The sequence below is a fragment of the Rhodohalobacter sulfatireducens genome (genome assembly GCF_022012475.1).
Taxonomy (GTDB): domain Bacteria; phylum Bacteroidota; class Rhodothermia; order Balneolales; family Balneolaceae; genus Rhodohalobacter; species Rhodohalobacter sulfatireducens.
Genome location: NZ_JAKLWS010000030.1, coordinates 1 through 54,411, shown reverse-complemented (window position 1 = coordinate 54,411; position 54,411 = coordinate 1). Strand labels below are relative to the sequence as shown.

Sequence of the window (54,411 nt, the reverse complement as noted above, 5' to 3'; positions counted from 1 at the left end):
ATAGATAAGTTTAAAAGGTCGATAGGGTTTTGTCGTTCTTTCATATCCATTTTGGTGTTCAGAAATACGCCGACGAAGATCATTCGTCATACCTACGTAGATATAATTTCTCTCCTTACTCTCGATGGCATAGACATAAATCATACCCTAAAAAAAGAAAAAGCCCGCAATAATTAAATTGCGAGCTTTAAGTGCCCTGGACTGGAGTCGAACCAGCACTCGCCGAAGCGAACTGCCCCCTCAAGACAGCGCGTCTACCAATTCCGCCACCAGGGCGAGGGGAAAATCAATAAGTTAATCTTTGTTGTGCCCGGGCTGGATTTGAACTTTTTATGGTGGTGCACTCCCTTAGCAGGGGAGCGATTCTGATCTACAGCATCAGACACAAAAAACAATAAAAACCGTTTGTTTTAGAGCTTTCAAAGATAGGGGATTTTCAATCTAAAAAGAAAGTTTTATAACAAGGAAATTTTAGAAATTGAATAGTCAAGAATGAAAGGCATACATCAAAATTCATAATTCCTTCTTCAATATTCGATATTCTCTACGATAATTTTTTGTATGACGCATGAATCGGTTTTTTGTAGTTTGTCTACTTACACATTGAATTATTAATCAGGGTGCAGACACCCCTCCCCCGATAAATCGGGGACTCCCCTCTAGGGGAGATTAAGTTGGAGCAATCAAACATGACTAACCAGGAAGTAGCTAAGAAACTCCGCGAAGTATATAACCTGATGCAGCTTGCCGGTGAGAACCGGTTTCGGGCCATCGCCTTTGACCGAGCTGCACAGACTATTGAAGGATTAAATGACGAAATCCTGACATACATCAAAGAAGATTCTCTTACCGATATTAAAGGGATTGGAAAATCTATCGCGGAGGATATTAAAACTTTTCATGAAACCGGAACCATGCCGGTTTTGGAGGACCTGAAAAAACGGGTTCCAAAAGGACTCATTGAGTGGACCAACATCTCAGGTTTGGGACCCAAAAATATCGTTAAAATTCACAAAGAGCTGGGGATAACCACCATTTCAGAGCTCAGGGAAGCCTGCCAGAGCGGGGCCGTAGCGGACCTTCCGGGACTGGGAAAAAAATCAGCCGAGAAGATCATTAAATCCATAGAATACCTGGAACAGTATGGTGAGCGATGCCTGCTGAATGAAGCTCTTGAAATAGCAGAGCCAATTTTTAAATTCGTCAGAAATTTAGACGGTGTAATTGAAGCTGAAATTGCAGGCTCACTGCGCCGATCCCGTGAAACCATCGGTGACATTGACATCCTGGTAGCCGCTGAACCGAAGAATACCGAAGATATTTTTGATGCATTCGTGAATCACGAATTGGTGGTTGAAATACTGGGGCGTGGCGACACAAAAAGCTCTGTCCGATCAGAAACGGGCCGACAGGTCGACCTCCGTATCGTAAAACCAGATGAATATCCCGCTGCACTCATGTATTTCACGGGCAGCAAGGAACATAACATTGTACTCCGGCAGCGTGCGCGTGATCGGGGCATGGCCCTCAATGAATATGGCTTGTTTAAACTCACCGATGATAAAGATACCGATTTTGACCAACCCGTAGAAAGCAATTCTGAATCAGAAATCTACCAGAAGCTGGGACTCAATTTTATTATCCCCGAACATCGCGAAGATCGAAATGAGTTTAAATATTATGAGGATAATGAAGAGATGGAGCTGGTTCAGGAATCGGACATCAGAGGAGTTGTTCATGCCCACAGTACATGGAGTGACGGCAAGTATTCCATCAAACAGATGGCCGAGGCCAGTATGGAACGTGGCTACGAATACCTGGGTATTTCTGATCACTCCAAGACTGCAGCTTATGCCGGCGGACTTTCGGTTGATGAAGTTAAGCAGCAGTGGGATGAAATCGATCAACTCAATGAAGAGTTTTTAAGCGCCGGTAATAATTTCAAAATCTTTAAAGGGATTGAATCGGATATTCTGGCCGATGGCTCGCTCGACTACCCGGTTGAAATTTTAGAGGGTTTCGATTTTGTGATTGCAAGCGTTCACAGTAGCCTTGAATTGCCTCTCGACAAGATGATGAAACGATTCGAAAACGCCATAAAGAATCCATTTACTCGAATTTTAGGTCACCCAACCGGACGACTTTTACTGCGGCGTGAGGAGGGAAATCTTGACCTGAACAAATTGATTGAACTTGCCGCCCGGGAAAACACAGCGATTGAAATTAATGCCAACCCAAGACGCTTAGATCTTGACTGGAGATATGGGAATAAAGCCCAAGAAGTTGGTTTAATGACATCCATCAATCCCGATGCTCACACAACCGACGGCATTGACGATATTCGCTATGGTGTGATGATCGCAAGAAAAGGAAAATATAGCCCTGATCGCGTTTTGAATACAAAGAGTTCCGATCAGTTTGAGCAGTGGTTAAAAGAAGAGTTGTGAACAAGAATTGTTATTACAAATATTCTCATTCCTCACAGATTTGCGGCATAAGCCCTCTGAGTTCTTCAGTTTCCACAACGATCTGGAGTTAACCGCAGGGGGCGCGGGGATCGCGGTTTTTCGCCAAACATATTGGTTTTTACTTCCTCTGCGTTCCTCAGCGTCCACAGCGATTTTAAGTTAATAGTCTCATGAAACTGGAATTTGACTGTTAGTATCATAATCTAAACTTAATCACCATGGATCAATCCAAAAGCTTAACCTATACATCGTACCTGAAAGTAAAGGAGTTACTGGATCTGCAGCACCCGGAATCGGACCCGGAGGAACACGATGAAATGTTGTTTATCATCATCCACCAGGTGTATGAGTTGTGGTTTAAGCAGATTCTACACGAGTTCGACAAGCTTAGGGAAGAGTTAGAAGCCGGTGAAACATGGTCGTCTGCCAAAACAATGCGGCGGGTTCTCACCATACTGAAAACGATGGTATCGCAAATTGATATCCTGGAAACGATGACACCGCTTGAATTCAACAGTTTTCGGGGATTCCTGCAAAATGCCAGCGGATTTCAATCGGTGCAGTTCCGGGAGATGGAAATTATCTGCGGCATGCGTTCACAGCATATCATCGACGTTCATGAATCCCAACCTGAACTTCAGCAGAATCTTCTGGATCGGGAAGAGGAAAGCACTCTTTGGGAAAGTTTTTGCAGATACCTTCAAAAAAGAGGCTACAATATAGAGATACCGGAACGGGTTAACGATCAGGGATTGGTTCATGAACCGTCACAACATAACCAGGACAAACTGGTTGAGATCATGAAAGATGATCCGGAAGCTGCACTGCTCTGCGAACTTTTTGTGGATTATGACGAAGGGCTCATGGAGTGGCGTTATCGACATGTAAAAATGGTGGAGCGGACCATCGGCACGAAGAGTGGAACGGGTGGTTCAGAGGGTGCCAAATATCTGCATAAAACGCTCAATAATCCCATTTTCCCTGATTTATGGGCGATAAGATCTAAGTTTTGATTAATGTGCAACGGGCAGCTTGCCCGTTACTAACTGATATTAATTCTGGCATATAGCGCAAGCATCCTCGCTTGTGACCTGCCACCCATCAAATACACACTCAATCAATCAACCAGAAGCAGATTTCCGGTTTGGTGGTGCCGGACAAGCTGTCCGGCGTACATTTGTATACCCTCAAATGGCGCAAGCCTCCTCGCTTGTGCCCTACCCCACTTCGAGCACGAGTGAGTCTACTACGCCAATGACATCTTTGACTATGTATAATCGCACCATCATCTCAATGCCGGACAAGCTGTCCGGCGTACGTTAACTGCGAGCTTCTTTCACCAACTCCTTGAAAATATTTCTCTGACGGGCGATCTGTAACAGGTATTCCGGGTGCCACTGAACACCAATCACAAATGGAAAATCGGTATGCTCTAACGCCTGCCAAATATCTGTATGGAGTTCACTGGCTGATTTTTTGATACCGGTTCCCGGCTTATCTATGGCCTGATAGTGCAACCCATTAACATTACAAATATCTGTCTGAAGCAGACTCTCCATCTTCGATCCTTTTTCAATGGAAATTCTCTTTTTCGGAAAAATTGTTGCAACCTGGGGCTCCTCAGCATAAAACGCACTGATATCCTGGTGGAGAGTTCCTCCAAAATGTACATTAATTAACTGCATTCCTCTGCACACACCCAAAACAGGTTTATGTTGTTCAAGGGCTTTTTTCAGGAGATGGAACTCAAGTTTATCCCTTTCAAGGTCAACCGGGTACTTTTTTGTGTGTTGAAAATATCGGAAAACCCAATAGACCGGGAAAAAGATGATAGACAGAACCCATTCAAAAATTGTCCTCTTATTTTTATGAAGGTATGCTTTTACATTTCTCTCCTGTCCATATTTTTTCGGTTCAATATCTGCCCCGCCCCCGAGAATCAAACCATCCAGTTCGTTAACTGAAATTGGTGCCGAAGGACGAATTCGTCTCGGCTTCCCTCCTGCCAGCCAAACTGAAACGGCCGTACAGATCCATGCGAAACCTCCACCCTCATCCGGGCCACAAACACCTATGACAGGTTTCCTTTTATCAAACATTTTTCACCCATCTATCCATCAATTCAATCCATTTGGCCTCGAATCGAATTACCGTCTCCCTCCGCATTTTTAAATAGGCATTGCAATATTGCAAGAGCGATTCATCATCCTCAGCCAAGGTTTCCACCAACACCCACCGGTTCCACTCCCCCGCAAGCGTCCAGGCTTCATCCTCGAGAGAACAATTTGGCAACCGGTAGTGAAATGCAGGTCGGCTCGAAGTCAATGTATCCTCCACCAGCTTTGAGGTTAACTCCTCATTCAAATACATAAACAACGGCTGCATATCCAACGGGCGATTTCTTGAATTTCCAAACTCAAAATAGTCTTTAATAAATTCGGTTTGATTCGGCTGGTAATCCGGATTCAGTATATGCTCCATGTAATCGTCTTCAAACCGGTTTATGAATGGTGTTAAGCGCCGGCTCACATCTACACTAATATCCTTTCGGATCCAGGGATCCAGCAGTACATACGCCCGCAAATAGTTCAGCAATGTTGCTGTAGATTCGTCGGGTATCTCAGGGTTCAGGTGGAGGCCAAACGCATAGACAAAAGAACTCCCCGTACCCTTTGCTTTCAACGTTCTCAACCCGTCAACCAGCGATGTGAGCTCACCCATTTTCGACAGAGGAATTGGCGGTGTGATAATCTCGTAAGGAACAACGGAGGAAGCCAGGTCTTTGAGAGAATCTTCTACAACATACTGTCCCTCATACTCGGAGAGATCAATACCAATACTCCTCAGGAATTTCTCATACTTCTTATCACGAATCAGCTGGGCATCCAGTTCCAACCCGAAATCTCCGAACCTTGTTTTCACTATTTTGAACTCAAATGTGGAGAGCTGCTCAATTTTACCTCCATAGAGCATAGACAGCAAGGAAGCTATATCCTCCATCTCAACCCCGGTAAACTCAAATTCAACCCCTACTCTTCGTTCCTCTCCAGATTCATTGGTTGCTCGCTGGGGCTTTAAAAACTCTTGATTCATATTCTTAAAAATTCGTTCGATCGATCAGAACTAATCTTAGGTACAACTATTCCAGGGTGACCTTCAAGGGGAATTTGTCTGAGAGTTGTGGTTTTTCACTCAAAAACTGCAGTTCAAACAATTCACCGGTCCTCCAGGGTTCAAGAAAATCCGTATAAGACGCTGAACCGGGATTTCCTGATTGTCCGCCGGGATAAACTCCATACCCGCGAACTTCCGGTCCTACCTCAACAACCATTCTCCATGACGGACCGTGTGTACCGCGCGTAGCATTAATCGCTTCCGACGAACCGCTGCTGAAAAGATCCTGCTCACCCATCCCGGGAATAAACGCCATATGATTAATGTCGTTATCAATCACAAAACCCCATTTCCAGTTATCACCGAAATCTCCATACTCATCCGTAAGTTCAGAAATTGCTGTTTTGAATGAATTTGTAGCCTGGTACGACCGGGTTTCTACCATATCAGTTTCCACATCATCAATAAACGGCCAGTCCGGTTCATTTTTTATGACCTCTGCAAAACGATCTCGAGCCGGATACCGGAGAGTTGCAGGTGTAGATTCATATTCATCCAAAAAAATGGATTGATAGAATTGACCTCTCCAACTTCTAAACACCGATGGAGCGATCATTTCGGCATCCATATGATAATTCCATTCTGTCAACAGGTTGTAGATCTCCATCTCCCGGCTGTTTAGACTGTCAGTCTCAACCCATTCCAGGAGTGAAGGAAGCAATACTTCACCGTAGTAGCTGTAGGTGTCTAATTGCATCTGCTGTATATCTTCCACGGTAATATTCTCCATCCGGTCCAGCAAATCATTGATTCGGCGCCCCCTTTCGAATGGAGCAAAATCATCATCAAGATAATATGGGTAATCGGGCGCAGCAGACTCTTGATTGGCTGAACTCACAAAACCGCGCTCCGGATTTTTAATATGGGGCACATGATCTCTTGGAATCCAGCCCTGCCAGTCGTAATCGGGATCGGTACCGTCGCTCACTGTACGTCCCTGGAACTCCCACTTTTTAGGAAATTTTCCATTCACCCAAAGAGCTATGTCTCCTTCATTGCTTGCGAACACAAAATTTTGTGCCGGGGCGTCAAAATGTTTTAAAGCTTCTACATAATCATCGTAATTTTCCGCCCTGTTCAACCCGTAAAATGCTTTCAAGTCGTTAGAACCGTCGTGTGCAATCCAGCGCTGGGCGTGATATACAGGCTCGCTGCCTTCCGTAAAAGAGGACCTGACTTCTGTTACCGGGCCGTGATGTGTATAAACAACGGTATCAATGACGGTTTCCCGGCCCCGAACTTTTATCTCTTCAATCCTGAAGTTGGTTTCTTTCCACCGGCCATCATGCCGGTATTCCTGTTTTGATTCATCTCTAAACTGAATTTCGTACCAATCCATTACATCTGCACTTACATTCGTCACTCCCCATGCCACATTTTCATTGAATCCTATAATTACTCCCGGTGCTCCCTGGAGGGTAGCTCCATAAGTATTTATACCTGGAGCATGAAGTTGAACCTCATACCAGATGGAGGGCAGAGTTAACTCAAGGTGCGGGTCATTTGCAAGAATAGGATTCCCGGATTGTGTTTTCTCGCCACTTACCGCCCAATTGTTGCTTCCAACACCTTCGGCTTGTTCAAACGGAGACAAAGCATTTGCAAGGGTCGGCACAAAAAGTGAGTCGGGTGCGAGCGGGATGTCTGCCTGGAAATTCCACTCCCTGGTTGGCGGAATGATCGGATCATTCAGTTCAGGTTTGGTTGTAAACCATTTATCTATGAACTGTTTGCCAAAATATTTTTGCGTATTGCTGGTTTGATTATCGCTGTTTCCGGCTGCCAGCGTGCGAGTCATATTTTTGAGCAAGAGAGCTGTTTTCAGGGGCTTCCACTCCTCCGGGGCAAGGTTCAGAATTTTATATTCCAAAGGATATTTTGCCGGACTGAGTCCTTCGATATAGGCGTTTACACCATCAGAATACGCATTCAACGTTGCCCACATCTGTTCATCTTTTTTGATCACTTCAATGGCTTTCTCAGCTCCATAGGGCATTCCCCATCGCCGGGTATTGCGATCTCTATTTAGCATAGCAGGGCCAATGATCTCGGCTAAACGTCCACCCGCATCATATGCCTGCAACTCCATTTGAAACAGGCGGTCTCTCGCAACAATGTAGCCTTGTGCAAAGTAGAGGTCATGATCATTTTTTGCGAAAATGTGCGGGACCCTTCGCTCATCGAAATAGATTTCAACAGGTTCCTGTAAACCATCCAAATTCAGTGTAATAGATCCGTTGAGCTCCCGGGTTTCTGCATTTCCCCAGAAGCCTTTAATAGGGTGAAAGAAGTTGCCGACCGGCGGGAGAGATCCAAGCGGAATAGAGTAAACATAGATGACTGCTCCCAGAAACAGGACTGCAATCAGTAGTTGTACTTTACGAGTCATCGTTCATGGTTAGTTTAAAAGAATAAAATAAAATAGAAAAATTTCAGTCAAACAGAGAGAACAAGAACCTTTTTAAAGCTCTAAAATGTAAAAATGAGGCTGTTTTCCAGTTCATATGTTACTTTTGGAATATCGATAATCGGTCTGGCATCATTCGTCATAACGAAACTGATCGCCAGGGTTATATGTCTGCTCAGCTTTACTCCGAGCTGGCTTTCAAGTGTAGAACGAGGCTCAAAAAAGAGATCCGGTCGAGCCTGGTAGTAACCAATCAGCAAAAGAGAGGTGGCTTCGTTGATGGATCCGCGAAGAGCAACATTACTTGTCGATTTAATAAACGTATTTTCTATATTTGTTCCTTCTTTTGGGTTCCACTCCTCATTTTCTGCCATAAAACCGGTTGAAAAGGTCCCTGAAAGACGGCCTTTTGATAAAAACCGGTACCGTATTCCTGTACCGACAAGTTGGCGCTTAGCCAATCTAAGATTATTGTTGTATTGGTACTGCAAAAACAGCTCCGGTGAAAACTTTTTCTTACTCCGGAATGTGGAGCGGGCATGAACGTACCCGCTGTTAATTATCGAGGATCCTTCAACATCCACAAACTCTAAGCTGCTAAGAAGAATATAGTTGTGATTTTTTGATGTATAGAACAGTGCAGATTCATTTTCGGCGGTTGTTACACGGTCGTCGTATTTCTCGATTGTAAGGTCGAGCCCTATCTCTCCACCCCAACCTGTTGAGTCAGCTCCACTCCTTACTCTCTCAACATTTAATATTTGAGCAGATGCATCGGCAAAAAAAAGAGTGGATGCAGCAAAAACAGTTCCCGCAAAAGATTTAAAAAAACTCATAGTTGAATCGATTGATTAGTGCCTCTGTGTTATTCCATTACCAGTAAAGCAATTTCATACAAAATACGCTGCCACCGCTCTTTAAAAATTCATACGTACTGAATTCATGAACGGAAAAACCGGCATCTCTAAGTTTCTTGTTAACATCGGTAGAACCCTGCTGAATGAATACATTTTTTCCATCCGGACAAACTGCATTGACTGCCAGTAATTTCTCTGCCTCGTATTTTGTAGCGGTTATTACATTTTCAAACATTGCCCGGATCATTTCAAGTCCTTCATCCGAAAAAGCCGACGGGTAGATCAACGCGGAAGATTCATTCAGTATACACATACATGTATCCAGGTGGTAAAAGGTTTCATCCGTAAGCGGGAGTGCAATGACAGGAACTTCAAGCTTATCGGAGATTTGTTCGTATGCATTCAGAGATGAACGAAAACCATGCCCACCCCATAACAGTTGACGTTTAAAGTGCCAGATGGCATCCCCCATCCCTTCAAACGTTTGTATTTTATTCTCATCCAGGTGCAGGATTTCATAACCCTGAGTTCGAAACCAATTCTCAATAGCTTCAACCTCAGGTTTCCTCTGGGTCGTTTTCATAATTCCCATCACTGCTTTTTTAGTGCCCTCCCGGCCTATAAACGGCAGACTTTGATTTGCACAAAACACCATGTCGGGCAGTCCCTCTTTTCCTTCCAGTATTTCAACGTTCAGGCCGAGCTCTTTAAATCCTTCGGCCAGGTGATTCCACTCATTTTGAGCCTGCATTTTATCCACATCCCCAATCTGCCCCTTCATATGCGGGTTGATGACATATTCAACATCAAAATAGGTCGGTTTGACCATCAGAACTTTTGAAGGAACCGGCATGGTTGGTAAGTCGGAAATATTAAAATCAATTTGATCAACAGATGTATAAACTCTACTCATGTAAAAATTCTTTAAGATGTGCTGACATTCCTTTTCAGACTTTTTCTGGCTCAAATATACGTTTTATTCGTGCAAATTTATATGAATTCCGAGGCAGTCCATTATCAAATACAATTCACATCTATGGCTTATTCTATATCCGATCCGACAGGATCAAATATGAATAACCCCGTATGAAATGCGGGGTTCCCGATGGCAATTATCTCCAAACCCTGAAAGGGTTTAACATTCTCATCAGAGCAAATACCTCTCATCAAATTCAATTTTATGCTCCTTTAAAAGAGCTTCCAATTCTTCAGACCAAGTTACATATTTATGATGATTTTCCTGATCCTTGATATAGTTAACCAACCGATCTTTATCATTGTAATGATGGGAAAACGCAGCGTAGCCTTTTTGCCAACCTCTAAATGCAGGAAATAACTTTTTTTCTTTGATAAAGGCGCTACTTGCCAGCTTTAAATCCTTAATCAGATCGGATAGCGCAACTGAAGGGTGGATATGAGTAAGAATATGCACATGGTCTTCCACTCCATTGATTCGGTACAGATGACATTTTTTATTCTTCAAAACTCCCCAGAAATATTTGAATAAAACTGTTCTGTTTTTCTTGACTAAGGATGGTGTCCTGAGTTTAGTTCCAAAAACTATATGATACATAATCTGCGTGTGGGTACTCATAATCCTGATTTTTATTAATCCTTCTACCTATATGAACCAGGAATTGCATCTCCCTTACAGATTATTCTTGAATCGACGTTTTGATTGAACCCACTTCGGGGTTCTTAATTCTTATCATCTTCCATCCCCACATTGCATGTGGGGCTATTCGTATTCATCCGCATTGCGGATTGAGAAAAGGCTATCGAATAAATCTCAACGCAACAAACTACGAGGAAATGCACCTATTGAGATATAAATTTCATGACCTGCTTTATCCTTTTTGAATATGCCCAGCTGATAAATCTTTAAATCTTAAGAGGAACAAAACAAAAAATGGTTCAAGCTTTTTAAAATGCGTAATTGAAACTGACCCGACAGGATCAAACATGAATAGCCCCGCATGAAATGCGGGGGTTGATATGGTGAGTGTCCCAAAACCCCGGAGGGGTTAAATATTCAAGTACTAATCATCACACTAACTCTCCTTTTCTCCAACATTGATTTCCTTCCAAAAAAAAGCCTCTGCAATCTTTTAAACAATTCACACGTTTCTGTTCACACTTGGTGAATCTTCAGGAAACCGTTAGCTTCAAACATGCTTTTAGATCCGGATCTGTTAACACAACTCGCCCCGCTCGACCTCAAAGCCCGAACCATTGTGGAGGGTTTTATTGCGGGTTTGCACCGAAGTCCCTACCACGGATTCAGCGTGGAATTTGCGGAACACCGTCCCTACAACCAGGGTGATGATTTCAAGCATATCGACTGGAAGGTGTATGGAAAAACCGAGCGTTTTTACGTAAAGCGTTACGAGGCTGAAACCAACCTGCGTGCTCATATTGTGTTGGATGTGAGCAGCTCCATGTACTTCAAACACTTTGCGGAGTGGAGCAAACTTCGATATTCCATCCATTACGTGGCTGCCCTCATTCATATGATGCACCGTCAGCGCGATGCCACCGGACTTGTTACGTTTGATGAGGATATCATCCAGAATTTTCCGGCTCGTTCGTCATACAGCCATGTTCGATTGCTGTTCAGCGAATTAGAAAAGCTTTTGAATGGTGAGCAGAAAAAATCTAAACAACAAAGAGCATCCGCCTCGGCAAAAGCTCTGCACAAACTGGCGGAGACACTTAAACGAAGAAGTCTTGTCATCATCGTGAGCGATCTTTTTGAAAATGTCCAGGGACATGAGGACCTGATCTCATCCCTCCGGCATCTGAAACATCAAAAGCACGAAGTCCTGCTTCTGAATGTGTTGGAAAAGAAAAGCGAACGTGAACTCGATTTCCCGGATGGAAAATTCCTGTTTGAAGATATGGAAACAGGGTCTGAATTGGAGGTAATTCCAGCCCAGGTAAAAGAAGATTACAAGAAAAAAGTAGCCGAGTATACTCAAAAATTTAAAATTGCCTGCAGCGAGGCCGGTGTAGACTTTGAAGAGATCGATACCCAAAGTCCTTTTGATCTGGCACTTTTAGCATATCTGAACAAAAGAAAACGGCTGTCTTAGAACTCCACCTCTTTTTTAAGTACAGCTTACCACTACTCACTCTAACGCTATGGGGGTGTTAAAAGCCAGTATTCCTTAAGACTTACTGTGCTGTTGTGTGGCCCCGTACCTTTGAGGTGCTTCGGTTTAATTTTTAAAGGTGCAAACCCCAAAGCCTTTGCGCCTGTGAATTCAGACACACGCAACTTTATTGTGCTGACCTGAATTCGATCCTGGGCTGGAATTACAGACTCATTATAATCATCAGAGTACACTATCTTACTCGGATCGAAATTGGGAAAGATAAGTTTGGAGTCTTTATAAATTGCAATACTCGCAAAACTTCCAGAATGGATAATCACCTGATCCGTCTCTTTTTCATTGGCTATAAAAAACTCAAAATGGATACTGTCGTTTTGAGCTTTCCTTATTTCAATTCGTGCCTCAAGGCCAACACTGTCCGGCAGTTGCTCTCTTTGATAGAGATCTTCGATGAATTCAGGTCTTGAATCGTCGTTATTGGCAATACATCCAGTAAAAAGTACGATAAGTAGTAGAATTATAACCTGAGAAAATTTCATGACAATTGAATTTTAATCGATTACAGATGGCTCTCTAAATCCAAATGGTTCAGACACTGGCTCTTCGCACATTTCTGAGATTATTCATCCATTATGAAGTAAAGTCAGATATAAGTCACGTTACTTTAACCCGTCTCAAAATTTTATTCAACAGCGTTAGCGACAAACGCTTCACATAAATAGATAAAATCTCAGTCCCGCCGATATAAACTTCCTCTTTCCTCTTAGCCAGTTTTGGTAATAGTTTTTGAGCAAACTCTTGGGGGGTCATCGCTTTTTTGTGGGCATCTCCCATCTGCTTGTACTTCTTCCCTTCTGCCGTGAGTGCATTGTATGTGATATTTGTCTTTATATACCCCGGGCAAACCAGCGTCACGTCAATATTATCATCATAGACCTCTTGCCGCAGGCAGTCGAACCAGCCGTGCAATGCATGTTTCGAGGCGGCGTAGGCCGACCGATATTTGGTGCCGAGCTTTCCCATCACACTGCTGATAACCACGATATGGCCACTCTTCTGGTCTATTAATGTGGGCAAAAGTGCTTTTGTGAGTGCAACAGATCCAAAAAAGTTTACCTCCATCAATCTTCGAATCGATTCCATCGTAGAGTTCACAGCGTACGCCCTCTGACTCACTCCCCCATTGTTGATTAACATATCAACCGTTCCAAAAAATGCTTTGGCTTCTTCCACTTTTTCCGGGAATGTCGATTGCTCGGTAAGGTCGAGTGGCAGAATTCGAACGGTTTCTTCGGCATTCTCACAATTTTCTTTAACTCTATCCAACTCTTCTGTCCGGCGAGCTGAGAGGATTACATATGCTCCCTTTTTGTTGAACTCATAAGCTAACGCTTCCCCGATACCGGATGAAGCACCTGTAATCCATACTACTTTTTTGGGTAAATCCATCGAGTATTATTTTATTGTTGTATCAAATCTTTTACCAATATAGTATTTAAGAACAGCAGATTCGATTTTTAAGGTTGATAAAGAATCTTCCAAACAAATGATTATTTTATATTCATAAAAATTGCAGATATCCATAACAGAATATTGATTATATGATTCCCAAACATACCATATTGCTGGTTGAAGATGAAGAAGAACCGGCAGAAATGTTGGCCAATTATCTTGAAATGGGAGACTATAATGTGCTCTTGGCAAACGACGGCCGGGAGGCGCTCGATCTGATCGAAAAACACGCAAGTGACATTCACCTGGCCGTGCTCGATATTATGGTTCCATACGTTAACGGAAAGGAGATCTGCAGCGTGATTCGGAAACACCCGGTTTTGAGTGACATTCCCGTCATTTTTCTCACCGCTAAAGACAAAGAGAAAGACGAAATTGAGGGCCTTGAGCTCGGCGCAGATGATTATATTTCAAAACCTGCGAGCCTTAAGTTGGTCAAAGCCCACATCGAATCTCTACTGCGCAGACAACTTCCTCAAAACAGTAAGTGGATTCACCACGGTGACCTGCTGCTGGATACCAATGGAAAAGATCTTTACCACAATGACGAACGAATTGAACTCACTTCCACAGAATATGCCCTGATTGAACTATTTTTCCAGAATCCAAAACGTGTATACAGCCGACAAGAGATCCTGGAACATATCGGCGGTGATGATAAATTTGTTTTCGACCGAACAGTGGATGTGCACATTAAAAACCTTCGGCTAAAACTGGGTGATGCCTCTGATATGATAAAAACCTATCGAGGAATCGGTTATGGATTGAACCGGGATCTGCAAAGTGTTTAAAGCATGATTTTAGCCATCTGACTAGCGCCCCGAAATATCAGGGTGCGACGAGGGTCCAAGTTACCTCGAAGAGATCCCTTGCGGAGCAAACTCGAACCAGTTGGAGGAAGCGGTCAGACGTTTTGCGTGAAATTAGAACCAATCATTTGAGAGCTAACAAACAACTATCAACTGACAACAAAGGATAATAATGAGTATTCGCTCGAAACTGGCCTGGACCTTTATCCTCTTACTAATTTTCGGCATTACGGCTATCAGCAGTTACTCTATTCTTTTTATCAGGAACTACCTTCTCGAACAGGGCGAAGAGCAGCTTATTCATGATTCAGAGTGGTTGGCCATTACGATTCAGAATCTTCGGGTTGATGGAAACTTTGAAACCAATCTCAATGAAGCTGCTCGGACATCCGGTTATCGAATGGCTATCTATGATGATGAGGGGGCTCTGTTTGCTGAAGTGCCATATAATCGTCAGATTCAGGCCGTGGAGATGCTGAGCGATTCGTTAATTCAGGAGATTGAACAGCAAAATGAGGTATTGCTTAAAAACTCTTCCGACTCTGAACAGCTCATCACTTTCACCAATATTGAAAGCACTGAAAATCCGGCGAGATACCTTCGAGTCAGCATTTTTAAGGACCAGGTGTACGCCCCCATAAGAACGATTCGATGGATTATCTATACCGGGATGTTTATCTCCATTGGACTTGTAATTATAGTAAGCATTCTGTTCTCCCGATACATATCCCGTCCTATTCTTGAACTGGAAGCAACTGCTCGAGATATTGCCCATGGGAATACCAATAGAACCATTAATCTCGATCGTAAGGACGAGTTCGGGCAACTTGCTGATTCGCTTAACCAGATGGCAGATCGGCTCCGTGCTGATAATCTTGAAATGAAGCGTATGTACCAGAAGCAAAGCCAGTTTTTTGCAGATATCACGCACGAAATTCGAAATCCATTACATACCATTTCCGGTGCATTGGAAATGCTTGAGATGCATGATCTGGATGAAGATCAAAAGATAAAATATATCAAAACGGCTTCTCGTCAAACACACCGGATCAATCGACTGTTTAAAGATCTTGTAACGTTGCAGCGGTATGATTCTGACGATCATTTTATAGAGAAAAAACCCTTTGACCTGCAGCTTTTAATCCACACTCTTCAAGAACTACTCGAACCCGATGCAGAAGACAAAGGACTATCATTGATTTGTGAAACGGAACCCATTCGCGTACTGGGTGATCCCAATAAGATTGAACAGGTACTGGAGAATCTAATTTCGAACGCTATAAAATTTACCAACAACGGTCATATTCGGCTCAATACTAAAGAGAAAACAGATTCTGTAATTATTGAAATTGAAGATACCGGAATTGGTATATCAAAAGAACACCTCGAAAGGTTGTTTGATCGATTCTACAGAACGGACAAAGCACGCTCGAGAGATAAGGGCGGAACAGGACTTGGCCTGGCCGTAGTAAAAAGTATTCTAAACGCTCACGGAACAGAAATACATGTTGAGAGTGAACCCGGTAAGGGGTCTAAATTCTGGTTTAAACTGGATAAAGTTTGAATGAAATAGTATCATTTCCGTCAAAATTACACACTTATTGCAAAGATTTTGATACTTAATTAGAACAAGTCTACATAAGCATCTCTTCACTTTTCCTTCATAAAAAAATGGTTGTTTTGTTAATTGCAAAGGAACCGCGTTTATTTAATTTATAGCAGTATATGAAAATTGGTGTCGTCTTAATGAATCTTGGAGGACCCACGCATGAAGATAATGTGCGTATCTTCCTGAAAAACCTGTTTAGTGACGAAGATATTATCAAGTTGGGGGGTGGAACTACACAAAACATTTTTGCGAACATAATCTCTAAATTTCGAGCCCCAAACGTAGCAGAAGATTACAAAGAAATTAATGGATGCCCGAAAGGGTGTACCGGGAGTAAATATTGCTTTAACCGTCAAAATAAAGTGGTATCAGACTGCTGTTCTCCCATTAATGGATTGACGGAATCTCAGAGAAGAAGTCTCGAAAAATACTTCAAAAAGAATCTTCCTGAGCACGACATAAAAGTTTACACTTGCATGAGATACTGGCTGCCATTTGCCGATACTATTATGGATGAGATGGTGGAAGATGAGATCACGCATACTGTTTTACTTCCTTTGTATCCACAATTTTCATGGACTACATCCGGAAGCAGTTTCCGTGACTGGGAAACCGTTGCAAAAGAGAAATTTCCCGATGGAGAAACTCCCTGGAAAGAATTTCATGTAAAGAACTATCACCGAAACGAGAGTTACCTGAAAGCGATAAATGATCGGATTGATGAAGCTCTCGCTGAGATGGATGAGGATACACGCCACAAAACACATTTTATATTCAGTGCTCACGGTACACCTCTTCTGGAAGTTCGAAGCGGGGATCCTTACACCGTTGAGATCAAAGAATCTATGGAAGCTGTGATGGAACGCCGTGAAGAGAAAAATTCATACTGGCTTAGTTTTCAGTCGCGTGTAGGCCCACAGAAATGGACCCAACCGAATACTGAAGATCTGGTACGGCGTCACCTGGAATATGGAATTAAAAACTTTTTGATGATCCCTATTGCATTTGTTACCGATCATATTGAAACTTTATATGAATTGGGTGTTGAGCTCGTTGAAGATTTAGAGGAAGAGGGATTTGAATTTGAGAATATGAAGGTAATGGAGGGACTCAACGATCACCCCGATTTTATCAAGGCGTTGGCTGAGGAAGCTGTCCATTGCCTGCGGCATGAAATAGATCTTAAAGAACTCCAATCAGATAGTAAAGAGTCAAAAAAAGTAGTGAACGCATAAATATGGTTCATCCAACCGTACAGGATTTTATTGCTATTGGAATCAATCATTGGGATGCTCCTGTTGAGATACGGGAGAAATTTAGCCTCGCTGATGAGAAAAAAGAATTGATGTTGCATGGTGCACGTCGCGAGGGTATTGAAAGCATGTTTATCGTATCTACCTGTAATCGTACAGAGGTTTTTGCACAAAATGCCACTGCTAATGAATTGATTCGCCTGCTTACCACCTATAGTTATGGTAATCTTGATGAATTCCATAAATATGGGTTCGAACTTGAAGGAGAACGCGCAATTCAACACCTTTTTAAAGTAGCAACCGGTCTCGACTCACAGATTTTGGGTGATTTGCAGATTGTAAAACAGGTAAAAGAGGGGTATGAATATTCAGCTTCTCAGGATATGATTTCCGGCGAACTTCACCGGCTCATCCAGCATATATTTCGGGCTCATAAACGCTCCCGGAACGAAACATCTTTGGGACAAGGCGCAGCAACAGTTGCTTATGCTGCCGTTAAATTTGCAACGCGTACATTTGATAACCTGACTGACAAAAATATTCTGCTCGTTGGAACAGGCAAAATTGGGAAGGTAACGTGCAAAAATCTCGTAAACCTCGGTGCAGGCAAATTGACTCTCATAAACCGAACGCGGGATCGTGCTGAATTTATAGCCGAGAAATTCAACCTCGAAGTGGCCGACATGGAAAATCTCGCAGAACAGATCGCCGATTCTGATCTTGTGATTGTAGCTACAGGGGCAAGTGATCCGGTGATTAAAATGGAGCATATGAAACCGTCCATCGGTCAACGGAAATTTAAGGTGATGCTGGATCTGTCCGTTCCTAGAAATATTGACCCGGAAGTTTCCTCTCTCGATTTTGTAGATGTTGCCAATATGGATATGTTAAGCGACGTAACTGACGAAGCATACAAGAAACGAGAAGAAGAAATTCCACTTGTAAAAAATATTATTGAAGATGAGTTGTCTAACTATAAACTCTGGCTTGATGAGCAAAGAGTCGTCCCAACGATTAAAGCCTTGACTCAAAAGTTTGATAATATCCGTGAAGACGAACTCGATTTCTTTAAAAATAAAATTGTAACGGACGACTTTGATAAAGTTGAAAATCTGACCCGCCGAATTGTTAATAAACTGGCCGCTTACAGCATCGAACATCTGCGAAATCATCATCAATCGGACGAAGTTTCCGAAATGGTGAAAGAGATGTTCAAACTTGAAGCAAAAAACGGGCATGAATAAACCTATCCGAATAGGTACGAGGGACAGCCAACTTGCAACTTGGCAAGCAAAAACCGTATCAAAAAAATTAGAAGAAGCCGGACATTCTACTGAGATTATCTTTGTGAAATCCCAGGGAGATCTCGATTTAACGACACCGTTGCCGGAGATGGGTGGAAAGGGTGTTTTCACAAAAGCTCTGGACGACTCACTACTGAATGATGAGATTGACCTGGCTGTCCATTCTTATAAAGATCTGCCAACAGATAATCCGCTGCCGTTGAAAGTGGCAGCTATCCTTGAACGTGAAGATCCGCGAGATTCGTTAGTTGCTCCTTCAGGGACTGATTTTTTGGATGATGAAACCATTGAAGCTGTGATTGCAACCAGCAGTAACCGCAGGAAAGCCCAGTGGCTGCACAGGTATCCAAACCACAGCATCACAAATATTCGCGGAAACGTGAATACACGTCTCAATAAAGTTGAGGATAATAAGTGGCATGGAGCCATTTTTGCAGCGGCAGGGTTAAAACGAATTGACCTGGATCACCATATTTCGGAATACCTCGATTGGATGGTTCCGGCACCTGCACAGGGAGCCATGGCCGTCATGATTCGTGAAGGTGATCACGAGATTGAATCTGTAGTAGAGCAACTCAATCATTCTGAAACAGCTCTCTGTACAAATATTGAACGAGAGTTGCTAAACGAAATGGAAGCCGGGTGCAGTGCACCGGTTGGAGCATTTGCATGGCTGGATGGAAATGATCTTGTCCTGCATGCTGTTGCATTAAAAACGGATGGGACATTACAGTATGATATAGAACTTAAAACCCTCTCCACTCAGGCCGAAGGTCTGGGAAGACAAGCCGCCCGCAAGCTTTTGGAACAGGGCGCTGATGAATTGGTACAAGAAGTAAAGGAATAGTTCGTACCTCATCATAATAAACAGTAAAACGAACATAATTTTTGACGAATAACACTACAAATGAATCAACTACTTGATATTTTTGTAACACGAGAACTTGACGACAATCAGATAGAGCAGGCTGAAGATCTGGGATTAAACGTCGTAATCGAACCCGCTATTGAAATTGAATTTCGGGAAGACTGGTTTGCAATTGAAATGCTTTTCAAATCCAATAAAGAACCAATTATTGCCGTCACAAGCTATAACGCAGTGAAGGCACTGGAATTCTATCAAAGTTCAGGAAAAGAGATTCCTGAAAAAGCAACATTTTATGCTGTCGGTAAAAAAACAGCAGCAGCCGTTAAAGAGCGTTTAGGTTTTGATGCAGCATCACCCGAGCAACAGGATGCCATCGGATTGGCTAAAAAAATTAAAAATGATTTTGCTAAGAAAGACGATTCTGATAAACCAACAGTACTCCATTTCTGCGGAGATAAACGACGAGACGAATTCCGACAGTTTTTAAGCGATGCTGATATCCATGTACGAGACATGGTTGTGTACAATACAATCCTTAAAAGTATGAGACTGCCAACGCACAAGACAGACGGAATACTTTTCTACAGTCCAAGCGCTGTTCACGCATTTCGAGACAGCGGCGGATTCAGAAACAAAAACCTACCCGAACTGTTTGCAATTGGCGAAACAACCGCCGAAGAACTCAGCATTGAAGCCGGACGACACGTTCATGTTTCACCGGAACCAAGTACTGAACATCTTTTACAGCACGTATCTGAGGTTCTGAATCGTGAAGAGAAAAAGGAAGTTCTTACCTAAGGAGTCGAGAAACACCTGAATGAATCAATCATTTCCTTCATTAAAAAATGATCTATTACTTCGGGCTTTAAAGGGTGAGGAGGTTGAGCGTCCACCTGTGTGGATGATGAGACAGGCCGGACGCTATCTCCCTCAATACATGAAATTGAGAAAAAAGTATAGCTTCTTTGAGCGGGTTGAGACGCCCGAGCTTGCTTGTGAGATCACCCTCCAGCCTATTGATGAGTTAGAACCGGATGCCGCTATTATCTTCTCAGATATATTAACCATTCCCCAGGCACTGGGAATTGATGTGGACCTGGTTCCCGGTAAAGGCCCTGTGATGGGTAATCCCATTCGAAACGTGGATGATGCATTTGCAATCCTTGCGGAAGATGTGCCGGAAAAGCTGCAGCACGTAATGGATGCGATCACCCTCACACGGAATGAACTAAACGGACGGGTCCCGCTAATTGGATTCGGTGGCGCGCCCTGGACGCTTTTTTGTTATATGGTTCAGGGTGAAGGATCCCGCAACTTCGATAAAGCAAAAGCTTTTTTAACTCAACATCCCGATGCATCAAGGCATGTGATGAAAGAGCTCACAAAAGCCACGATTGACTACCTGAAAGCACAAGTAGATGCCGGAGCGCAAGTTATTCAATTGTTTGATTCCTGGGCCGGAATTCTCAGTCCCGATGATTTTAACGAATGGTCGCTGCCCTACTTGATAGAGATCACAAAGGCCATCAAAGAAGTGCCTGTGATTCTGTTTGCAAAAGGTGCATGGTATGGATTGGAACGAATGAGTTTCAAAAGCGGTGCTTCCGCTCTTGGACTCGACTGGACCATCTCACCGGAATTTGGACGGGAGAAAACCAGAAATAATATCACGCTTCAGGGAAATTTCGATCCGACTCATTTGCTCGGTCCAATTCAAGATATTGAGATGAAAACCAAGCGAATGATCGACCGATTTGGCACTCAGCGATATATCGCAAACCTGGGCCATGGTATTCTGCCAAACGTTCCGGTAGATCACGCAAGGGCGTTTATTGATACGGTGAAGAATTATGAAGGGAAAAAGTGAAACGTGAGCCTCCCCTCTTGAGAGGGGACAGATGCTGGAACGTCCAGTGGAAGCATCAGGGGTGTGTTCACTTTGGAGTCAGCTATATCTTGAACAACATTAAACACACCCCTTGTTCAACAAATAAAGCTTCGCTTTTTTGTTTCACTTTCCCCTCTCGAGAGAGGAGGTTTAAATCAATTCAAAAATGTCATCCATGAAAAAAGAATTCGCAACATACATTCAAAATCTTCAGAACGAAATCTGCTCTTCACTCGAAGAGATTGATGGAAAATCTTCGTTTCGGGAAGATGATTGGGATCGTGAAGGAGGAGGCGGTGGTAAAACCCGTGTCATTTCAAAAGGCGATGTTTTTGAAAAAGGCGGTGTCAATATCTCAACGGTTCACGGCGAGCTTCCTGAACCCATTAAAAAACATTTTAATGTAGAAGACGGCTGGTTTTGGGCGGGTGGAATTTCACTTGTTGTTCATCCCAAAAGCCCGATGATTCCGACGGTTCACGCCAACTTTCGCTATTTCGAACTGTATGATGACGAGGAGATGATGCATCCGGTTGACGGCTGGTTTGGAGGAGGGGCTGATTTGACCCCCTACTATCTTTATGAGGAGGATGCCCGCCACTTCCATCAAGTATTTAAAGATGTCTGCGAAAAACATGGCGAAGACCTTTACCCCGATTTCAAAAAACAGTGCGATGAATATTTCTACAACTCACACCGAAATGAAGCGAGGGGAATCGGCGGACTATTTTTCGATTATCTTCGTGCAGACGACAAACGGAGCTTAGATGATTGGCACGCCTTTGCTGAGGATACCGGCAAAGTTTTCCTGGATTCATACATGCCGATCGTTGAGAGACGAAAGGATGAAACTTATGGCGAAGAAGAACGATACTGGCAGGAGATTCGTCGCGGGCGATATGTTGAATTTAACCTCATTCATGATCGGGGAACGCTTTTCGGTTTAAAAACAAACGGCCGAATTGAATCTATATTGATGAGCCTTCCGCCTGAAGTTCGATGGGACTATGATTTCAAGCCGGAAAAGGGAAGCCGGGAAGCGAAATTGCTTGAGGTTTTGAAGGAGCCGAGGGAGTGGGTTTGAGACACAATGAGACATGGTATGTCTACTCTCTGAAACAAAACGAGTCGATACAATCAAATAACTAACTGATATGTAGTTTTTGCTACATTCAGACATACCATGACTTTTTCCTGTTTCTGACCATGACAACTAACAACGGACAACGGACAACGGACAACAAACAATATCCAAATCAAACCATCCTTTTCAATAATCTACCCAAAAACTTATTTCCGTATATTTTGTTGATGTGACTCATATCGGCAATTACAACCAACTCTTTTCGGCTTCGGGAAAAGGCCACGTTTAAAAGGCGCGGAACACTTAAGCCGTTTTTCTCTTCATCAAACGGCCTCACGGAATAGTGACGCGTTCTGCCTCTCTGCTCTTCACCACTCATCACCGTATCAAAAATGATGTAATCTTTTTCCCTCCCCTGAAAGGTGTGAATCGTCCCCACTTCCACATTTCGGATTCCGGCATCATAGAGGCGATTTCTCAAATCATAGACGGCACTTCGGAATGGGACAATCACCCCAACCTGCTCCATAAAAATTCCCCGTCCCTCCATATTTGAGACGAGCCGTTCAATCACACTTTGATGAACTATATTCACCGGTTTAAACCCTCTCTCACCTGATTTCTGCTCCAATACCGGCTTGTATTTTGAGGTATCCACAAGATGAAAGGCCCGACCGGAAAGTGAATTCAATGACGCCTCTTCCAGTTTTCCGGTTTTTAGACGGCCTTCATAAAAAACGGTGCTAATGATATCTGCGAGAGAAGATTCCAACCGATACTGTGTATCAAAAAAGGAGGTAAATTCGGGATTTTCATCATGCCATATGAACAGATCTTCACTGCTGTCCGCACCGGAAACCGTCGTAAAAATATCCTGCTCCAAAAAATCACGAGAGTCTCGATCTGATGTCAATGCTATGGGCGGTAACTGCATAGGATCACCCACAACCACCATATGCCATTTGGCATGAGAGGCCAGCACCATTAAATAGGGCAAATTCGCCATCGAGCCCTCATCAACCACAACTGCATCGAATTCGAGATCGTGGAACAAGTCAGAGGTACAAACTTTCGCCAGTGTCGTAGCAATTAACTGCTTCCTCCAAAGTTCCTTTCTCTCGCTAACCTGTGTGAGCTCCTCAATTTTAGTCTCAAGCTCTTCGATTCCACCGGCATTCTTCATTTTTTGTTCGATCAGCTTCAACTCCAATTCCTGGTTGGGTGTGGGCTGTTTGCCATTCTTAAAACGTTTCTCTACAGCTTTCAATGCTTGCTCTCTTCGGCTTAGCAGATCTACCCACTCACCGGCTTCCTCTTTTCGATTCTGAATCGCTTTTTCAATTTGAACAGAAAACTGGTAAGAATCGAGTGTATCGTGATCCAAAACCGCATCTCCAAATCGAGTAATTTTATTTGGATTGATATCAATTTCGATCTCATCTAACGCATGAAGAGAACTTAATAGTCCCACGTCCACAGCGCGATTGGTATTTGACGCAAACAGTACTTTCTTCCCCTGGGCCAGGTAGTTCGCAATGATATATCCCAGCGTATCTGTTTTCCCGGTTCCGGGCGGTCCCCAGATAAACAACGACCTGCACTTCATCGCCTTTTGAATGGCATCGGATTGAGCCTCGTTTCTCTTCTCATCCTGTATGATTTCCCCATTGGAAGGTATCACCTCCTCTTCCGGATTAAACAATCTCTCCAGCCGTTTTGAAGCCTCCTCTTTCCTGTCTAACAGGTTTTCTATTTCTGAAAGTGTTCGTTTTAGAACAAAATCGTTCTCCCACTCCAGGTCCACTTTATCAATAGATAAGCCGACCTTTTCAGGAAATCTCAGAACAACTGTTTTATCTTCAAAGGATACCGGATGCACCATCCAGACTTCGTCTTTGATTGTGGCTTTAATCTCCTCTGCAAATCGAATGGAGGGTTGATGACATTCAAAACTATAATCTGCAGTTTCACCGACTCCACTATTTACAAGCTCCCCACTAAATAGAATCTCTGTTGATGGCTTTTCGCGAACCGTTTCGATCTCCGATTCCAGAGCCGACTTCGCTTGACGAATCAGTTCCTCAATATTCATTGTGTGTGGTGAAAAGGCAAAGTTGAAAAGTCTTAAGTGTGATTTCGAATGGAAAGGTACTCAGCTTGCAAGGCAAATGAAATGAAAAAAGTGTGGTTTGTAGTTAGTTGTTTGTTGTTTGTAGTTAGTTGTTTGTTGTTTGTAGTTAGTTGTTTGTTGTTTGTGGTTAGTCGTTAGTGTTTTGTTTTGAACTATTACAACAGACAACTAACTACAAACAACTGACAAAAGACGCTTTGCGTCTGTCATTGATCCCACAACTCGGCCCGAATCATTTCTGCACTTTTTTCTGAGATGATATACTCCAATTTGATCCGGCTCTTTTCTGGAATTTTGGCTTCTACCAATCTTGCGCTGGCAGGGGTGTAGACAATTAAATCTGTATTTCTAACAAATAACGGCAATGATTTTCCGTAAGTAGCACCTGCAACAAATGCTCCTTCAAACTTGATGAGTGTTTTGAGCTCGTCAATAATTTTAGGGATACTGTCTTCTTCTGCTGTAACTAACCCAATAGCTTCTATGCCGGACCGGTCGATGATAGAGAGTAAAACGTCCGCATCGTAATGAAAGACAACAGGCAGCAGGCGAATTGCATCACTCAGATTTCTAAATTCATTGACTAAGTAGATCGGTACAAAAAGGGCATCATATCGAACTAAATCATCGTAGTCAGCCGATTTGATGACAGAGCTTTTTACTCCTATCTGATTTTTGATCGAATCGGAAAGCAACTTGGCAAGTTCAATCGTTTCACCAACAGTGGCAATGCTTTGAATGCGGTCCGGCCACTCCATGAAACTGATCTGCTCTTCAAAAATGGCCTCCACCTCCGATTCATCCAACCCGTATCCTATCAACTCTTCGAGAAGCATCTGAAACTTCTCAGCAGCCAACTCAAGTCGTTCGGATTTATCAAGAGTTGTACTTTGTTGCCTGACCAAAAAACCTCGTCCCTGTTCACTTTCAATCAATCCTTCATCAGCCAGTTGCTGATAGGCTTTTCGCACGGTATGAAAACTGGCTCCTAACTGCTTTCCCAATTCACGGGTAGACGGCAACATCTCTCCCACCTGGAACTGCTTGGTGGTAATCATCAACCGGATGCGGTCTGCGATATGTTTGGCGGAATGTTGCAAGTATCAGGATTCAAGTTACAGTTAGAAATTGCATTTTTTTGAACCAAGCCGACATGTTGAAATCAGAAAAAGTAAAAAGCTTGACTTTATACTTTTTAAGGGCAAGAAAAATACAATGTCTTTCATTCATTAATTTTTAAAACCTTACCACCTTTTATGTTTCCTTCTTTGATCTCCATCAGAGCCTCGTTTGCTTTCTCTAACGGAAAGAGTTGAACATCGGGTCTAATCCCGGCCTCGGCGGCAATTTTGAGCATCATCTGAACATCTTTCCGGGTAACATTTGCAACGGATTTGATCTCCTTTTCCATCCAAAGATGAGTAGAGTAGTCGATTTTTTGGAGATAATCGATATCAGAATCCTGTTTACGAATTGCATTGATCACTAATCTTCCACCCGGAGCCAGGTTTCTTAGCGCCTCCACATCCGGCTTCCAGGCAGGAGTTGTATCTATAATCGCATGAAGTGGTTCAGGTGCTGTATCCTCCGTGTCACCGGCCCAAACGGCACCAAGTTCCAGTGCAAATTCACGCTCATTGGGATTTCTAGCAAACACATAAACATCAGTATTTGGGTATAGATATTCTGCCATTCTTAAGACCAGATGACCTGAAGCGCCAAATCCGGTAAGGCCGAGCCTTTTTCCATCAGAAATATTTGTCAGCGAAAGAGACCTGTAACCAATCGCACCGGCACACAGAAGCGGAGCCGTCTCATCATCATTCAGTTCATCGGGAATTGCGAAAGAAAAATCGGCAGGAACAGTTATGTACTCGGCATACCCACCATTTTTATCACGGCCGGTTGCCGTAAATTCCTCGCATAAGTTTTCTTCCCCTTCTTTACAGTGATAGCATTTCCCACAAGCAGAGTAGATCCAGGCAACTCCTAATCGGTCGCCCACATGAAACTGATCAACACCCCCTCCAAGTTCATCAACAATTCCAACCACCTGGTGGCCCGGAACTACAGGATAAGATTCGGGCGGAGTTCTGCCTTCAATTTCATCCAATTCGGTATGGCAAACTCCACAAACCGACACTCTGATAAGCAGTTCTCCCTTTGCCGGTTTTGGCTTTTCGATATCAGTCAATTCTAATGGAGAATGATTCCGGCTTAAGTCTTCAACACTATTTAACAGCATTGCTTTCATAAACCGGAATCAATTTTATTCAAAGAAATGTTTAGTCAATTTAAATGCTCAGATTTTTCATGTATTCAGCATTTGCACGGGCTGCATCCAGAGGTGTCGTATCTGTATATGCCTCCTGCTCAATAATGAAGTATTCCATGCCATTCATCTCAGCAACGTTTAGTAGTGGTGGATAATCAATCGTACCTGTTCCAACAACTACAGACTCAGGTTCTTCTCCGCCGGAGTAATCTTTGACATGGCCACTGGTAAATCGACCATTATATCTTCTAAACCATTCTGCAGGATCCTCGCCGGCTGCAACTACCCAATAGATATCCATTTGATAATCAACCAGTTCAGGATCTGTGTTATCCATCATTACGACTTGTGGAATCTCGCCATCCAGCTCTTCAAAAGAGTAAGCATGATTGTGATATGCAAAATTGATTCCTGCATTGTTCGCGATCTCTCCCAGTTCATTGAACTGTTCCGCCAGTTGATAGAAATCATCAATTGACTCTTGGGGACCCACGTAAGGACAGGTAATGTAAGGCACTCCAATTTCAGCAAGTTGATTTACTTTTTCTTCGAAGTTTTCGAATACATTGGCATGAGTGGAAACCATGCTCAAACCTTGATCATCCAGGAACTGTTTGAATTCGGTATTGCTCATTCCCCAAAAAATTCCCATCGAGCCTTCGTAACTTTCAATTTGTTGATACCCGAATTCGGCAAGACTCGAAATTACGCCTCGCGGATCTTCTCCAATGATATCTCTTAATGTATAAAGCTGTATACCAAATGGATTTGTGACTTCTGAATTTTCTTCTGAATCTGATGAAGCACAAGACTGTAAAAAAGACAAACTGGTTAAAGCGGCCCCGCCGGCAAGAAGTCCGGATTTTTTTAGAAAAGAACGACGTGAAAAGTCCATATTTATTTTATTTAGTTATCTGTTGTTTTGGCTGATTGGTGAATTATTACCTTCCGCATCCTTAAATTTTTTCACCCATCATACAATTAGAATACAGAAGAAAAACTATACCATCAATCAAGATATCATCAAAAAATGTAAGAAGTAAGAATTAACAATTTTGATAAAAAGCTTATTTCACAATCTTTTTCAGTTCACTGAGTAATATAAGGGCCTCTATCGGGGTCATTCTTTCAGGATCACTTGCTTCAAGTTTATCCATAACCGTTTCTATTCTTGGATCCACATGAGTATCAAAAAGAGTCATTTGTGGAATTTGCTCCTGGTTTTGAACTTCTTGAGTTGTCTTCTTGGCAGCCTGTTTCTTCGCTGCAGTTTTTTTGATAGCTCCGTTTCCGTCATGACTCACATCCAACGAATGGCTCTCCAGGTTTGATAAAATCTCTTTTGCCCGTTCAATTACAACTTGCGGCAAACCAGCCATATTTGCTACTTGAATACCGTAACTGTGATCGGTTCCTCCCCTGACCAACTTCCGCATGAAGATCACTTTTCCATCATGCTCTTTGACTTTAATGTTGAAATTTTTAATCCGTTCGTACCGGCTTTCCAGCTCATTCAACTCGTGATAGTGCGTGGCAAACAGTGTTTTTGCTGCAACTTCCGGTTTGTTATGAAGATATTCTGAAAGTGCCCAGGCTATACTCAAGCCATCAAACGTACTCGTTCCGCGTCCAACTTCATCCAGCAAAATAAGTGATTTTGGCGTGGCATTGTTGAGTATATTAGCCGCCTCATTCATCTCAACTAAAAACGTACTTTCCCCGGCGGCAAGGTTATCGGATGCCCCAACTCGTGTAAAGATCTTATCCACTAAACCGATGGTCGCTTCCTTTGCCGGGACAAAACATCCCAGCTGGGCCATCAGCACAAGAAGCCCCGTTTGACGCAAAATGATACTCTTTCCTGCCATGTTCGGACCGGTAATCATCAAAATTTGATATTCGGAATTATCAAGATAGATATCATTGGGAATGAAAGGCTCACCGGCCGGAAGTGTTTTTTCAACTACCGGGTGGCGGCCTTTTTTCACATCCACAACATCCTTGTCATTCACTTCAGGCCGAACATAGTTGTTTCTAAAGGAGACCTCGGCAAAACACTGCAGGCAATCAAGTTGTGCTAGAGCAGCGGCTATTTGTTGAATGTCATCTGCAAACTCAGCCACATACAATCTCAATTCTTCAAACAGCTCACCTTCCAGCGTTTTACTTTTTTCCTCGGATGAGAGGACTTTCTCCTCCACCTCTTTCAACTCTGGTGTAATATATCTTTCGGAGTTGACCAGGGTCTGCTTTCGAATAAAATGCTCCGGCACTTTATCTTTATGAGTATTTGTAACTTCTATGTAATACCCAAAAACCTTGTTATAGCCAATCTTCAGAGAAGAAATCCCAGTCTCCTTCGCCAGGTCGTTCTTAATCTTCGCGATATAATCTTTACCGTTTCTTGCGATATCCCGAAGCTCATCCAGGTCTTCATCAAAGCCGTCGGCAAAAATTCCTCCGTCTCTAATACTGGCCGGGGGATCTTCCACAAGAGCCCGTTCAATTCTCTCCTGAACGTCCACCATCAACTTCAATCGATCATTAACAGAATCCAAAAGCTCATTATCAGATTGTGCAATTTGAGTCTTAACCCGTGGAATTTGTGCCAGTGAAAGTTGTAGCTGTTTCAAATCTCGGGCATTGGTTCTGCCTACACTGATTCGGCTAATCAATCGTTCAAGATCACCGATTTGCCCGAGATCTTCCCGCAGTTCATGCCTTCTGTCATGCTCTTTGTACAACCAATCGACAGCTTCGAGACGCTTTTGAATCTGTTTTACTTTCTTCAGAGGTCGCATGATCCACTTTCTCAACAATCGTCCGCCCATGGCAGTTACCGTATCGTCCAAAATAGACACAAGCGTGCCATCAGTACCGCCCTCCTGCATGGCAGTGGTCAACTCCAGGTTTCGTTTTGTTGAGGAATCCAGAGCCATATAATCGGTATTCTCATATGCATAGAGTCGGCGAAGATGACCCAGGGATGATTTTTGAGTTTCCTGCATGTAGTGAAGCAGTGAACCGGCTGCCTGATGTGCAATCTCCAACTCCTCAACTCCAAATCCCTTAAGAGAATGCGTACTGAAATGGTCGGTCAGCAAATTGTAACCGTAATCACCCTGGTACACCCAATCTTCTATGTAAGTGATATTGTACCGGGCAACTTCATCCGGGAGTTTATTTTTATATTTTTTTTGAAGAAGAACCTCGGAAGGTTGTATGGATTGCAGCATCGAATCCAGTTCTCCTTTTGAAACCTGGCTCAAAGCAAACTCACCTGTTGAAATATCCGAAAAAGCGATCCCTGCAGTTCCGCCTGCCCAGTGGATAGAAGCGATGAAATTATTTCTTTTGTGATCCAGGAGTTTTTCGGACATCGTTACCCCCGGTGTGGTAATCTCCGTGACTTCCCGCTGAACAACTTTCCGGCCAGCCTTTTTTGCTGAGTCCGGATCTTCGGTCTGCTCACAGATGGCCACCCGGTATCCACGCTTTACCAGCTTGGGCAGATACGTATCCAGCGAATGATATGGAAAACCAGCAAGGGGCGTTTGGTCTCCCCCATTATTTCGTTTTGTGAGAGTAATACCCAACTCTTTGCTGATCAGTTCGGCATCATCAGAAAATGTCTCATAAAAATCTCCGACCCGAAAAAGTAAGATGGTTCCGGGGTGTTTCTCCTTTATATCAAAATATTGCCGCATTAACGGCGTCTGTTTTTTCTTGCTCTTTTTACTCATTTAAGAAATGTACACTTAATATCCGGCATTTTCGATGGTAGTGAATATGCTACACTTTATACTAACAACTGTGCATCATTGTCAAATTCCGAGCCGGATTTTTGAGGAATTAATCCATATCATTTTCAGTCACGAACCGATACAAATAGGGCGATCGGTGAGCTTTGCCGGTCTTCTTTTTTCCCAGGCGTTTCAAGTGGCCTGAATCCATCATTTTTCGGTGGAAACCTGTACGGTGCAGTTTCTCTCCTAAAATAGTTTCGTGCAGTTTTTGGAGGTCTTTCATTGTAAATGTATCAACCAAAAGATTGGCTCCTAAAAGCTTATTATCCACATGGTTTCTGAGATAAAGAAGTGCTTCATCGATTATCTCCCTATGGTCCTGTATCAGTGTTGGAATGGAGTCTAAGTCAAACCAGGTGCACTTGCTCGACATAATTCCCGGCGTTGGAGCTACCGCTTTATAATCTACCAGTGCCACATACCCGACAGATACAAACCTTCGTAACAGCCAGTGATTCTCGTCATATTTTATATCGTTATTCTCCATCACGATCTTCATCGCATCGGTATCACTTCGATCATGTCTGCCGAATGTGTGAAATTGGCTCAGGTAGATGTCTTTCAAACCGGTCCTTTCCTTCAAAACTTTTGAAGCTGCTTTATCCAGGTCTTCATCCTTTTCAATAAACCCACCTGGCAGAGCATAGAGATCGGTATTTTCGTATTCCATTATCAGGATCTTCAACTCCCTTTCATGGTACCCGACAATCACACAGTCAATAGCTAATCCTGGTAAAAATTTATCCCAATTCGCTTTGTTCTTGTATTCCTCTTTTTCTTGCCCCATACTATCTTTTTAGATTTTCACCGTTTTTATCTGTGAATTTTAAAGCGGCAACAACAGAAATTAAACCGACACTTCACTTGAACCTCGAGAAAGGTAAAAATACAATCCGAGTTTAGCCAATTTCACGAATTGATCAAATTAACTGAACAGTAAATTCGTATAATCAATTAGATTAGAAAGTTCACCCTTTTTGGGTTTAAACGGGGATCGGCTTATTTTCAAATTTAGGATGTTTAAATTCGAAAAAAATAAATTCAAGCGATTCTGGAAGCTGGTTTTAGATCTCAGCGTGAAGAAAGATGTTTTCTTCAATGCATCTGCTATTACGTTCAACCTATTTACCTGCGCAATCCCATTTACACTCATTATTATCTCAATTTTGGGATATGTACTCTCCATCGATGCAGCCTTTAATGAATTAGTGCGATATGGCCGGGAACTTCTCCCGCAATTCAGTTTTGAAACACAAAGCGGTGATGTTTTTGAAGGTGCTGTTACCATCGAGGCTTTAATACAACCACTTGTAGGCGCTCGCCAAATTTTTGGAATTGTCGGTATTATTGTCCTCATGATCTTTGCACAGGGACTTTTTCATACCCTCAAGCATGTACTTTTTGATGTGTTTGACATCAAAGACCGAAAAAGTGCCGCAATGGAGCTAATCTACAATTTCTTTGCTTTTGGAGTTGTGGGCGGAGTTTTTATTTTTTTTACGATGGCGGTTTCCTTCATCTCTCTATTTTCATTTGATCGGTATGCAATTCCATACACCGAAATTGTTATTGAATTTTCATGGCTCTCGGATTGGTTGACCGGTTTTTTGCCTATCCTGTTTACCTTTGCACTGTTTTATGTAATCTACCGTTTTATCAGTGAACGACGGATGAATACAAAAGTGGCACTTGTTGCAGCAATTCTCTACACATTTTTGTTTGAATTGGCTAAATATGGTGTTTCTGTCTACCTGGAGTATGCATTTACTGCATATCGGTTTTATTACCAGGGATACGCAGCGCTGTTGATTATCGGTTTATGGGCATTTTATACAGCAGCTTTATTTGTATTTACCGCTATTCTCGCCAGGTCATATCAAGAAGTTTACCTTGAACGAGCACCCTCCATTGAAAAAAATCCTTATACCGCAATTTCGTGAGTTTCGATCGATCCAAGCTTCTTCCTAAATCGTTTTATGAAAATCCTGACGTGGTTGAGGTCAGCCGAAATTTACTGGGAAAGGTCATCTGTACTACGATTAATTCTGTATTTACAGCCGGATATATAACAGAGACAGAAGCCTACTGTGGACGAAATGACAAAGCATGCCATGCCAACAATGGTTTACGAACCGAACGTACAGAAGTGATGTATGACGAACCGGGACACGCATATATCTATCTCTGTTATGGCATTCATCATTTGTTGAATGTTGTAACAAACCGAGAGGGATTAGCTGATGCTGTCTTGATCCGAGCTATTCGGCCACTTGACGGTATAGAAATAATGAAAGAGAGACGCGGCACAAGTAAACTGAATATCGTATCAGACGGGCCCGGAAAACTTACCCAGGCCCTGGGAGTAACGAGAGATCTAAACAAAACAGTCCTTTCAGAACCACCCCTTTGGATTGAAGATCGTGGTATTTCCATCAAGATAAAAGAGATCCACAGTTCGCCGAGAATTGGGATTGATTACGCCGGAGAAGATGCAAATAAGCCCTGGCGTTTTTTATTGAATGAAACCAATCTCAATATTTAAAAAAATTCAACATTCCTTCAGGTTTCATTCAAACTTGCCACAGAATCGGTAAGTATTATGTAATCGAAATAATTGAAAATTCTTGGAACGATCTGTTTTTAGAAATCATTTGATTTAATGTTAAACTAATTATTCATAAACCAATAATCATCAAAATGAAAGTAGTTCAGAAAACAATCATCACTTTATTTGCCATCTTAATGCTTGCAGCTAGCCAGGCATTTGCAACCGATGGGAACTCTATTTTAGTAGATGAATGGAATATTGATACTGCTCACAGCAATATCAATTTCACAATTACCCATTTTTTTACTCCTGTTGACGGGAGCTTTGAAGAGTACAGTTCTGAGATCAATTTCGATCCGAGCGATCTCGAAAACAGTAGTATAAATGTGACCATCCCAGTTTCCAGTATTAATACTGAAAATGAACGAAGAGATAACCACTTGAAATCTGAAGATTTCTTTAATGCTTCAGAATGGCCAAATATTCAATTTGAAAGCAATGAAATTGAACAAACCGGCGACAATCAATTTGTGGCACATGGCGAACTCACAATCAGAGATGTAACCCGAGAGTTTGAATTGCCTTTTGAGCTTCTCGGTGTGATGGATCATCCAATGCAGGAAGGGAAAAAAGTAGCCGGCATTACTGCAAGTGCTCAGCTCAATCGGACTGACTATGGTGTTGGTGTTGGAGACTGGGCCGCAACCGCTGTAGTAGGAGATGAAGTAAATATTCAGTTGAACCTCGAGTTAACTGCTCCTAAGGACGATATGGCCTCAAACTAATTTGTTTAAGGTAGATGTAAGCCACATTTCCATACCAGGAGGTGTGGCTTTTTTTATATACCATAAATCTTATTTCTGACTCACACTTTTGCAAATGTTCTGTTATATTTAAGGAGTTAATATTAACGACTATCAGTGAGTCAATGAATAAGAAGTCAATACTTATTATTACGGGTTTTATTGTTCTTGCAGTACTCACCCGACTGCTTCCACACGCTTACAATTTCACACCTCTTGGGGCAATTGCACTTTTTGGAGCAGCTTACTTCACAGATAAAAAATGGGCACTTATAGTTCCATTATTGGCATTCTGGGGGAGTGACCTTTTATTAAATAATATTTCTTATGCTGCCTACTACGATGGATTCACATGGTTTACAAGTGGTATGCTGTACACATATGGAAGTATTGCAATGATTGTCGTCCTTGGTTATTACCTTCTCAAAAAAATTACTATCGGAAGAGTTTTGGGAGGAGCACTGGGAGCATCACTTGTATTCTTTATTGTGAGCAATTTTGGAGTTTGGGTCAGCGGTACAATGTATCCACTATCTGTAGAAGGGTTGATCTCCTGCTATACTGCTGCTATTCCATTTTTCCATTACACAATTGCCGGAAATGTAGTTTATTCTGCTGTGTTGTTTGGAAGTTATGAGTGGATTAAAGCCGGTAGTCCTTCGCTCCAGGCTGCAGAGGCCAAAGTTATAAACTGAATCATCTGTTCAACTTAGCTGTAAGCTCAATAATTTTGGGAGTAGGCTGAATCTCAGAATTCATCTCTTTTTCGATCTGTCTGAATGCTACCGTGCCCAGTTCATAGGTAGGTTGTTCAATACAGATAAAAGGGTTCACAAGATGTTTGTTGAATTCACTTCCGCCAAATGTAAGAATGGTTATATCATTTGGATTTATTTTGTGATCGTTCATGTATTCAAGAGCCCCCAAACCTACCGGGTATGTCACAGCAAAAATCGCTTCGGGTTTTCCATACTGATTCAAGATTTTTTCAAATCCCAAATACCCATCTTTTTCACTATATCCACCATAAACGATAGCAGGGCCCGACATTTCTTCAGAAGCTTCAGACAAAGCTTCAAGATATCCGGCTTTTCGTTCTTTACCGATCTCTACACTATCGTAGCCCGCCAGGTGGGCAATCTTTTTACACCCCCGATCAATCAAGTACTTCACTCCTGTTTTCGCACTATTTCGATCATCTACTTTGATGTACGTGAAACCAGCATCAGAAAATCCACGGTCAAAAAAAACTAAATCAATTCCCATCTCACGAACAATCTTAAACCTTGCAGCATTTTTGGTCTGTTCGGTGATAGATACCAACAATCCGTCTACACGCATATTGAGCATCGATTCAATATGCTTTTTTTCCAGTTTCTCATCCTCCAGAGAGATTCCCAAAACTACCTCGTAATCGCTGTTATTGGCGGCATTGTAAATCCCGTCAATTACAGGTGCAAAAAAGTAGTTGGCCATTTTTGGAATGATTACACCAATCGTCTGTGATTTTTTAGATGTGAGTGAACGGGCTACCAGGTTAGGACGATAGCCCATTTCACGCGCAACTTTTTTTACCCTCTTCCGGGTTTCTGATGAGATATCGGGATGGTCGCGAAGAGCCTTCGATACACTCACCTTTGTGAGATCCAGCTTCTCCGCGATATCGACTAAGCGAACATTTTTTTTCATGCGATCACTTTAAATGAATGTGATCAAACTGACTACAACTCCCGAATCTTAATACTTCGGAATGACACACGGTTGCCGTGATCCTGTAAGAGAATGTGACCTGCTTCAGCTTCTCCAAAGTTTTCATACACATTGTATTTACTTTTCTGAACCAGGTTTCGATAGATCTGTGAACCACGCTCATATTCTACGACTTTTACATTATTGAGCCAATGCTCTACAGAATTACCTTCCGCCACAATACGTGCTTTATTCCACTCTCCGTTACCTTTAAAGCGAATATCATCGCGATTTTCTTCTGATAAATTTTCAGCAGTAATCATATCGTAAAGAGATGCAACTGTTCTGTTTCCGGCAACTCCCTGGTTTGCATCCGGATGATTTTCATTATCCAAAATTTGGTATTCCGGCCCGATTTCGGATCCGCTTCCCGGGTTCAAACCTTCAATCACAAAATATTTGATGCCACTGTTTGCCCCTTCCGTAATCTTGAACTCAACCTCAAATATAAAATCACTGAACTCCTGTTCAGTCACAATATCACCAAAAGGAGATTCCGTGCCATCCGACTCAATCACAGAAAGCGTCTCATCTTCAATCACCCATCCTCTGTCAGGGAAAGTTTCGGCGTTAGCCCCTCTCCAACCATCAGTAGTTTCACCATCCCAAAGGAGTCGCCAGCCATGTCGTTTTTCACTTTCGGTGAGGGTGTTTGGAACCCAATTAATAACTTCTGCATCCGGATCATCTTTCATTCGATGATCAGAAAGGTTTTCTGTCAAAATCTTAACATCTCTCCACTGCACGGTCGCACCATCCTGATCTTCATCATTTATGCTGTGTACCTGCAGGGCGATAAAACCCTCGGAAGTCATGTTATCATAAAGGTTCGAACATTGAAAACCATTTATCCAGGTCTTAATCTCATTTCCGACCGCTTCAATCCGGTACGAATTCCACAAACCATTTTGAAATGCATCGCTGCAGGCTTCATTCTTTGTAATCGGGTAAAGCCAGCCTCTTCTTGCCTCATCATAAATACCTCCGCTCCAGGCCCTCTTGGACGGGTCAATTTCAACCTGGTAACCGTGGACTCGGCCATCCATGTAATCATCCCGGCTTTCACTTCTAATTTGAACTCCGGAATTCAACCTGGGATCAACTTTTACGTCAAACTCCACGATAAAATCACTGTAATTTCGATCCGTGGCAAGAAACGTATTCGGCGTATTCAGCTTAGCAATTCCGGTAATTACATTTCCCTCAATTTGGTACTCAGCATCGCCATTCAGCTTTGTCCAGCCGTCGAAGCTCTCACCTTCGAACATAGGTTGCCAATTCTGCGACAGCACTTGAACAGGAAGCATCAGCATTCCAATAAATATTGACAATAGAATTATGGTAGTTTTCTTCATGATATATAAATGTTAAACAATAAGATTTAAGCTTTTAGAAGTCTATTCATTTTAAAAGAGGGATCGTTAGTCCCCCTTTCCCCGAAGGGATCCCTTTGGGAGAAGGGGAAAGCGTCGAAGACCAGGGGATGACACCCCTCGCCCCGAAGTATCTGGGCATTCCCTTCAAGGGAAAATTTTATAGTCAAACACTCGGCTCCCAGCCTGGCTCATATTCTCGACCCCAGTATTGCATTGCATTTCGGTTATTCAGAATTCGGCCATTAGAAGGATCCACTTCAAAGTTACTTCCCGAGCGATATGCCATATTCGCCAGGTGGCACAACTGGGTACTTTTCACGGCTTCGTCTACCGGTGATACGGGATCGGCCTGGCCTCGAATTGCATCTAAGAAATTGGCAACATGAGTGGTCGACATATCACCGCCACCCCCAAGTGCTATGCCGGATTCTCCGCCCCCGGATGATTCAGCTCTGACCAAATTTCCACTCCTGTCAAACAGTTTATAAAGAGACCGGTCAACCCAAACAGTTCCCTCGGTTCCATAAATTACTGTTCCCCGTCCGCCATCGTATGTATTAAAACCATTGCGGCTTTTTCCGTCCCAGTTTATCACAAGGTCACCAGGGAAGTAATAAGTAGCATACATAGTGTCGTACATCTCCCAGCCATCGTCCGGGTAATGGTTTTTAAATGCTTCAACATGCACTCGGTCAGGATAATCAGCTTGCAGTGCCCATCTTGCAACATCCAACTCATGAAGGGCATTATTACCACTTTCGGCCGTACCATAATCCCAGCCGTACCAGTGCCAGTTATAATTCCATGTATTATGTGTGTAAGCTCGTCGTGGGGCCGGCCCCTGGAACAGGTCCCAGTTCAAATCTTCAGGCGGAGCCTGCCGGGTTTGATTGAGTACTTCTCCCCGTTGATTACTGTAAAAGGCTACAGCTTTGTAAGCTCGGCCAATCACGCCATTATGAATTTCATTGATAATTTTTTTGGTATGAGAGGAGGACCGCTGTTGATTCCCCATCTGTAAAACTCTGTCATATTTTTCCTGGAATTTGATCAAATACTCATTCTCGGCAGAGTTATGTGTGAGAGGTTTCTCAACATATACATGTTTTCCAGCTTCCATCGCCATCCAGGCAGCGGGAGCGTGCCAGTGATCGGGAGTAGCAATAAAAACAGCATCCACCTCGCTGTCATCCAAAGCTACACGAATATCTTCTATGCCTTCCGGATTGTATGATAAACTCTCACCCAGATCAGCAAAAACCCGATCTCGCTGACTCTTTTTCACATCACAAATATATGAGAGACGGGTATTTTGAGCATCACCTATACTATTGTAATAAGCGGGAACACGACGGCCGCATCCCATGAATACTACATTAATTCGATCATTGGCTCCTAAAACCCTTCCATAACTTTTTGCTGATAGACCGAGCGCAAGGCCTCCTGTGGCCAACGCTGATGTTTTTATAAATTCACGTCTGTTGAGAGAAGTCATATTTTTTCAATTATATTAAGTGATACTTAACCGGTTAAGAACAGCAATCTAATGAACCGGAATGGAACGGTCAAGAAACCAAAAAAATAGTAATAAAAGACAATGAATTTTGAACAAACCTGGCGGTGGTTCGGACCATACGACACCACATCACTTGCAGAAATATATCAAACAGGTGCAACCGGAATCGTTAGTGCACTTCATGAAATCCCGATCGGTACTGTATGGCCTGTTGACAAAATTAATGAACACAAAAAGAGAATTGAGGATGCCGGTTTTCGATGGTCTGTCGTCGAAAGTGTTCCCATTCATGAAGATGTAAAACGGCAGCTTGGTGATTTTCAAACCTGGATCGAAAATTACAAGCAATCAATCCGGAATTTAAGTGAGTGCGGTATCGATACGATCTGCTACAATTTTATGCCTGTGTTGGACTGGACCCGAACGAGTCTGGAACACCCTATGGGCGATGGTTCAACCGGACTTCGATTTGATGAAATTGCCCTCGCCGCTTTTGACGTATTTATTTTAAAAAGAAAAGATGCAGAAGGTGAATATGAAGACCAGATCTTGAAAGAAGCTGAAAAATATGTTGAAAAATTGAGCAACCAGGAGAATAATAAACTGACGGAAACAATTCTCGCCGGTCTACCCGGTTCTGAAGAAGGTTATTCCTATGAAGAGTTTCGTGAGATGTTGAGTACCTATGATGGAATTACGGCTAAAGATCTGCAATCAAACCTGATCTACTTTTTGAAAGAGATTATACCGGTGGCTGAAGAGGAAGGGGTCCGAATGGCTATTCACCCGGATGATCCGCCTTTCCCGCTTTTTGGATTGCCTCGTGTTGTAAGTACGGAAGAAGATGCCAAGGCAATTATTGAAGCTGTTGATTCGCCATATAACGGACTCACTTTTTGTACTGGATCTTACGGAGCCAGAGCTGATAACGACCTTCCAACGATGGTTGAATCTTTAGGATATCGGGTTAACTTTGTTCACCTCAGAAGTGTAAAACGGGAATCGGGGCGGTCTTTTCATGAGGCCAATCATCTCGAAGGGGATGGAAATTTAGTTGAAGTAATGAAAGCATTAATCAGAGAACAGTACCGTCGAAAAGAGGAAGGGCGAACCGATCTTAACATACCTTTCCGACCCGACCATGGCCACCAAATGCTCGATGATCTCAAAAAAGAAACGTTTCCCGGTTATTCCTGTATTGGGCGAATGAGGGGTTTAGCAGAACTTCGCGGTGTTGAGGTGGGGCTTAGATCTGAGTTGAATTCAGAGATATGAAAACAGTTACCCGTCAGACCGCTCTAAGCGGTCTGACGGGTATTATGAAACCAAATTCTTTATCCACCATTTATCATACTGGGCATGTCATTCTGAATAAGCTTAACTATTCATCTGAAGAGTGGATACAGCTTCATAATTCTAATAGCTAAAATACTCATCCGATAAATTACCGAAGTTATAGAGTCCTCGTAGGATGCGGTTTAAGTGATGTCAAATCTTCAATACGAACGGGTTTCCCGGATTCAATACTGTTTCGGGCCGCAATTCCAATCAAAATCGACATGGCTCCATCGCGGCTTCCCGCAGCCAAGTTCAATGGATCTTCTGCATCTGATTCACGGAATATTTGATTCTGCAGACGTTCATCTCCCCCGCCGTGGCCACCACCACTTTGATACACTTTGATCTGCTCATAATCCTCGGAAAAATTGTCCATCACCATAATCTCTTCGAAATCGGTGGCCTCATCAATCTCGCCCTGCGACATCTCCTGGGCATGCAATTCACTTTGATCAATTTTTTCCCGTTCTCTCCATGGAATACCATGCCATGCATCAATCCGGCCATCAAATCCATTGAAACCGATCTTCATCCCTTCGTAGGGTGAATAAGTTGTCAATGAATAGTTCACTTGAACGTCATTCGCATATTTAACCTGGACAGACATTTTATCATAAATATCAATTTCATGTCTCCAAAGGCAGTTATCCCGAATGTATCCATCGTGGTGTTCATTGGCCACATAGAGATCCATATATGTGTCGTTATCGGTGATATCCCAATAAAAATCACAACTGTCCTGGTGCGGACATGTACGACACTTGTTGCCTCTGAAAGAGTTATTGCTCCCGTAATGCTCCAGTGAGCCTTTGGCATAAACTTCAACCGGGTCAGAATTCAGCCACCAATTCAGCAAATCGAAATGATGGGTGGCTTTGTGCACTAAAAGGGTTCCTCCGCTTGCTTCAATTCCATGCCACCTGCGGAAATAAGATGCACCATGATACACATTCAGATACCAATGAAAATCTACTGATGTAATTTTCCCTACCCGTTGATTCATCAACAACTCTTTGAGCCTGGTATGGTGCGGGCTGTAACGATAATTAAACCCAACGATCAGCTCTCCATCCGATTCTTTTTCTGCATCCAAAATAGCCTGGCATTTGAACTCGTCAGTGGTCATCGGCTTTTCGGTAATTACATCAATATTTCGCTGAAGCCCTTTAATGATAAACTGATGATGAGTTGCATCTACTGTTGTAACGATTAGCAAATCTGGATTGGTAGTATCCATCATCTCATCAAATTCTGTAAAAGTGGGGCAATCGGCACCAATAAATTCTTTACCATACTCCAACCGGCCCGGGTTGATATCACAAAGCCCAACAAATTCAACCACATCTCCATATCTTTCCTGAATACGGCGACCCCAAAATGTAATACCTCGTATGCCGGTTCCAACCAGTGCTACTCTTCTCTTATTGAAAATTCTTGGGGATCTGCTGATTTGTGAAAAAGCGGGTCCAGCTATCAAAGCTCCCCCAACGGCTGCTCCGGTTGATTTAATGAATTGCTTTCGTGTGAATTTATCTTTTTTCATAGTTCGCTGACTTTTTGGTGACATTTAAACAATTTAACCAGGCCGTAAAACACTTACTTAACCGGTAACTTCAATATATAAAAATAACGCAATTTTGCTACTCAAAACTCATAGTCATCGGATCAGTGTTTAAGTTAAAAACCAGTTGTCAGATTATTCACTGATCCGATGACTCAGATCGATTTAAATCTAAAGAAATCAGCCGCATTCTGATAACATATCTTCTCTACAATCCCACCAATCAGCTCCATGTCAGATGGAATCAAGCCTTTTTCCATATCATCGCCAAGAATATTACAAATAATCCGACGGAAATAATCGTGACGGGAATAAGACAGAAAACTCCTGGAATCGGTCGTCATACCAATAAATTCACTCAAAACTCCCATGTTGGAAAGCGACTCTACCTGTCGCTCTATTCCATCTTTCTGATCCATAAACCACCATGGCGGCCCATGTTGTAATTTACCGGGAATAGTTCCATCCTGAAAGTTTCCAATCATCGTGGCAAACAGTTCGTTGTCTCTCGGATTATTATTGTAGAGAGATACCCGTGGCAAATTGTCCTCAGCATCCAATCGATCCAATAATCTTGAAAGTGGACGCGCCATCTCAAAATCACCGATGGAATCAAACCCTGTATCCGGGCCGAGGTTCTTCACCTTCCTGGAGCTGTTATTTCGGAGCGCCCCGACATGAAGCTGGAACACCCACTCCTTCTCATGATCCATCAACCCGCAGTAATAGAGAAATGCCGATTTAAAAACTCTTGATTCCCCCTCACTTACCGAATTTCCACTCATCGCTTTTGAAAATATACCCTCAATCTGCTGATCGGTAAAGGGTTCAGAAAATGGTTCGTTTGCTCCATGGTCGGATGCACGACAACCAAGTTCATTAAACAGATCGTGTCGGCTTTTTAACGCATCCAAAAAATCCCGGAATGTTGAAATGGATTGATCAGCAACCTTTTCCAGTTTATTAACCCACGATATAAAATCTGTTCCCTTTTCAATCTGCATTCCCCGATCAGGACGAAATGTGGGAACCATCTGAAATCCAACATCTTCTTCCCCTTTCATTTTTTTGTGATGTTCAAGACTATCGGTGGGATCATCTGTGGTTGCAACTACCTCCACTTTATTTCTTTTAATAAGTCCCCGGGTAGAAAATTCGGGTTTCTGAAGCATTTCATTGCACGCTTCCCAAATCGATTCGGCGGACTCAGAATCCAATAAATCAGTAATCCCAAACGGATTCTTCAACTCCATCTGTGTCCAGTGGTAAAGTGGATTTTTGATCGTTTTTGGAACCGTCTCCGCCCATTTCAGGAATTTCTGTTTATCTGAAGCATCACCCGTAATAAACTTCTCATCAACTCCGCATGCCCGAAGTGCTCGCCATTTGTAGTGATCACCATCCAGCCAGATATGAGTCAGGTTCCTGAAATTAATATCATTCGCGATCTCACCGGGCGGTAGGTGACAATGATAATCGATGATAGGCAGATGTGCGGCATAGTGATGATACAGCTCTTCTGCCGATTGACTCTGCAATAAAAAATCTTTACTGATAAATTGTTTGGGCATAGAAATCAATTATTGAAGCACAAGCGATACGCTCGCGCTATTTTCTAATTGAGAACCTGCGAGAGTCCGGTAGGTCCTCGCAGAGTTCGGTTTTCGAATCCGTGACTCTGTCAGGAGCTCCGCATCGCTGCGCACTCTGACAGGTCGCAAGTCAATTACCGTTCAACTCGTCCGGAACCACCGCTCTTCACAAGTTTCTCAACTTCTTCTTCGCTTGTCAGGTTGAAATCACCCGGAATGCTGTGCTTCAGACAAGATGAAGCGACGGCATATTCAAGGGCATCTTGCGTGTTGTCTTTGGTCAGGAGTCCGTGGATCAGCCCGGCAGCAAATGAGTCGCCACCGCCAACCCGGTCTACAATATCAATTTCATAACGAGTGGATCGAACCGGTTCCTTGCAATCTTTATCGTCATGAAGCATGGCACTCCACCCGTTCATACTGGCTGAAAAACTTTCCCGAAGCGTAATTGCAACTGTATCAAAACCGTATTCTTTTTTGAGAGATCGAGCCAGGGTTGAATACCCTTCGTCATCTAATTCGGCACCTTCCACATCGGTATCGCCGGCTTCAAAACCGAGACTTTTTTGAGCGTCTTCCTCATTGGCAATGCACACATCAACGTATTCCATAAGCGGATTCATTGTTGCCTGTGCTTCTTCTTCCGTCCATAGTTTGGATCGGAAATTGAGATCACAACTCACAGTCACCCCTGCATTTTTCGCTGCTTTGCAGGCAGCGATCACAGCTTTCCGGGGTTTTTCACCCAAAGCCGGTGTTATTCCCGTCCAATGAAACCAGTCTTTTCCATCGAAGATTGCATCCCAGTCAACCATATTCGATTCCATCTGGCTAACGGCCGAATCCGCACGATCATAAATCACTTTCGACGGACGCTGACTCGCCCCACTCTCCAAAAAATAGATTCCCAAGCGATCACCACCACGCAGGATATAATCCGTACTTACACCATATCTTCGAACGGATTGAAGTGCTGCTTCTCCAACTTCATTCTCAGGTAAACGGGTTACGAAATGAGCCTGGTGGCCAAACATAGCCAGTGACACAGCTACATTCGCTTCACCCCCTGCATATCGGGCTTCAAATATATCGGTTTGCAAAATTCTCGAATGTTCCGGCGTAGATAGCCGAAGCATGATCTCTCCAAAAGTTACAATCTGTCCCATAATTTCTATTCAACTCCTAAATTTGAAAGTAATATTTGTGCATTATTCCTGATGGTATCGAAATCTCCTCGTTTAATCGCTTCCTTATTCAACAAAGCACTTCCAACTCCCACTGCACAGGCTCCGGCTTTGATCCACTCGCCACCGTTTGTGAGACTCACACCACCCGTGGGCATCAGCTTGAGATGCGGGAGTGGTGCTTTCACCGCTTTGAAAAAATTCATTCCCACAATATTAGCAGGGAAAACTTTTATGATATCAGCTCCCCAATCCCACGCCTGCTGAATTTCAGTTGGTGTAAATGCTCCGGGCATCACGGGTACATCCAGTTCATTTGCCTTATCGATGATCTCTTTCTTCATTATTGGGCTTACCACGAACTTCGCCCCTGCCTCTACCGCTTTTTCTGTCATCTCCGCATTTGTCACAGATCCAACCCCGATAATGGCATCATCCGGGCTGTTTGCAACGGCTTTTTTGATGAGTGAAATCGCGTTTGGAACCGTCATTGTGATTTCGGAAACCCGAATTCCACCCTCGTACATCGCTTCCGCAACCGCCTCATACAGATTCGAATCCGGTATTCGGATCACAGCAACTGCTTTTTGCTTCTCTATGGTCGATACAATTTCTTTTCTGTTCACAGTATCTTGTTTTGATTTAAATTGACATCGCTGTAAAGCCGCCATCCACGGCTACGATTGCTCCGGTTACAAATGAAGCTGCTTTTTCTGATGCAAGCCAAACAATTGTACCAGAGAGCTCTTCGGGCCGGCCAAATCGCTTAACGGGTGTATGCCTCATGATCGATTCTACCCTTTCTTCATCTAAAATATCCCTGTTTTGCTGAGCCGGGAAAAAACCGGGTTTGATAGCATTCACGCGAATATTGTGAGGGGCCCATTCACGGGCCATGTACCGGGTCATCGTATCAATTCCAGCTTTGGATATACTATATGTAAATACACGCGTAAGTGGAATCTCAGATGACGCCGATGTAATATTTATAATGCTTCCGCCCTCACCTTTGTCGATCATATATTCAGCCGCAATCCGGCTCGCAAGGAATACTCCCTTCATATTAATATCCAAGATTTTGTACCACTCCTCTTCGGTGATCTCCATCAAATCAGTCGTGGAATTTACTCCCGGTGCATTCACCAGGATATCAATCCTTCCCCACTGATCATTAATTTCTTTAAAAGCTTTCCTGAGGGAAGATTCATCCCGTACATCTGCTTTGGTAATCATTGCCGTACCGCCTGCATCTTGGATTTGTTTTGCCCTTTCCCCGGCATCATCTTTACTGCTGCCATACATTACAGCCGTTTTTGCACCGGCTTCAGAAAGCGCCTGGGCCATCTCTCCGCCCAACACCCCGCTTCCACCTATCACTGCGGCCACTTTTCCCTGAAGGCTAAACAGCTCGTTTATGTAACTCATTCTTTTTACTACTGATTAAAAGGTTTCAAATGTTTGATAAAATGTTTCTCCAAATTCTGTTCATAAATCTCTTCATGTTCGGCAAGTGATTTCATCAAACGCTCTTTATATTTATTCTCTTTCGATGCAGCGCCTGCCAAAACGGATCCATACGCTACATGCAAAACCTGGCGGGCGTGATTATCGTCTAGGAGCTCTACCAACTGATTGTCTTCAAGTTCATACGGATTGGGAATTTGATTTACATCTGCTGAAATGTGATATGTCTTTTTGTCTTCTTCAAATCGGGTCAGAGAAAACTTCATAATTTCCCTGAACAGATCTGGATTTACCTCTGCTATTGTTCTAAGCGCTTCGAGATAACTGGTTCCGGCCGTTTTAACATGAACCGCTCCCGAATCAAGAGAACCAATCACTTCATACACCGAAAACTTATCACTTCCTGAGTGGATACTCAGCTTATATCCTCCGAATTTTTCGGCGATCGCCAGATGCAATTCATACTCTTCCCTAAACTGTTCGAGGTCTCCTTTGAAATCAATACCTTTTTCGAAATCACCACAAAATCGCGGAGCTAGGCTGACCAAATCAATTCTCAAACGCTGCATTTCAGCCGCTATCAAATAATGCTCGAAAGGTGTTGTAGGCTGATCTGTTTCATCTACTGAAAGTTCAATTTCTGCAGGGTGATCGGGATATTCCCCTTTCAAATAATCAACTAACTTCTTCGTGTGATTAATTACCTTTCCATACTTCACCATCCCGGTCAACACTTCTTTCTCAGATGGATTCAATATCGACCCATTACTAAGTGGTGATGATGTTTTACTGTAATGAGCTCTTTGCACTTCCGGTTGTGCATCAAGATCGGACCAGGGAAGTTTGTTATAATTAACCTCAAGTTCATCCAAATCCATGTTCATCGCCTCGTTCACAACAAATTCACTCGGGTCGATCGTGAACATGGTATAACCGGCTTTCACCATTCTGTCTATATCATCTGTTGTTTTCAGATGATCGGCATCAGCCCCAAAACCATTGGTATATCCTTCCTGGAAAACAGACCAACTAGCGGCATCCAGAACCTCCTCGGCACTGCGATTTGTTCTCTCAAGCTCACGAATAGATTGCTGGGCGAGAACCGGTTTAAACCCTGAATCCCAAATCGCTTTTAGGTGAGCCGGGCCTGCATTACCAAGGCGATCTCCCAAACCGTATGAATCTACTTTTCCAATTAAAACCGGATTTGTGAAATCAAACGTCGAGCGTAAAGCCTCTGCATTTTTATGAGTTAGTTCACATTTCAAAAATGGTTGTGAATTGATCTCAATAATTTCACCTTCAAATCCGGAATCATTTAGATTGGCTGATTCACTCATTAAGATTAGGAATTTATCCAGTCCATCCTTGATCATAAAGAAGCAGAAACCATCCGTGTCGTTTAAGGAGTTATCATAAATATGGACGTTCTTAAAAAAATCGAATAAATCTTTGCACTCGTTGATCTTATTTTTATGAATTTTGTTATTACTCACTTTTTCAATGATTGATTAGTAGCCAAACAGATCTGGCAAAAACATGGTTATTTCGGGTACATAGGTAACAATCAGCAGAGAGATAATCATAGCTATGAACAGCGGGATGAGCGGTTTGATGACTCTTGTGATTGAGATATTTGATATTCCACAACCCACGAAAAGCACACTGCCCACGGGTGGAGTACAAGCACCAATACAGAGATTCAAAATCATGATGATACCAAAGTGAACCGGGTCAATTCCCATCTCAACAACAAGCGGTAAAAAGATCGGTGTAAAAATCAGGACTGCAGGTGTCATATCCATGAAAATTCCCACTCCCAATAAAATTATGTTAATGATAATCAGGATAATGAAGGGATTATCGCTCAAAGCAATCAGGCTTTCACTGATAATAACAGGGATGTTTTCATAGCTCATAATCCACGACATCGCCATCGATGTTGCAATCAAAAGTGCGACAATTGCCGTTACGTTACAGCTCGAGAGGAATACTTCTTTGAGCTCTTTGATATTCACACCTTTGTAGAAGAAAGATAAAATCAACGCGTAGACGACAGCTATTGCAGAAGCTTCCGTCGCTGTGAAAATTCCTGCCACAATACCACCAATAACCAATATCACTAGGAAAAGACTTGGAAGGGCATCTATAAATTTTCGAAACGCTACACTCAGCGGTACTTTTCCACTAATAGGATATTTCCGTTTGATCGCGAAATAACCAGAGACAAACATCAAAGACAGCCCGACTAATATTCCGGGCAAGTATCCAGCAAGAAATAGAGCCGCAATCGAAGCTCCTCCACTGGCCAGCGAATATACAATGAGAATATTACTGGGCGGTATGATCAAGCCGGTTGTGGAAGATGTAATGTTGAGTGCAGTCGTAAACTCGATATCGTAACCTTCTTTTTTCATCTGAGGCCCCATAAAACCACCGATAGCTGAGGCTGTAGCCACCGCTGACCCTGAGATGGAAGCGAAAAGCATAGCAGCAATAATTTGAACGTACGCAAGTCCGCCTGGCAGCATTCCCACTACCGATTTTGCGAAATCAATGAGTCGACGGGCAATTCCACCCTGGTTCATTATCTGACCGGCAAGAATAAAAAACGGTATTGCCAGCAACGCAAAACTGTCGAGGCCTGTTGCCATTCGCTGCGCAACGGTTGTGATCGCCGGATCAAACGGGATACTCACCAGCATGGTGAGAAGTGTAGAGATACCGATACAGAAAGCAATCGGGACACCGATTAAAAGCAGAAATACAAAACTGAGAATTAAAACTAAGATTCCAACAATCTCCATCAGGCCACCCCGTCTACATGATGTTCAACTTCTTGCGGCCCTTCGATAATAATCTGTTTGATGAAATTTACAGCGTAAATCACCATTAAAACTCCGCTCAGTGGCAATGCGAAATAGACGTAGGCAAGTGAAATTTGAAGGGAGGCTGATAACTGATTGAGTTCCCACGTTAACTGTACGAGATACCACCCGCCAAATACAAGAACAACAACAGAGAAACAGATAATAAAGGCATGAATGACCAACTCCATCCAGAATTTCACTCGTCCCTTTGCTTTATCAGTAAATAGATCGAATGCCAAATGCATCTTTTTACGATATGCATAGGACGAACCCAAAAGTCCGATCCATATCAGAAGATATCTCGCCACCTCTTCGGAAAAAGAACTGGCCTCTCCCAGCAGATATCGCGATATAACCTGCCAGGTAACATCTACAACCAAAACCGCCATTAAGCTGACCATTATCCATTCGAGGCATCGATCTATTATGATGATAATTTTATTCATTGGCTAACTCCTCTATTCGCTGGATATATGAGTTCAACTCCTCATTCTGTGCATACTCATCATACATTGGCTGAAGTTTTTCTCGAAAGGGCTCTTTATCAGGACGAACCACTTCGATGCCAGCTTCCTGCACAGCTTCCATTGCTTCGTTTGTGGATTCTTCCCACAGTTTTCGTTGGTAAATTGCTGATTCCTGGGCTGCGTTTCGCAGAATCTCTTTCTCTCCATCCGTCAGACGTTCCCATGTAAACTGGCTGGCAAACAGCATATCCGGTACGGCTGTGTGCTCATCCAAACTGTAGTAATCAACTACTTCGTAATGTCTTGTCAGGTAGAGGCTTGGAGGATTATTCTCGGCTCCATCCACAATTCTCTGTTGAAGTGCGGTGTACAGTTCTCCGAAAGAGATCGGGGTTGCAGAGCCTCCCAGCATATTTACCATTTGCAGAGAGGCCGGACTTTCCTGAACTCGAATTTTCATCCCCTGGAGATCATCAGGATGAAGTATAGGACGATCTTTTGTGTAAAAACTACGGGTTCCCGCATCATAATAGGTTAACCCAACCAGCCGAATACTTTGTCCGGCATCCAGGAGTTCTCGGCCTATTTGCCCATCATACACAGAAAAGCGATGCTCCTCGTTCTGAAACAGAAAGGGCACACTGAAAATCTTATACAATGGTTCAAACCCTTCAAGTACACTTGATGAAACTTTCGTAATATCCAAACTTCCGATTTGAAGAAGCTCTAAGAGTTCCCGTTCAGAACCAAGCTGTTGGGAAGGATAGATATCAATCCGCATTTTCCCGTTTGATTCCTCCTCTACCCGCTCGGCCATAAATACCATTGCCTTATGAACCGAGTGACTGGAATCAAGGCCATGGCCGAGTTTCAGGACTGTTACGCTGTTTTCACCCCCACAGGAGCTTGCAAACAGAAAAATAGCGATTAAATAAATGACAACGGATCTTCGCATTTAATAAAATTAAGCAGTTTAAACCCCTAAAGTAACCGGTTAAGTGGGTCTCATTTTAATAGTTATCGTTTACATTTACAAACAGTCCTTCATACAATTGATATTCTATTATTCTACATTGGAATATCTGCATATTAATCCCTTACTAGTGGCTAAATCCATATTCATCAGAATCTAATATTTGTTTCCAAATCATATCGGTTCATCATTGGATTGATGGTAAATATTGTATGTTCTTTCTCCATCTGTAATTGGAATGGTTTGATTGGTATTATCAAACCAGTTGATTTCAATTTCTTTAACCTGATTAGAGGCGCCTAAAATTTGCGTATAACTGTTTTGAGCCCAATATCCACCTCCACTTTGTACTTCCCTACGAGGTCCCTTTGTTCCATTTTGATAGACAAGCCGAATGCTTGACCCAATTGCATCACGGTTTGTTGCAGGGCCATGTAATTTAACAGTATATCCAGCTCTTTTTGCTTGATTAAGAAACAACTTTGTTTGAGCTCCATTTTGTGAAACTACAAGATCAGCTCTTCCATCTGCATTAATATCACTAATAGCTGCACCTCGTTGTTCACCATACATTTTTATTCCACTTTCACTTCCCGGAATCGGATAAAAATTACCCTTCCCATCGCCATTCAAAAGTAAGCCCCTACCAGAATCCATTCTTGGTATTGAGTTATTCACAGCAAAAAAATTTTGGCTTAAAAATAGATCTTCATTTCCGTCATTGTTGAAATCTCCGATTGCCGGGTGAAAAGCCATTGTAAATTGAGCAACCTGCGGAAGCGGATGTGCTTCAAAACCTTCACTTGTATTTATGAATACCATACTCTGTAAGGTATTGACCGTTTTAAAAGGAATATTTTGATATCCATTTCCGAAAATCTCCTGCAATGTAGACGATGAAAACTCTTCATGGTTTTCCATCTTATTAAGCATAATCTGTTGTTCTAGGAAATTGTATAGTCTTCTTCTTGGCAAATAATTTCCCTCTTCATCGGCGTAAGATTCAATTATTTCCATCCTTCTATTCGCAATCAAATTTTGATAATATATCCTTATCGGAAAATCCTGGTGAATTTGATAGGGTGTATTCAGCCCAATGTTGGCAGCAACAATATCTGGTAAACCATCATTGTTAAAATCTCCGGTTGAAACACCTTTCCAAACTCCAGTATATTTATCAAGGTCCATCTCCTTTGTTTTGTCAATAAACGTACCATCTTTAGACTCCAATAATTTCAAACTTCCCCATTCTCTACTGATCAATAATTCTTGCTTCCCATCTCTATTGAAATCTGAGAATACCGCTCCCGTTACCAGTCCCAAGTCCTCAATTAATTGCGAATTTGTAAAGTTAGACTCAAATTTGCCTTGTTGATTTCTGATAAATCGGGAATTAGCATTTGCGGGATATTGTCCAGGCTTGAAATTACCTCCGATAAATAGATCAGGATATCCATTCTCCGTTATGTCTGCAGCTGTTACAGGCCCTGTAGTCGAAAAACTACCCCTGACAGAATCTTTTAAAACAGTCCCATCCTCATAAATTTTGAAATTGTAAACAGATGGAGCATATGAGGTACCTCGTTCATAATTGGAACTACCTACAAATACTCTGGTAAAATTTTCTTCTTCCCAACCGACTATGGCAGTTTGATCTCCTTTCGCTAATTCAGTTAACCCTTCTAAATTTCTTTGTCGAAACTCTCCGTCTCCCAAGTTTTCATAAATCGCCAAACTTCCGCCTTTCCCTGAACTAATTAAAAGATCGTCAACGTTGTTTTTAAATATGTCCAACCATGCAAGGCCGGGGCCCTGTTGACTCAATTTAAAGGGTAGTAATGGTTGATAATAAAAATCCTCAAAATAATCTTCATGATGACTGTGCCCTATATTTTCACTTATATCTTTAAATAAAGAGGTCGCAGGTGTACTACTATTATGATTCTCAGAAGATGGAAGTATCTCGATCTCTGATTCGCTTATTTCATAAATACGATTCGCCTTTACATTATCCAGCTTACTTATACTACCGTCAGGCCATATAATATTTATTTGATGATTGGAATTATTCGGATCAGCAGCAAACATTATCATCAAATCTGACCCAGATGCATAGTCACCACCTGCTGATATCTGTTTTTCTTGCACTACAGGACCTCCTTTGATGCTTACTTTGGAACCCAAGGCCTGCGTATTAGGAGCACTCCCTTTTAATCTGACCGCTATGCGCGAAGCTTTTGTAGTATTTTCATAGATTGCAACTTCCTTATTCATTCTATTCATTACAATATCAAGTGCCCCATCATTATTCAGATCTACCAGGGCCATTCCTTGTGATATATCTTGATCCTTAAATCCCCACTCATCGCTGACATTAGTAAATGTTGACGCGAATTTAGGATCGGAAGAGATCCCATTATTCCTTAAAAATTGATTCCTGAGTTCTAATGGTTCCACCAGATCCACAAATTCCATGAAATGCTCATCCATATTTCGACGGTTCCGAATCATGGTGTATTGAGCATCTATATCCAAAATATTGTATAAATAGCCCGTAGCAACGATCAGGTCTTCAAATCCATCCAAATCAATATCCATGAACCTGGTTGCCCAAGACCAACCAGTTGCGGGTACTCCACTGATCCAGGAAGTTTCAGCAAATGTTTCGTCCTCTCTTTGGATATACATTGAATTTCTGTTATGCATAGGCCTTGATTGGATATCCCCAATTGGAATAGCAACATGATCTTCCGAACTTGCTTGGCTGAGTCTTCGGTGATGTTCTGTATCAAGCATCTCAGTGGTGAATATATCAACTCGCTCATCTCTGTTGACATCTGAAAAATCGACCGCCATGCAAGAGTAACTTAAGTTCCGTATAGCCTGCCAGCCAATTGCTTTGAATGTACCATCACCCTGGTTAATCCATATCCGATCCGGTGTGTGAAAATCATTACAAACATATAAATCTTCTAATCCATCGCTATTCAAATCATGAAATTTAGCTGTTAAGCCCCAATCTGGTTGCAAGCCGAATGGTTTCCCATCTTCATCTAAAAACACTTTAGCCGTGTCCAAAACCTTTTCAAATTCCCCCCCATTGTTGTAATAGAGTTCATCAACCTCACCTAATTCTGTTATTCCAACCAGCTCGCCGTCCTGTCTTACCAATTCATAATGCTTATCAAAAGGGGGGACTAACGTATAAGAATCTGTTGGTTTATGAAATGGTTCTTTAAGGATATTCTCCCATGCCAATTCCTCAGTTGTATATATGTCTTTTACACTTTGTTCTTTATATCGTGTAATATATAGATCAGGGTAGCCATTTCCGGAAATATCAGCTAGTGCCATGGTGTTACTGCCCTTTGCTGCTCCGAGTCCACTTTCCTCAGAAAGGGTAAACTTTCCTGTACCGTCGTTGATATAGAGGGTATTATTCCCATGCATTGCTGTTACTAGTAGATCGAGATGCCCATTTCCATTTACATCGGCAAAAGTAGCTCCAGTAGAGTAAACCCCCTCATGTGTAACTCCCGCCTGAGCTGTAATATCTTCAAATTTCATGCCCCCTACATTCTTATATAACTTGTTGGGGTTACTTAACCCTGAGAAATATAGATCTGTCAGCCCGTCTCCATCCACGTCCCCTGCTGCTACCCCTGAACCATTCAGATAGTGTCGGTTCTTATCTATTGCACTTCGCTTGATAATGTTGATAAAACCGATTCCTGTATGCGACGATGGAAGGGATTTAAACCCCGTACTTCCAAATATTTCGGTTGAAATATTTGACCATCGATAACCATCTTCGTTTTTCCAATTCAGTTCAGTAGATTTATTGCAACCAGATAGCAATATTCCAAATATGAAGATGAAAATGACTGGAATCGTTATATGTATGTACCGAAATCTAATCACTATATTCAAATCATTTAAGAGCAGAGATTTTTCTTATTATTTGCAGGTTTATGTACTTCATCTCAATCACGACTCAACTCATATGCCTGAGTCGTTATATAATATTTTGTAAGAAGATTGGTTCGCTCCCATTCTGGTAGTTGTCCTTCTTCAAGAGCATCCAGATAATTTTCAGTTACCCTGGTAAAATGTTCTTCATGAGTTTCTGTAAGCTCTTCCGGCACGTTAATTTTCCAACCAAAATCTGTTTGTTCGGCTGTAAGACCCGGAAAACGATCCCTCAATTCATCAAGTGAATTCAATAAAATTTCCTCAAATTCTACCGATTCGGAATTGCTTTTCGGTTCAACATATAACGTTGCCTGGAAATTTTGTTCTACATTTTGGCGTACAACGAGATTTGCGTTTGTTCCCCGGAGGCTGGAATAATGGGTATCTCCACCCTCAGGATTGGTAAATCCCCATTCTACCGAGACTTTTGCAAACAGATC

46 protein-coding genes and 1 tRNA gene are annotated in these 54,411 nt (G+C 42.6%); 17 read left to right on the top strand and 30 right to left on the bottom strand.

Going from position 1 to position 54,411, the window contains the following annotated elements; all coding sequences use genetic code 11:
- Both L6773_RS21800 and L6773_RS17230 read right to left on the bottom strand, forming a co-directional pair.
- The coding region (locus L6773_RS21800; protein ID WP_369431592.1) for a GIY-YIG nuclease family protein at positions 1-144 on the bottom strand (144 nt) is incomplete at its 3' end.
- A gap of 48 nt (positions 145-192) precedes the next feature.
- Positions 193-276, bottom strand: a tRNA-Leu gene (locus tag L6773_RS17230).
- 413 nt (positions 277-689) lie between these two features.
- Between L6773_RS17230 and polX the strand changes: the two genes are divergently transcribed.
- The 3 genes from polX (at position 690) to L6773_RS17215 (ending at position 3,791) form a co-directional block, all read left to right on the top strand.
- A complete protein-coding gene (gene polX / locus L6773_RS17225) occupies positions 690-2,447 on the top strand; it encodes a DNA polymerase/3'-5' exonuclease PolX (protein ID WP_237855713.1) in 1,758 nt (585 codons plus the stop codon).
- A gap of 239 nt (positions 2,448-2,686) precedes the next feature.
- Positions 2,687-3,481 carry a tryptophan 2,3-dioxygenase gene (locus L6773_RS17220; RefSeq protein ID WP_237855712.1) on the top strand — a complete coding sequence of 265 codons (795 nt, stop codon included), beginning with the start codon at positions 2,687-2,689 and terminating at the stop codon, positions 3,479-3,481.
- 73 nt (positions 3,482-3,554) lie between these two features.
- Positions 3,555-3,791 (top strand): hypothetical protein, encoded by a 237-nt coding sequence (locus tag L6773_RS17215; protein ID WP_237855711.1) that lies wholly within the window; start codon positions 3,555-3,557, stop codon positions 3,789-3,791.
- On the opposite strand, the gene L6773_RS17210 is transcribed toward L6773_RS17215, so the two are convergent.
- The 6 genes from L6773_RS17210 to tnpA form a co-directional block, all read right to left on the bottom strand.
- Positions 3,788-4,567: a gamma-glutamyl-gamma-aminobutyrate hydrolase family protein gene (locus L6773_RS17210; RefSeq protein WP_237855710.1), complete on the bottom strand. Its 780-nt coding sequence runs from the start codon at positions 4,565-4,567 to the stop codon at positions 3,788-3,790. The genes L6773_RS17215 and L6773_RS17210 overlap by 4 nt on opposite strands.
- The gene (locus L6773_RS17205; protein WP_237855709.1) at positions 4,560-5,561 is read right to left on the bottom strand and encodes an amidoligase family protein; all 1,002 of its coding nucleotides are present in this window, start codon (positions 5,559-5,561) and stop codon (positions 4,560-4,562) included. Before L6773_RS17205 ends, L6773_RS17210 begins: the two co-directional genes overlap by 8 nt.
- 46 nt (positions 5,562-5,607) lie before the next feature.
- Positions 5,608-8,031: a penicillin acylase family protein gene (locus tag L6773_RS17200; protein WP_237855708.1), complete on the bottom strand. Its 2,424-nt coding sequence runs from the start codon at positions 8,029-8,031 to the stop codon at positions 5,608-5,610.
- An 80-nt stretch (positions 8,032-8,111) separates the two neighbouring features.
- On the bottom strand, positions 8,112-8,885 hold the full coding sequence (locus L6773_RS17195; RefSeq protein WP_237855707.1) for a DUF481 domain-containing protein: 774 nt from the start codon (positions 8,883-8,885) through the stop codon (positions 8,112-8,114).
- A gap of 37 nt (positions 8,886-8,922) precedes the next feature.
- A complete protein-coding gene (locus L6773_RS17190) occupies positions 8,923-9,819 on the bottom strand; it encodes a dimethylarginine dimethylaminohydrolase family protein (protein WP_237855706.1) in 897 nt (298 codons plus the stop codon).
- A 234-nt stretch (positions 9,820-10,053) separates the two neighbouring features.
- Complete coding sequence (gene tnpA, locus L6773_RS17185; RefSeq protein ID WP_255727781.1) at positions 10,054-10,500, bottom strand: IS200/IS605 family transposase; 447 nt, start codon at positions 10,498-10,500, stop codon at positions 10,054-10,056.
- A 577-nt stretch (positions 10,501-11,077) separates the two neighbouring features.
- Here tnpA and L6773_RS17180 point away from each other — a divergent pair.
- Positions 11,078-11,998: a DUF58 domain-containing protein gene (locus L6773_RS17180; RefSeq protein WP_237855704.1), complete on the top strand. Its 921-nt coding sequence runs from the start codon at positions 11,078-11,080 to the stop codon at positions 11,996-11,998.
- Between the two features lie 47 nt (positions 11,999-12,045).
- On the opposite strand, the gene L6773_RS17175 is transcribed toward L6773_RS17180, so the two are convergent.
- Complete coding sequence (locus L6773_RS17175) at positions 12,046-12,558, bottom strand: hypothetical protein (protein ID WP_237855703.1); 513 nt, start codon at positions 12,556-12,558, stop codon at positions 12,046-12,048.
- 115 nt (positions 12,559-12,673) lie between these two features.
- Positions 12,674-13,468: an SDR family oxidoreductase gene (locus tag L6773_RS17170; RefSeq protein ID WP_237855702.1), complete on the bottom strand. Its 795-nt coding sequence runs from the start codon at positions 13,466-13,468 to the stop codon at positions 12,674-12,676.
- A 152-nt stretch (positions 13,469-13,620) separates the two neighbouring features.
- On the opposite strand from L6773_RS17170, the gene L6773_RS17165 reads away from it, so the two are divergent.
- From L6773_RS17165 to hemF, 8 genes are all read left to right on the top strand, one after another.
- Positions 13,621-14,322, top strand: coding sequence for a response regulator transcription factor (locus L6773_RS17165; protein WP_237855700.1), 702 nt, complete (start codon positions 13,621-13,623; stop codon positions 14,320-14,322).
- Between the two features lie 190 nt (positions 14,323-14,512).
- Positions 14,513-15,904: a sensor histidine kinase gene (locus tag L6773_RS17160; protein WP_237855699.1), complete on the top strand. Its 1,392-nt coding sequence runs from the start codon at positions 14,513-14,515 to the stop codon at positions 15,902-15,904.
- Between the two features lie 161 nt (positions 15,905-16,065).
- Complete coding sequence (hemH, locus tag L6773_RS17155; RefSeq protein WP_237855698.1) at positions 16,066-17,184, top strand: ferrochelatase; 1,119 nt, start codon at positions 16,066-16,068, stop codon at positions 17,182-17,184.
- Positions 17,185-17,186: 2 nt separating this feature from the next.
- Positions 17,187-18,446 (top strand): glutamyl-tRNA reductase, encoded by a 1,260-nt coding sequence (gene hemA / locus L6773_RS17150; protein WP_237855696.1) that lies wholly within the window; start codon positions 17,187-17,189, stop codon positions 18,444-18,446.
- Positions 18,439-19,353: a hydroxymethylbilane synthase gene (gene hemC / locus L6773_RS17145; protein ID WP_237855695.1), complete on the top strand. Its 915-nt coding sequence runs from the start codon at positions 18,439-18,441 to the stop codon at positions 19,351-19,353. Before hemA ends, hemC begins: the two co-directional genes overlap by 8 nt.
- Before the next feature lie 60 nt (positions 19,354-19,413).
- Positions 19,414-20,172, top strand: coding sequence for a uroporphyrinogen-III synthase (locus tag L6773_RS17140; RefSeq protein WP_237855694.1), 759 nt, complete (start codon positions 19,414-19,416; stop codon positions 20,170-20,172).
- 19 nt (positions 20,173-20,191) lie between these two features.
- On the top strand, positions 20,192-21,241 hold the full coding sequence (gene hemE / locus L6773_RS17135) for a uroporphyrinogen decarboxylase (RefSeq protein WP_237855693.1): 1,050 nt from the start codon (positions 20,192-20,194) through the stop codon (positions 21,239-21,241).
- A gap of 196 nt (positions 21,242-21,437) precedes the next feature.
- The gene (gene hemF / locus L6773_RS17130; protein ID WP_237855692.1) at positions 21,438-22,346 is read left to right on the top strand and encodes an oxygen-dependent coproporphyrinogen oxidase; all 909 of its coding nucleotides are present in this window, start codon (positions 21,438-21,440) and stop codon (positions 22,344-22,346) included.
- A 172-nt stretch (positions 22,347-22,518) separates the two neighbouring features.
- On the opposite strand, the gene L6773_RS17125 is transcribed toward hemF, so the two are convergent.
- From L6773_RS17125 to L6773_RS17100, 6 genes are all read right to left on the bottom strand, one after another.
- On the bottom strand, positions 22,519-24,438 hold the full coding sequence (locus L6773_RS17125; protein WP_237855691.1) for a DEAD/DEAH box helicase: 1,920 nt from the start codon (positions 24,436-24,438) through the stop codon (positions 22,519-22,521).
- 245 nt (positions 24,439-24,683) lie between these two features.
- Entirely contained in the window at positions 24,684-25,577 is an 894-nt protein-coding gene (locus L6773_RS17120) for a GntR family transcriptional regulator (RefSeq protein ID WP_237855690.1), read from the bottom strand.
- Between the two features lie 122 nt (positions 25,578-25,699).
- Positions 25,700-26,731, bottom strand: coding sequence for a zinc-dependent alcohol dehydrogenase family protein (locus L6773_RS17115; protein WP_237855689.1), 1,032 nt, complete (start codon positions 26,729-26,731; stop codon positions 25,700-25,702).
- 40 nt (positions 26,732-26,771) lie between these two features.
- The gene (locus L6773_RS17110) at positions 26,772-27,647 is read right to left on the bottom strand and encodes a TIM barrel protein (protein WP_237855688.1); all 876 of its coding nucleotides are present in this window, start codon (positions 27,645-27,647) and stop codon (positions 26,772-26,774) included.
- Between the two features lie 172 nt (positions 27,648-27,819).
- A complete protein-coding gene (gene mutS / locus L6773_RS17105; protein ID WP_237855687.1) occupies positions 27,820-30,495 on the bottom strand; it encodes a DNA mismatch repair protein MutS in 2,676 nt (891 codons plus the stop codon).
- 109 nt (positions 30,496-30,604) lie between these two features.
- Positions 30,605-31,345: an NUDIX hydrolase gene (locus L6773_RS17100; RefSeq protein ID WP_237855686.1), complete on the bottom strand. Its 741-nt coding sequence runs from the start codon at positions 31,343-31,345 to the stop codon at positions 30,605-30,607.
- A 229-nt stretch (positions 31,346-31,574) separates the two neighbouring features.
- Between L6773_RS17100 and L6773_RS17095 the strand changes: the two genes are divergently transcribed.
- The 4 genes from L6773_RS17095 to L6773_RS17080 all read left to right on the top strand — a co-directional run bounded on the left by L6773_RS17095 (position 31,575) and on the right by L6773_RS17080 (position 34,604).
- Positions 31,575-32,498, top strand: a complete 924-nt coding sequence (locus L6773_RS17095) for a YihY/virulence factor BrkB family protein (protein ID WP_237855685.1) — start codon at positions 31,575-31,577, stop codon at positions 32,496-32,498.
- The gene (locus L6773_RS17090) at positions 32,495-33,100 is read left to right on the top strand and encodes a DNA-3-methyladenine glycosylase (protein ID WP_237855684.1); all 606 of its coding nucleotides are present in this window, start codon (positions 32,495-32,497) and stop codon (positions 33,098-33,100) included. Before L6773_RS17095 ends, L6773_RS17090 begins: the two co-directional genes overlap by 4 nt.
- Before the next feature lie 155 nt (positions 33,101-33,255).
- On the top strand, positions 33,256-33,891 hold the full coding sequence (locus L6773_RS17085; RefSeq protein WP_237855682.1) for a YceI family protein: 636 nt from the start codon (positions 33,256-33,258) through the stop codon (positions 33,889-33,891).
- A gap of 143 nt (positions 33,892-34,034) precedes the next feature.
- Complete coding sequence (locus tag L6773_RS17080) at positions 34,035-34,604, top strand: DUF6580 family putative transport protein (RefSeq protein WP_237855681.1); 570 nt, start codon at positions 34,035-34,037, stop codon at positions 34,602-34,604.
- A gap of 1 nt (position 34,605) precedes the next feature.
- Here L6773_RS17080 and L6773_RS17075 read toward each other — a convergent pair whose 3' ends face one another.
- From L6773_RS17075 to L6773_RS17065, 3 genes are all read right to left on the bottom strand, one after another.
- On the bottom strand, positions 34,606-35,598 hold the full coding sequence (locus L6773_RS17075; RefSeq protein ID WP_237855680.1) for a LacI family DNA-binding transcriptional regulator: 993 nt from the start codon (positions 35,596-35,598) through the stop codon (positions 34,606-34,608).
- Between the two features lie 32 nt (positions 35,599-35,630).
- The gene (locus L6773_RS17070; protein WP_237855679.1) at positions 35,631-37,013 is read right to left on the bottom strand and encodes a 3-keto-disaccharide hydrolase; all 1,383 of its coding nucleotides are present in this window, start codon (positions 37,011-37,013) and stop codon (positions 35,631-35,633) included.
- Positions 37,014-37,197: 184 nt separating this feature from the next.
- On the bottom strand, positions 37,198-38,529 hold the full coding sequence (locus tag L6773_RS17065) for a Gfo/Idh/MocA family protein (RefSeq protein WP_237855678.1): 1,332 nt from the start codon (positions 38,527-38,529) through the stop codon (positions 37,198-37,200).
- 102 nt (positions 38,530-38,631) lie between these two features.
- On the opposite strand from L6773_RS17065, the gene uxuA reads away from it, so the two are divergent.
- On the top strand, positions 38,632-39,825 hold the full coding sequence (uxuA, locus tag L6773_RS17060; RefSeq protein WP_237855677.1) for a mannonate dehydratase: 1,194 nt from the start codon (positions 38,632-38,634) through the stop codon (positions 39,823-39,825).
- Between the two features lie 178 nt (positions 39,826-40,003).
- Here the strand turns inward: uxuA and L6773_RS17055 are convergent, their stop codons facing one another.
- The 11 genes from L6773_RS17055 to L6773_RS17005 form a co-directional block, all read right to left on the bottom strand.
- On the bottom strand, positions 40,004-41,431 hold the full coding sequence (locus tag L6773_RS17055) for a Gfo/Idh/MocA family protein (protein ID WP_237855676.1): 1,428 nt from the start codon (positions 41,429-41,431) through the stop codon (positions 40,004-40,006).
- 173 nt (positions 41,432-41,604) lie between these two features.
- Positions 41,605-43,020: a glucuronate isomerase gene (gene uxaC / locus L6773_RS17050; RefSeq protein WP_237855675.1), complete on the bottom strand. Its 1,416-nt coding sequence runs from the start codon at positions 43,018-43,020 to the stop codon at positions 41,605-41,607.
- Between the two features lie 155 nt (positions 43,021-43,175).
- Positions 43,176-44,207, bottom strand: a complete 1,032-nt coding sequence (locus L6773_RS17045) for a sugar kinase (protein ID WP_237855674.1) — start codon at positions 44,205-44,207, stop codon at positions 43,176-43,178.
- A gap of 5 nt (positions 44,208-44,212) precedes the next feature.
- Entirely contained in the window at positions 44,213-44,851 is a 639-nt protein-coding gene (locus L6773_RS17040; RefSeq protein WP_237855673.1) for a bifunctional 4-hydroxy-2-oxoglutarate aldolase/2-dehydro-3-deoxy-phosphogluconate aldolase, read from the bottom strand.
- A gap of 16 nt (positions 44,852-44,867) precedes the next feature.
- Complete coding sequence (locus L6773_RS17035) at positions 44,868-45,650, bottom strand: SDR family oxidoreductase (protein WP_237855671.1); 783 nt, start codon at positions 45,648-45,650, stop codon at positions 44,868-44,870.
- A gap of 8 nt (positions 45,651-45,658) precedes the next feature.
- Positions 45,659-47,185: a tagaturonate epimerase family protein gene (locus L6773_RS17030; RefSeq protein WP_237855670.1), complete on the bottom strand. Its 1,527-nt coding sequence runs from the start codon at positions 47,183-47,185 to the stop codon at positions 45,659-45,661.
- A 15-nt stretch (positions 47,186-47,200) separates the two neighbouring features.
- Positions 47,201-48,496: a TRAP transporter large permease gene (locus L6773_RS17025; protein ID WP_237855669.1), complete on the bottom strand. Its 1,296-nt coding sequence runs from the start codon at positions 48,494-48,496 to the stop codon at positions 47,201-47,203.
- Entirely contained in the window at positions 48,496-49,005 is a 510-nt protein-coding gene (locus tag L6773_RS17020; RefSeq protein ID WP_237855667.1) for a TRAP transporter small permease, read from the bottom strand. Before L6773_RS17020 ends, L6773_RS17025 begins: the two co-directional genes overlap by 1 nt.
- Positions 48,998-49,981 carry a TRAP transporter substrate-binding protein gene (locus tag L6773_RS17015; protein ID WP_237855666.1) on the bottom strand — a complete coding sequence of 328 codons (984 nt, stop codon included), beginning with the start codon at positions 49,979-49,981 and terminating at the stop codon, positions 48,998-49,000. The genes L6773_RS17020 and L6773_RS17015 overlap by 8 nt, the downstream gene beginning before the upstream one ends.
- 192 nt (positions 49,982-50,173) lie before the next feature.
- Positions 50,174-53,920, bottom strand: coding sequence for a CRTAC1 family protein (locus tag L6773_RS17010; protein WP_237855715.1), 3,747 nt, complete (start codon positions 53,918-53,920; stop codon positions 50,174-50,176).
- 62 nt (positions 53,921-53,982) lie between these two features.
- A partial coding sequence (locus L6773_RS17005) for a putative oxidoreductase C-terminal domain-containing protein (protein ID WP_237855665.1) occupies positions 53,983-54,411 on the bottom strand: 429 nt, incomplete at its 5' end.

Coding starts and splice junctions, on each gene's coding strand:
- L6773_RS17035 (WP_237855671.1), bottom strand. CDS start 45,650: ATGAGTTACATAAACGAGCTGTTTAGCCTTCAGGGAAAAGTGGCCGCA.
- L6773_RS17190 (WP_237855706.1), bottom strand. CDS start 9,819: ATGAGTAGAGTTTATACATCTGTTGATCAAATTGATTTTAATATTTCC.
- L6773_RS17220 (WP_237855712.1), top strand. CDS start 2,687: ATGGATCAATCCAAAAGCTTAACCTATACATCGTACCTGAAAGTAAAG.
- L6773_RS17175 (WP_237855703.1), bottom strand. CDS start 12,558: ATGAAATTTTCTCAGGTTATAATTCTACTACTTATCGTACTTTTTACT.
- uxuA (WP_237855677.1), top strand. CDS start 38,632: ATGAATTTTGAACAAACCTGGCGGTGGTTCGGACCATACGACACCACA.
- L6773_RS17045 (WP_237855674.1), bottom strand. CDS start 44,207: ATGGGACAGATTGTAACTTTTGGAGAGATCATGCTTCGGCTATCTACG.
- hemC (WP_237855695.1), top strand. CDS start 18,439: ATGAATAAACCTATCCGAATAGGTACGAGGGACAGCCAACTTGCAACT.
- L6773_RS17055 (WP_237855676.1), bottom strand. CDS start 41,431: ATGAAAAAAGATAAATTCACACGAAAGCAATTCATTAAATCAACCGGA.
- L6773_RS17095 (WP_237855685.1), top strand. CDS start 31,575: ATGTTTAAATTCGAAAAAAATAAATTCAAGCGATTCTGGAAGCTGGTT.
- L6773_RS17210 (WP_237855710.1), bottom strand. CDS start 4,567: ATGTTTGATAAAAGGAAACCTGTCATAGGTGTTTGTGGCCCGGATGAG.
- L6773_RS17085 (WP_237855682.1), top strand. CDS start 33,256: ATGAAAGTAGTTCAGAAAACAATCATCACTTTATTTGCCATCTTAATG.
- L6773_RS17205 (WP_237855709.1), bottom strand. CDS start 5,561: ATGAATCAAGAGTTTTTAAAGCCCCAGCGAGCAACCAATGAATCTGGA.
- L6773_RS17015 (WP_237855666.1), bottom strand. CDS start 49,981: ATGCGAAGATCCGTTGTCATTTATTTAATCGCTATTTTTCTGTTTGCA.
- mutS (WP_237855687.1), bottom strand. CDS start 30,495: ATGAGTAAAAAGAGCAAGAAAAAACAGACGCCGTTAATGCGGCAATAT.
- tnpA (WP_255727781.1), bottom strand. CDS start 10,500: ATGAGTACCCACACGCAGATTATGTATCATATAGTTTTTGGAACTAAA.
- polX (WP_237855713.1), top strand. CDS start 690: ATGACTAACCAGGAAGTAGCTAAGAAACTCCGCGAAGTATATAACCTG.
- L6773_RS17020 (WP_237855667.1), bottom strand. CDS start 49,005: ATGAATAAAATTATCATCATAATAGATCGATGCCTCGAATGGATAATG.
- L6773_RS17140 (WP_237855694.1), top strand. CDS start 19,414: ATGAATCAACTACTTGATATTTTTGTAACACGAGAACTTGACGACAAT.
- L6773_RS17165 (WP_237855700.1), top strand. CDS start 13,621: ATGATTCCCAAACATACCATATTGCTGGTTGAAGATGAAGAAGAACCG.
- hemE (WP_237855693.1), top strand. CDS start 20,192: ATGAATCAATCATTTCCTTCATTAAAAAATGATCTATTACTTCGGGCT.
- L6773_RS17200 (WP_237855708.1), bottom strand. CDS start 8,031: ATGACTCGTAAAGTACAACTACTGATTGCAGTCCTGTTTCTGGGAGCA.
- L6773_RS17180 (WP_237855704.1), top strand. CDS start 11,078: ATGCTTTTAGATCCGGATCTGTTAACACAACTCGCCCCGCTCGACCTC.
- L6773_RS17075 (WP_237855680.1), bottom strand. CDS start 35,598: ATGAAAAAAAATGTTCGCTTAGTCGATATCGCGGAGAAGCTGGATCTC.
- L6773_RS17160 (WP_237855699.1), top strand. CDS start 14,513: ATGAGTATTCGCTCGAAACTGGCCTGGACCTTTATCCTCTTACTAATT.
- hemH (WP_237855698.1), top strand. CDS start 16,066: ATGAAAATTGGTGTCGTCTTAATGAATCTTGGAGGACCCACGCATGAA.
- L6773_RS17065 (WP_237855678.1), bottom strand. CDS start 38,529: ATGACTTCTCTCAACAGACGTGAATTTATAAAAACATCAGCGTTGGCC.
- hemA (WP_237855696.1), top strand. CDS start 17,187: ATGGTTCATCCAACCGTACAGGATTTTATTGCTATTGGAATCAATCAT.
- L6773_RS17170 (WP_237855702.1), bottom strand. CDS start 13,468: ATGGATTTACCCAAAAAAGTAGTATGGATTACAGGTGCTTCATCCGGT.
- uxaC (WP_237855675.1), bottom strand. CDS start 43,020: ATGCCCAAACAATTTATCAGTAAAGATTTTTTATTGCAGAGTCAATCG.
- L6773_RS17125 (WP_237855691.1), bottom strand. CDS start 24,438: ATGAATATTGAGGAACTGATTCGTCAAGCGAAGTCGGCTCTGGAATCG.
- L6773_RS17080 (WP_237855681.1), top strand. CDS start 34,035: ATGAATAAGAAGTCAATACTTATTATTACGGGTTTTATTGTTCTTGCA.
- L6773_RS17070 (WP_237855679.1), bottom strand. CDS start 37,013: ATGAAGAAAACTACCATAATTCTATTGTCAATATTTATTGGAATGCTG.
- hemF (WP_237855692.1), top strand. CDS start 21,438: ATGAAAAAAGAATTCGCAACATACATTCAAAATCTTCAGAACGAAATC.
- L6773_RS17110 (WP_237855688.1), bottom strand. CDS start 27,647: ATGGACTTTTCACGTCGTTCTTTTCTAAAAAAATCCGGACTTCTTGCC.
- L6773_RS17195 (WP_237855707.1), bottom strand. CDS start 8,885: ATGAGTTTTTTTAAATCTTTTGCGGGAACTGTTTTTGCTGCATCCACT.
- L6773_RS17115 (WP_237855689.1), bottom strand. CDS start 26,731: ATGAAAGCAATGCTGTTAAATAGTGTTGAAGACTTAAGCCGGAATCAT.
- L6773_RS17100 (WP_237855686.1), bottom strand. CDS start 31,345: ATGGGGCAAGAAAAAGAGGAATACAAGAACAAAGCGAATTGGGATAAA.
- L6773_RS17025 (WP_237855669.1), bottom strand. CDS start 48,496: ATGGAGATTGTTGGAATCTTAGTTTTAATTCTCAGTTTTGTATTTCTG.